General features: G+C 60.1%; 51 protein-coding genes and 1 pseudogene (1 of these 52 running past the window's edge). 29 read left to right on the forward strand and 23 right to left on the reverse strand.

Annotated features, from left to right (window positions below):
- Window positions 1-154 precede the first annotated feature (154 nt).
- Window positions 155-562 (reverse strand): annotated as a pseudogene (locus KGB07_RS10745) (DEAD/DEAH box helicase); the annotation flags it as partial.
- 448 nt (window positions 563-1,010) lie between these two features.
- Between KGB07_RS10745 and KGB07_RS10750 the strand changes: the two are divergent.
- From KGB07_RS10750 to KGB07_RS10760, 3 genes are all read left to right on the forward strand, one after another.
- Window positions 1,011-1,301 carry a hypothetical protein gene (locus KGB07_RS10750; RefSeq protein ID WP_046040800.1) on the forward strand — a complete coding sequence of 97 codons (291 nt, stop codon included), beginning with the start codon at window positions 1,011-1,013 and terminating at the stop codon, window positions 1,299-1,301.
- A gap of 246 nt (window positions 1,302-1,547) precedes the next feature.
- The gene (locus KGB07_RS10755) at window positions 1,548-1,844 is read left to right on the forward strand and encodes a hypothetical protein (RefSeq protein WP_046040799.1); all 297 of its coding nucleotides are present in this window, start codon (window positions 1,548-1,550) and stop codon (window positions 1,842-1,844) included.
- 290 nt (window positions 1,845-2,134) lie between these two features.
- A complete protein-coding gene (locus KGB07_RS10760; RefSeq protein ID WP_046040796.1) occupies window positions 2,135-2,488 on the forward strand; it encodes a DUF1493 family protein in 354 nt (117 codons plus the stop codon).
- Window positions 2,489-2,584: 96 nt separating this feature from the next.
- Here the strand turns inward: KGB07_RS10760 and KGB07_RS10765 are convergent, their stop codons facing one another.
- The 3 genes from KGB07_RS10765 to KGB07_RS10780 form a co-directional block, all read right to left on the reverse strand.
- Entirely contained in the window at window positions 2,585-4,126 is a 1,542-nt protein-coding gene (locus KGB07_RS10765) for a phosphoenolpyruvate carboxykinase (protein ID WP_046040794.1), read from the reverse strand.
- Window positions 4,127-4,306: 180 nt separating this feature from the next.
- Window positions 4,307-5,209 carry an Hsp33 family molecular chaperone HslO gene (gene hslO / locus KGB07_RS10770; protein ID WP_046040793.1) on the reverse strand — a complete coding sequence of 301 codons (903 nt, stop codon included), beginning with the start codon at window positions 5,207-5,209 and terminating at the stop codon, window positions 4,307-4,309.
- 445 nt (window positions 5,210-5,654) lie between these two features.
- Complete coding sequence (locus tag KGB07_RS10780) at window positions 5,655-6,062, reverse strand: RNA-binding S4 domain-containing protein (RefSeq protein WP_008045331.1); 408 nt, start codon at window positions 6,060-6,062, stop codon at window positions 5,655-5,657.
- Window positions 6,063-6,337: 275 nt separating this feature from the next.
- Here KGB07_RS10780 and KGB07_RS10785 point away from each other — a divergent pair, with 275 nt between their 5' ends.
- A complete protein-coding gene (locus KGB07_RS10785; protein ID WP_235863954.1) occupies window positions 6,338-6,757 on the forward strand; it encodes an ATP-dependent zinc protease in 420 nt (139 codons plus the stop codon).
- Entirely contained in the window at window positions 6,754-7,659 is a 906-nt protein-coding gene (rimK, locus tag KGB07_RS10790; protein ID WP_007972871.1) for a 30S ribosomal protein S6--L-glutamate ligase, read from the forward strand. The genes KGB07_RS10785 and rimK overlap by 4 nt, the downstream gene beginning before the upstream one ends.
- Window positions 7,660-7,836: 177 nt before the next feature.
- On the opposite strand, the gene KGB07_RS10795 is transcribed toward rimK, so the two are convergent.
- Window positions 7,837-9,150, reverse strand: coding sequence for an ATP-binding protein (locus tag KGB07_RS10795; RefSeq protein WP_046040789.1), 1,314 nt, complete (start codon window positions 9,148-9,150; stop codon window positions 7,837-7,839).
- Between the two features lie 115 nt (window positions 9,151-9,265).
- A complete protein-coding gene (ompR, locus tag KGB07_RS10800; protein WP_046040787.1) occupies window positions 9,266-10,006 on the reverse strand; it encodes a two-component system response regulator OmpR in 741 nt (246 codons plus the stop codon).
- Between the two features lie 360 nt (window positions 10,007-10,366).
- Between ompR and KGB07_RS10805 the strand changes: the two genes are divergently transcribed.
- The 7 genes from KGB07_RS10805 to tauD all read left to right on the forward strand — a co-directional run bounded on the left by KGB07_RS10805 (window position 10,367) and on the right by tauD (window position 18,866).
- Window positions 10,367-12,691 carry a Tex family protein gene (locus KGB07_RS10805; protein WP_150755933.1) on the forward strand — a complete coding sequence of 775 codons (2,325 nt, stop codon included), beginning with the start codon at window positions 10,367-10,369 and terminating at the stop codon, window positions 12,689-12,691.
- The gene (locus KGB07_RS10810; RefSeq protein WP_007972875.1) at window positions 12,691-13,074 is read left to right on the forward strand and encodes a PaaI family thioesterase; all 384 of its coding nucleotides are present in this window, start codon (window positions 12,691-12,693) and stop codon (window positions 13,072-13,074) included. The genes KGB07_RS10805 and KGB07_RS10810 overlap by 1 nt, the downstream gene beginning before the upstream one ends.
- Window positions 13,075-13,390: 316 nt before the next feature.
- Entirely contained in the window at window positions 13,391-14,974 is a 1,584-nt protein-coding gene (gene gshA / locus KGB07_RS10815) for a glutamate--cysteine ligase (protein ID WP_223465369.1), read from the forward strand.
- A 295-nt stretch (window positions 14,975-15,269) separates the two neighbouring features.
- Window positions 15,270-16,247: a taurine ABC transporter substrate-binding protein gene (tauA, locus tag KGB07_RS10820; protein WP_046040783.1), complete on the forward strand. Its 978-nt coding sequence runs from the start codon at window positions 15,270-15,272 to the stop codon at window positions 16,245-16,247.
- A gap of 15 nt (window positions 16,248-16,262) precedes the next feature.
- Window positions 16,263-17,057 (forward strand): taurine ABC transporter ATP-binding subunit, encoded by a 795-nt coding sequence (gene tauB, locus KGB07_RS10825; RefSeq protein ID WP_223465370.1) that lies wholly within the window; start codon window positions 16,263-16,265, stop codon window positions 17,055-17,057.
- The gene (gene tauC, locus KGB07_RS10830; protein ID WP_046040780.1) at window positions 17,054-17,887 is read left to right on the forward strand and encodes a taurine ABC transporter permease TauC; all 834 of its coding nucleotides are present in this window, start codon (window positions 17,054-17,056) and stop codon (window positions 17,885-17,887) included. The genes tauB and tauC overlap by 4 nt, the downstream gene beginning before the upstream one ends.
- Before the next feature lie 136 nt (window positions 17,888-18,023).
- On the forward strand, window positions 18,024-18,866 hold the full coding sequence (gene tauD / locus KGB07_RS10835; protein ID WP_223465372.1) for a taurine dioxygenase: 843 nt from the start codon (window positions 18,024-18,026) through the stop codon (window positions 18,864-18,866).
- A 159-nt stretch (window positions 18,867-19,025) separates the two neighbouring features.
- On the opposite strand, the gene mgrA is transcribed toward tauD, so the two are convergent.
- Both mgrA and KGB07_RS10845 read right to left on the reverse strand, forming a co-directional pair.
- Window positions 19,026-20,063: an L-glyceraldehyde 3-phosphate reductase gene (mgrA, locus tag KGB07_RS10840; RefSeq protein ID WP_046040777.1), complete on the reverse strand. Its 1,038-nt coding sequence runs from the start codon at window positions 20,061-20,063 to the stop codon at window positions 19,026-19,028.
- Between the two features lie 133 nt (window positions 20,064-20,196).
- Window positions 20,197-21,087: a LysR family transcriptional regulator gene (locus tag KGB07_RS10845; protein ID WP_223465373.1), complete on the reverse strand. Its 891-nt coding sequence runs from the start codon at window positions 21,085-21,087 to the stop codon at window positions 20,197-20,199.
- Between the two features lie 120 nt (window positions 21,088-21,207).
- Between KGB07_RS10845 and KGB07_RS10850 the strand changes: the two genes are divergently transcribed.
- A complete protein-coding gene (locus tag KGB07_RS10850) occupies window positions 21,208-21,948 on the forward strand; it encodes an SDR family oxidoreductase (protein ID WP_223465375.1) in 741 nt (246 codons plus the stop codon).
- 64 nt (window positions 21,949-22,012) lie between these two features.
- Window positions 22,013-22,273, forward strand: a complete 261-nt coding sequence (locus KGB07_RS10855; RefSeq protein WP_223465376.1) for a hypothetical protein — start codon at window positions 22,013-22,015, stop codon at window positions 22,271-22,273.
- A 9-nt stretch (window positions 22,274-22,282) separates the two neighbouring features.
- On the opposite strand, the gene betT is transcribed toward KGB07_RS10855, so the two are convergent.
- On the reverse strand, window positions 22,283-24,244 hold the full coding sequence (gene betT, locus KGB07_RS10860; RefSeq protein WP_223465424.1) for a choline transporter BetT: 1,962 nt from the start codon (window positions 24,242-24,244) through the stop codon (window positions 22,283-22,285).
- A gap of 407 nt (window positions 24,245-24,651) precedes the next feature.
- A complete protein-coding gene (gene epsC / locus KGB07_RS10865; RefSeq protein WP_046040769.1) occupies window positions 24,652-25,578 on the reverse strand; it encodes a serine O-acetyltransferase EpsC in 927 nt (308 codons plus the stop codon).
- Between the two features lie 191 nt (window positions 25,579-25,769).
- Here epsC and KGB07_RS10870 point away from each other — a divergent pair, with 191 nt between their 5' ends.
- The 13 genes from KGB07_RS10870 (at window position 25,770) to KGB07_RS10930 (ending at window position 38,929) form a co-directional block, all read left to right on the forward strand.
- Window positions 25,770-26,762: a D-cysteine desulfhydrase gene (locus tag KGB07_RS10870; protein WP_223465377.1), complete on the forward strand. Its 993-nt coding sequence runs from the start codon at window positions 25,770-25,772 to the stop codon at window positions 26,760-26,762.
- A 214-nt stretch (window positions 26,763-26,976) separates the two neighbouring features.
- A complete protein-coding gene (tcyJ, locus tag KGB07_RS10875; protein WP_060543969.1) occupies window positions 26,977-27,777 on the forward strand; it encodes a cystine ABC transporter substrate-binding protein in 801 nt (266 codons plus the stop codon).
- Window positions 27,777-28,442, forward strand: a complete 666-nt coding sequence (gene tcyL, locus KGB07_RS10880; RefSeq protein WP_046040764.1) for a cystine ABC transporter permease — start codon at window positions 27,777-27,779, stop codon at window positions 28,440-28,442. Before tcyJ ends, tcyL begins: the two co-directional genes overlap by 1 nt.
- Window positions 28,443-28,446: 4 nt before the next feature.
- Window positions 28,447-29,202, forward strand: a complete 756-nt coding sequence (tcyN, locus tag KGB07_RS10885) for an L-cystine ABC transporter ATP-binding protein TcyN (protein ID WP_046040763.1) — start codon at window positions 28,447-28,449, stop codon at window positions 29,200-29,202.
- A gap of 481 nt (window positions 29,203-29,683) precedes the next feature.
- Entirely contained in the window at window positions 29,684-30,448 is a 765-nt protein-coding gene (locus KGB07_RS10890; protein ID WP_046040762.1) for a hypothetical protein, read from the forward strand.
- Window positions 30,449-30,670: 222 nt separating this feature from the next.
- Window positions 30,671-31,903, forward strand: a complete 1,233-nt coding sequence (locus KGB07_RS10895) for an SfnB family sulfur acquisition oxidoreductase (RefSeq protein ID WP_046040761.1) — start codon at window positions 30,671-30,673, stop codon at window positions 31,901-31,903.
- A 38-nt stretch (window positions 31,904-31,941) separates the two neighbouring features.
- Entirely contained in the window at window positions 31,942-33,135 is a 1,194-nt protein-coding gene (locus KGB07_RS10900; protein ID WP_046040760.1) for an SfnB family sulfur acquisition oxidoreductase, read from the forward strand.
- Complete coding sequence (locus tag KGB07_RS10905) at window positions 33,136-34,488, forward strand: LLM class flavin-dependent oxidoreductase (protein ID WP_046040759.1); 1,353 nt, start codon at window positions 33,136-33,138, stop codon at window positions 34,486-34,488.
- A gap of 175 nt (window positions 34,489-34,663) precedes the next feature.
- Window positions 34,664-35,473 (forward strand): MetQ/NlpA family ABC transporter substrate-binding protein, encoded by an 810-nt coding sequence (locus tag KGB07_RS10910; RefSeq protein WP_223465378.1) that lies wholly within the window; start codon window positions 34,664-34,666, stop codon window positions 35,471-35,473.
- 2 nt (window positions 35,474-35,475) lie between these two features.
- The gene (locus KGB07_RS10915; protein WP_223465382.1) at window positions 35,476-36,597 is read left to right on the forward strand and encodes a methionine ABC transporter ATP-binding protein; all 1,122 of its coding nucleotides are present in this window, start codon (window positions 35,476-35,478) and stop codon (window positions 36,595-36,597) included.
- Complete coding sequence (locus KGB07_RS10920; RefSeq protein WP_046040756.1) at window positions 36,587-37,231, forward strand: methionine ABC transporter permease; 645 nt, start codon at window positions 36,587-36,589, stop codon at window positions 37,229-37,231. The genes KGB07_RS10915 and KGB07_RS10920 overlap by 11 nt, the downstream gene beginning before the upstream one ends.
- Before the next feature lie 526 nt (window positions 37,232-37,757).
- Window positions 37,758-38,114 carry a DUF6124 family protein gene (locus KGB07_RS10925; RefSeq protein ID WP_046040755.1) on the forward strand — a complete coding sequence of 119 codons (357 nt, stop codon included), beginning with the start codon at window positions 37,758-37,760 and terminating at the stop codon, window positions 38,112-38,114.
- A 185-nt stretch (window positions 38,115-38,299) separates the two neighbouring features.
- On the forward strand, window positions 38,300-38,929 hold the full coding sequence (locus KGB07_RS10930) for a class I SAM-dependent methyltransferase (protein ID WP_046040753.1): 630 nt from the start codon (window positions 38,300-38,302) through the stop codon (window positions 38,927-38,929).
- 117 nt (window positions 38,930-39,046) lie between these two features.
- Here the strand turns inward: KGB07_RS10930 and KGB07_RS10935 are convergent, their stop codons facing one another.
- From KGB07_RS10935 to KGB07_RS10945, 3 genes are read right to left on the reverse strand one after another with little or no spacing between them, the layout of a single operon-like run.
- Window positions 39,047-42,097 carry an efflux RND transporter permease subunit gene (locus tag KGB07_RS10935; RefSeq protein ID WP_046040751.1) on the reverse strand — a complete coding sequence of 1,017 codons (3,051 nt, stop codon included), beginning with the start codon at window positions 42,095-42,097 and terminating at the stop codon, window positions 39,047-39,049.
- Window positions 42,094-43,158 (reverse strand): efflux RND transporter periplasmic adaptor subunit, encoded by a 1,065-nt coding sequence (locus KGB07_RS10940; protein ID WP_223465384.1) that lies wholly within the window; start codon window positions 43,156-43,158, stop codon window positions 42,094-42,096. The genes KGB07_RS10935 and KGB07_RS10940 overlap by 4 nt, the downstream gene beginning before the upstream one ends.
- Window positions 43,155-44,258, reverse strand: coding sequence for an efflux RND transporter periplasmic adaptor subunit (locus KGB07_RS10945; RefSeq protein WP_046040748.1), 1,104 nt, complete (start codon window positions 44,256-44,258; stop codon window positions 43,155-43,157). Before KGB07_RS10945 ends, KGB07_RS10940 begins: the two co-directional genes overlap by 4 nt.
- 179 nt (window positions 44,259-44,437) lie before the next feature.
- On the opposite strand from KGB07_RS10945, the gene KGB07_RS10950 reads away from it, so the two are divergent.
- Entirely contained in the window at window positions 44,438-45,634 is a 1,197-nt protein-coding gene (locus KGB07_RS10950) for an AAA family ATPase (RefSeq protein WP_223465386.1), read from the forward strand.
- Window positions 45,635-45,669: 35 nt separating this feature from the next.
- On the opposite strand, the gene KGB07_RS10955 is transcribed toward KGB07_RS10950, so the two are convergent.
- The 9 genes from KGB07_RS10955 to KGB07_RS10995 all read right to left on the reverse strand — a co-directional run bounded on the left by KGB07_RS10955 (window position 45,670) and on the right by KGB07_RS10995 (window position 55,778).
- Window positions 45,670-46,830, reverse strand: coding sequence for an RHS repeat-associated core domain-containing protein (locus tag KGB07_RS10955; protein WP_223465389.1), 1,161 nt, complete (start codon window positions 46,828-46,830; stop codon window positions 45,670-45,672).
- A 574-nt stretch (window positions 46,831-47,404) separates the two neighbouring features.
- A complete protein-coding gene (locus tag KGB07_RS10960) occupies window positions 47,405-48,187 on the reverse strand; it encodes a MetQ/NlpA family ABC transporter substrate-binding protein (RefSeq protein ID WP_223465391.1) in 783 nt (260 codons plus the stop codon).
- Window positions 48,188-48,349: 162 nt separating this feature from the next.
- Window positions 48,350-49,282, reverse strand: coding sequence for a sigma 54-interacting transcriptional regulator (locus KGB07_RS10965; protein ID WP_046040745.1), 933 nt, complete (start codon window positions 49,280-49,282; stop codon window positions 48,350-48,352).
- A 55-nt stretch (window positions 49,283-49,337) separates the two neighbouring features.
- Entirely contained in the window at window positions 49,338-49,919 is a 582-nt protein-coding gene (locus KGB07_RS10970; protein ID WP_046040744.1) for an alpha/beta hydrolase, read from the reverse strand.
- Between the two features lie 201 nt (window positions 49,920-50,120).
- Window positions 50,121-50,522, reverse strand: a complete 402-nt coding sequence (locus KGB07_RS10975; protein ID WP_046040743.1) for an ExbD/TolR family protein — start codon at window positions 50,520-50,522, stop codon at window positions 50,121-50,123.
- A 1-nt stretch (window position 50,523) separates the two neighbouring features.
- The gene (locus KGB07_RS10980; RefSeq protein WP_046040742.1) at window positions 50,524-51,249 is read right to left on the reverse strand and encodes a MotA/TolQ/ExbB proton channel family protein; all 726 of its coding nucleotides are present in this window, start codon (window positions 51,247-51,249) and stop codon (window positions 50,524-50,526) included.
- A gap of 44 nt (window positions 51,250-51,293) precedes the next feature.
- Complete coding sequence (locus tag KGB07_RS10985; protein ID WP_046040741.1) at window positions 51,294-52,103, reverse strand: energy transducer TonB; 810 nt, start codon at window positions 52,101-52,103, stop codon at window positions 51,294-51,296.
- Window positions 52,104-52,362: 259 nt separating this feature from the next.
- Window positions 52,363-54,723 carry a TonB-dependent receptor gene (locus tag KGB07_RS10990; protein ID WP_046040740.1) on the reverse strand — a complete coding sequence of 787 codons (2,361 nt, stop codon included), beginning with the start codon at window positions 54,721-54,723 and terminating at the stop codon, window positions 52,363-52,365.
- A 134-nt stretch (window positions 54,724-54,857) separates the two neighbouring features.
- Window positions 54,858-55,778: a TauD/TfdA dioxygenase family protein gene (locus KGB07_RS10995; protein ID WP_046040739.1), complete on the reverse strand. Its 921-nt coding sequence runs from the start codon at window positions 55,776-55,778 to the stop codon at window positions 54,858-54,860.
- 183 nt (window positions 55,779-55,961) lie between these two features.
- On the opposite strand from KGB07_RS10995, the gene KGB07_RS11000 reads away from it, so the two are divergent.
- Window positions 55,962-56,882, forward strand: coding sequence for a LysR family transcriptional regulator (locus tag KGB07_RS11000; RefSeq protein ID WP_046040738.1), 921 nt, complete (start codon window positions 55,962-55,964; stop codon window positions 56,880-56,882).
- A gap of 141 nt (window positions 56,883-57,023) precedes the next feature.
- On the opposite strand, the gene KGB07_RS11005 is transcribed toward KGB07_RS11000, so the two are convergent.
- Window positions 57,024-57,671 carry the 3' portion of an ABC transporter substrate-binding protein gene (locus KGB07_RS11005; RefSeq protein ID WP_046040737.1) on the reverse strand. 366 nt of this gene lie beyond the right edge of the window, so only the last 648 of its 1,014 coding nucleotides appear in the window; the start codon falls outside the window, past its right edge; the stop codon is at window positions 57,024-57,026.

Here is a 57,671-nt window from a genome sequence, read left to right on the forward strand (position 1 = left end):
GTAATTGCTCAGCAGGCTGTCGGCCAATTTAACCAGTTCAGGATCAGGTTTGACTCGTTTGGCGCGCTTGGATTTTGGCTCGGTCATTGGATTTCCTTGGGGTAGGCAGTCTCCTGCCAAATGACCGTTTACACAAAACTAATTACACCCTCTGCGCCTCGTCCACCACCAGCAGCGAGATCGGTACTTGCTGCAAAAAATGCCGGAAGCGCTCGTTCTTCAGGCGCTCCACGGAGATCATCAGAATCTTCAGTTCGCCGGACTTCGCCCGGGCCATGACATCGCTGGCGTCTTCGCGATTCTGCGAAGAATCGATACTGCCCGCCGAGATGCCGTGGCGTTGCAGGAACGCCAGCTGATCCTGCATCAACGCCAGCAGCGGTGAGACCACCAGCGTCAGGTGCGGCAGCAACAGCGCCGGCAATTGGTAGCAAAGGGATTTGCCGGAACCGGTGGGGAAAATCGCCGCCGCCGAGCGCCCCGCCAGCACAGCACCGACGGCCGCCTCCTGACCGGGTCGAAATTGTGGATAACCGAAAACCTGTTCCAGGGTGTTGTGCATAAGCTGTCACTCCATTGACTGCTGCGGAGTCAAAAGCCTAGCCGGCGATCGCAGCGAGTCGAGAAAAGGTCGGGGGCAAAAACGATACCGGATGATACAGCGAATGGCGGGAAGGGCTTGGGGAGTCGGGCGACTGACAGATCGCTTTCGCGAGCACACCCACCGCAAAACTCGGAATACCCGACAGTTTCCAAAGCCCCCCTCTGCCAATACTTGCTCAATAGCGACTGATAACCCAGTAGGCATTTTTACCGGCAGCGGCTTCGTCGCACAAATCTCCGACAATGTGTAAGCCTTATCCTCGGAGCACGATAAATACCCTACAAAGCCTGTCCATTTCAGCCGTCTTGTCCCGCAACGCCACACCCTTCTATAGTTTCCGGCGCGGCTGAAAACAGTGTCTCGGCCTGCCCGGGAACACTTGCCGATTTCGCACAGGACCCACTCGATGAAAAAAACCGACACGCTGACAGCCCGCTATCACCCGCTCAAGACCCGCTACAGCGAAACCCCTGTGCTGGTCATTGATACCGAGGCTGACCCCTTCGAGATCCTCGACGCCGCCCGACAACGCATCCGCGCCGCCAGCGACCTGCTCGAAACCCTTTATTGCACGTGTTTCAAACAGGCCGAAGCGAGCGACATCCCCAAGATCGTCGGCGCCCTGTACCTGCTGACCCAGGACGGCAACGACCTGCTCGACATCGCCCGCCAGCGCTTGCCGAAATTCACCGGCTGAAGCACCACCACCTGTGGGAGCGAGCCCGCTCGCGAAGAACGATAACGCGGTGCACTTGTGGATAAGTCTGTCAGCAACGCCCTATCAAAGCTTCGGCAAGGTCCTACAAAACAAGACAACTTGTCGGCTATCGCCAGCCAGTGGCTCGAACATATAGTCCGGACTGTCGCTGCCAAATCAGCGACTCGGGCTTGGTCACTCGAATAAGAGAGAACGCACATTTCCACTTACTAGAGGTTTTCTTCAGTGGCCACACCAAATCCATTTCCAAATCGATATCGTCCACTCAAAACGAACTTAACCGACACCCCGCCCCTGATCATCGACACAGAGGCCAACCCGCAAGACATCCTCGAAGCCGCCCTCCAGCGCATCCGGGCCTCCAGTGACCTGCTGCAAACCCTGCACTGCCAATGCTTCAAACACGGCGACATCAAAGACATCCCGCACATCACCCACGCCCTCTACCTGCTGACCCAGGACGGCTGCGACCTGCTCAAAGTCGCCCAGCAACGCATGCTCAACTGGAAAGCCCCGGTCTGATCTTTAATGGAGATCGCTCCCACGCACTGCGCAGGAGCGATCAAGAAACAAGAATTGCTCCGATGGAAACAAACCACTCAATTCCCTCATCGGATACAGAAGGAAACCATGAGCAGTTTTTTTGATGAGCTAATGGAAAGCGTGCAACAAATGAGCGAGATCCTGCGGGGTGAACGTCGGTCCTCCGTGCAAACTGAAAACGCTGAGCCAGAAGCAATCAACTCAGCCGGCCCTTCCTCTCAAGTCCGACGACCAATAAGATCCGTTCAGGCCCAAACGGATCTCCCTCAATGAACCTCGCCCCCAACCTCCCCGACGACCACTTGATGCAGCAACTCATGCAACTGCTGCATGAAGAACTCGGCTTCCCCGAACGCAAAACCATCAGCCTCGGCACCTCGATCAACTTCGACCTGGGCTGCAACGGTGCAGACGCCCGGCATTTGATCGAAACCCTGGAAGACCACTTCGCCATCGATTTCGTGGATTTCGACAGCTATCGCTATTTCCAGCCCGACGGCTTTGACGTGAATCTAAAGCGAAAAGCCAAGGGTCGCGGCGAGAAGGTGCCTTTGACCATCGGCATGCTCTACCGGGCCATCAAGGCCCAACGCTGGGACACGGATGAGCTCGAGGGCCTGTAACGGTCCTACGCATTCTGACTTGCCCACGAAAAACTGAATTTTGCGCACAAAAAAGCCGCCCCGAGGGGCGGCTTCTTCGTTAGCTCAATCCAGCGCTTACAGCTTTGGACCAGCAGCCTTGATCGCGTCGCTCACTTCGAACTTCTTGAAGTTCTCGATGAACAGGCCGGCCAGTGCTTTGGCGGCTTCGTCGTAGGATGGCTTGTCGGCCCAGGTGTTGCGTGGGTTCAGCAGGCCAGTCTCAACGCCCGGTACGGCCACTGGCACGTCGAGGTTGATGGTGTCCAGGTGCTCGGTCTCGGTACCGATCAGCGCGCCGCTCTGGATCGCTGCGATCACGGCACGAGTGGTCGGGATGTTGAAGCGTTTGCCGACGCCGTAGCCACCGCCGGTCCAGCCGGTGTTGACCAGGTAGACCTTGGAGCCGAAGCCGCGGATGCGCTTGATCAGCAGCTCAGCGTATTCACCGGCCGGACGCGGGAAGAACGGTGCGCCGAAGCAGGTGGAGAAGGTCGACTTGATGCCGCTGCCCGAACCCATTTCGGTCGAACCGACCAGAGCGGTGTAACCGGACAGGAAGTGATAAGCCGCTTGTTCTTCGTTGAGGATCGACACTGGCGGCAGTACGCCGGTCAGGTCGCAGGTCAGGAAGATCACAGCGTTCGGCTCGCCACCGAGGTTCTTCTCGGAGCGCTTGGCAACGTGCTCCAGCGGGTAGGCGGCGCGGCTGTTCTGGGTCAGGCTGACATCAGCGTAGTCGGCGTGCTTGGCATCGTCGATAACGACGTTTTCCAATACCGCGCCGTGCTTGATGGCTTTCCAGATAACCGGCTCGTTTTTCTCGGACAGGTCGATGCACTTGGCATAGCAACCGCCTTCGATGTTGAACACAACGCCTTCGCCCCAGCCGTGCTCGTCGTCACCGATCAGGTAACGGCTTTCGTCGGCCGACAGGGTGGTCTTGCCGGTACCGGACAGACCGAAGAACAGGGTCACGTCGCCCTCTTCGCCGATGTTGGCGGCGCAGTGCATTGGCAGTACGTCGGCAGCCGGCAGCAGGAAGTTCTGCACCGAGAACATGGCTTTCTTCATTTCACCGGCGTAAAGCATGCCGGCGATCAGCACTTTCTTCTGTGCGAAGTTGAGGATCACGCAGCCGTCGGAGTTGGTGCCGTCACGCTCTGGTACGCACTCGAAGTTGGCAACATTGAGGACTTGCCACTCGTCACGACCCGCCGGGTTGTACTGAGCTGGGTTGATGAACAGGCAACGGCCGAACAGGTTCTGCCAGGCAGTCTGGGTGGTCATCTTCACAGCCAGGTAGTGCTCGGAAGCCGCACCTACATGTACGTAGGAAACGAAATGCTCTTGCGCGTTGTTGAATGCCTCAACGCGAGCCCACAGGGCGTCGAACTTGTCGGCCGGGAACTTGCGGTTGATCGGTCCCCAGGCGATGGCGGCCTGGGTGCTAGGCTCTTCAACGATGAAACGATCGACTGGCGAACGGCCGGTACGGTGACCGGTACGAACAACCAGTGCGCCGGTATCGGCAAGCTCGCCTTCACCACGGTTGAGGGCTTCTTTAACCAGATCATCAACACTCAGATCGGTGTACACGGCATTGTTGGCTTGCGTCATGAGGTTCCCCGTCGGCCAGTGGCCGAGTGCTCCAAACGTTTTTGTAGTAGAAAGTCGTGCACTACTACCGTGGAAAAAGTGGGCCGGATTATGCCAGAAAAGCCCAAAAAAAGTAGACCCCTCCTGTCGTAACGGCGTTAATCCGGCGCAAGGCAGTGAATTTACCTGCGCTGAACCGTTTTAGTGACGGGTATCTGACGGCGTCTCGATACCCGCGCCGGCGAACAATTGAGTGACATCGGCCGCGTCAAACAGGTAGCGCTGGTTGCAGAACTGGCAATCGATTTCGATGTTGCCACCGTGTTCGACCACCAATTGCTGCGCGTCTTCCATACCCAGACTGACCAGCGCATTGGCCGAACGTTCGCGCGAGCAGCTGCAACGGAAGCGCAGCTTCTGCACATCGAACAGACGCACCTGCTCGTCGTGGTACAGGCGATGCAACACGGTTTCGTTGTCCAGGCTCAACAGCTCATCGGCGGTCAGCGTACCACCCAGGGTGGTGATGTGCTGCCAGCTGGCGGCGCGTTCGTCATCGTCTTTCAAACGGTCGGCCGGCAGTTGCTGCAGCAACAGGCCACGGGCGCGACGACCATCGGCACAGAGCTTGATGCGGGTGCCAATCTGCTGGGACATGACGAAGTAGTTGGTGAAGCAGTCGGACAACGTTTCGCCATCCAGATCGACGACGCCCTGGTAGCGTTGGCCCCGTTTCGGGTCGACGGTCAATGTCAGCGAGCCGTCCGGCATCAGGTCAGCCAGGGTAGCGTCAAGGGCAATGCGGTCGGCCTCGTAACGGGCCAGACCCCGGATGTCACGCTCGCTGGAGCACTCGATCATCAGCAGCGGGATCGGGCCTTCGGAGCGTGCCTGCAGAATCAGCAAGCCATCGAACTTCAACGTGCCGACCAGCAACGATGCGGCCGCCATCAGCTCGCCGAGCAGTTGCGCGACCGGCTGCGGGTAGGCGTGTTTGGCCAGGACTTCGGCGTAGCTGAGCTCCAACGAGACCAGCTCGCCACGGGTGTCGCTGTCATCGAAGATGAAGCGTTGTGTGAAGTCGTTATCCGCGTGATCGGTCATAGGTCTGGGTATCTGAAGTAGTGAAAAAGGTTACAGAAAACAAGAAATTGCCCTTGCGCCACCCCCCGGGTGCGCAACGTTCAGCCATGAAAGGCATTTTATGAACAATCCGGGCCTGATCCAAGCAAGGTGGAACAAGCGCTGATGGGTTCCGGGTCGTTTCCCGTCCTGCACTGCTGGCAATGTGGTTATGGCCTACAGGTCAGAGACTGTGTGTGATTTTCGACGAGCGGCGATATCGTCCTTGCGATGCACTGCTGGCCAGGCACAGATATGGATGCGCACCGGGTCAATTGCAAGTCTTGGCCTGAAGGCGCGGTGAAACCTGGCGAGTGCTGCGCACTCGATCGCGGGCAAGCCACGCTCCCACAGGAACGGCACAAACCCTTGTGGGAACGGGCTTGCCCGCGATAGCGGTCTGGCACTCGCCCAAGAAATATCTGTATTAGTCGTCGTTACTGCTGCCACGAAACTTGAACAAATCCCGCCGCTGCTTCTTGCTCGGCTTACCGTCGGTGCTCACGCCCAGGGCTCCGGCTTTTCTTTGCGCCGCGGCCTCTTCGCGCTTGGCGATGCTGGCCAGGGTTTCGGCATACAAGGTTTGCGCCTGCGGTGCGCCGCGACGAACGATCGACAGTGCCAGGACTACCACCGTGCGCTCTTCGAAACCTGTGCGAATCACAAATTCGTCGCCAATACGCGGCTCCTTGCCCGGCTTGCAGCGTTCGCCCCGGCAATGCACCTTGCCGCTTTCAATCGCCGCCTTGGCCAGGGCGCGGGTTTTGTAGAATCGTGCAGCCCACAACCATTTATCGAGGCGGACTTTGTCGTCCTCTTCGTTTTTTTGTGCCATGGAATTTCCTCATTCTGAAATATTGGTGAACTGTACTACCGTTTCTGACGTACCAAGAATTTCACCGGCTCGGATTACAATGCTGACATTCCATAACCTCCTTGGGAGGCTGGAAATCCGGGCCGTAGATATCTGTCGCCTTTTAATCATTATTCTGCGTGAATACCGCGAATCCGGCCGTATGCGGCCCGAGCGGTTTTACCGGTTGAGCACTATTGAAGACATTTGACCATTTGACCGTTGTCGGTCTGCGCGAGTGGGTGGCGCTCCCGGATTTGGGAGTCGCCGGCCTTCGGGCAAAAATCGACACCGGTGCCAGCACCTCAAGCCTCCACGCCACCGAAATCGAGCCGTTCGAGCGCGATGGTGAGCAGTGGGTGCGTTTTACCGCCCACCTGGGTTCCGTCGTACAACTGCGCCACCGACGCTGCGAAGCTCCGTTGGTGACGATGAAAACCATTAAAAGCTCAAACGGTCACGCGCAGGTGCGATACGTGATCAGCACCACCCTGGCCCTTGGTGATCGGGTCTGGCGGGTCGAGTTCACGCTCGCCTGCCGCAAGTCCATGCGTTATCGCCTGCTGCTCGGCTCCAAAGCCCTGATCCACGGCCAGTTGGTGGTCAATCCGGGCATCAAGTATGTACAAGACAAGCCGGTGTTCCCGGTATCTACCTCCTCCACAGGTGTTGCATGAAGATCGCTGTGCTGTCGCGGAATCCGCGTCTGTATTCCACCCGTCGTCTGGTCGAAGCCGGTACCGAGCGTGGCCATGAAATGGTGGTGGTCGACACCTTGCGCGCCTACATGAACATCGCCAGCCACAAGCCACAAATCCACTACCGCGGCAAACCGCTGGAGGGTTTCGATGCGGTGATTCCACGGATCGGCGCTTCCGTGACCTTTTATGGCTGCGCAGTGCTGCGCCAGTTCGAAATGATGGGGGTATTTCCGCTCAACGAATCGGTGGCCATTGCCCGTTCCCGGGACAAGCTGCGTTCGCTGCAATTGCTGTCCCGTCGCGGGATCGGTTTGCCGGTGACCGGGTTTGCCCACTCCCCCGATGACATTCCCGACCTGATCGAAATGGTCAACGGCGCGCCGTTGGTGATCAAGGTCCTGGAAGGTACCCAGGGCATCGGCGTGGTGCTGTGCGAAACCGCCACGGCCGCGGAGTCGGTGATCGAGGCGTTCATGGGCCTCAAGCAGAACATCATGGTTCAGGAGTACATCAAGGAAGCCGGTGGTGCGGACATTCGCTGCTTCGTCGTCGGCGACAAGGTAATTGCAGCGATGAAGCGCCAGGCCAAACCCGGCGAGTTTCGCTCCAACCTGCATCGCGGTGGCAGCGCGAGCCTGATCAAGATCACCCCGGAAGAACGCATGACGGCGTTGCGTGCGGCGAAGGTCATGGGGCTGGCGGTGGCAGGCGTCGACATCCTGCGCTCCAATCACGGGCCGTTGGTGATGGAGGTGAACTCGTCGCCGGGTCTTGAGGGGATCGAGACCACCACCGGGAAGAATGTGGCGGGGATCATCATCGAGCATCTGGAGAAGAATGGTGGGCCGAATATGACGCGGACCAAAGGGAAGGGCTGAGGCTCATCTACTGTGGCGAGGGAGCTTGCTCCCGTTGGACCGGGCTGGCGCTCCAGGCCGAAGGACTCCCAAATCCCACAATCGTGTTCTTGCACTTCGGACACGGTTGTCTGGTTTTGCGGCTGCTGCGCAGCCGAACGGGAGCAAGCTCCCTCGCCACAAAGGCCTCTGTGTTTGCTAAACAGCATCCCGCGGCAACATCAACCCCAACGGCAACCGCACCCGAGCTTCCAGCCCACCGCCCGAGCGGTTACGCAGCTCAACATTCCCGCCATGCATCGAAGCAATCCGCTTCACGATCGCCAGACCTAATCCGGTACCTTTGCCACCCCGGGCACGATCACCGCGAGTGAACGGGTTGAAAATCGCTTCCAGTTCCGATGGATCAATACCGGCACCACGGTCCATGACACTCAGCACCACATACGGTGCGCTGGTATCCCCGGATACATACGCCGCCACCTCCACACCGCTGCCAGCATGATGCAGCGCGTTGCCGATCAGGTTGTTCAGCAGCCGCTTCATCGACACACGACGCAGTGGGAACGGCTGGATAGGCTCCAGGCGTAACCGCACTTTTTCTTCGGTCTGGTTATACGGTGCGGCAACTTCACGGACCAGGTCGCTCAGGTCAACCTCTTCCACCGACTCATCGCGCCCGTCACGAATGAACGCCAGGAACTGATCGAGAATCGCATCCATGTCCTCGATGTCACGAACCATGTCATTGGTCAGGTCAGTGTGATCGCCCATCAGCTCCAGGGACAGGCGCAAGCGGGTCAATGGCGTGCGCAAGTCGTGGGACACCCCGGCCAGCATCAGTTCACGCTCGCGACCGGCCTGCTCGACGTCTTCGGCCATCTGGTTGAAGGCGCGGTAAACTTCGGTCATCTCACTCGGCGTATCGCTGATCGGCAGGCGTACGCTGCGACCCTGACCGAGTTGCCGCGCGGCATACACCAGACGCTTCAAAGGTTGATTGAGCTGGCTGACGAAGATCCAGGCCGAAGCGGTGGACAGCAGGCCAATGGCGAGGAACCAGCCCAGTACGTTCCAGATTTTCTGGCCGCGCAGCGGATGGGGATAAAGCGGTACTTTCAGCCAGCCATCGCCCAGGCTTGGCGCCCGGACCCACAGCGCCGGTGGCGAATGCATGCGCAGCCGGACTTCAGTGTCGGCACCCAACTCCGCCTGCATCTGCCGCTGGTAGATCTCGCTGTAAGGCCAGTGCTGTTCGCCTTCCGGCACGCCGGCACCCACCACCCGTATCAGGGTCGCGGCCTCGGCGATCTTGCCGCGACTTTCTTCATCGGCCGCCCAATAGGCGCGCAGCGTCAGGGCGACACCGTGGCTGTACTGGCGGTCCACCAATACGTCTTCGTTCATCAGCAGATAAACCAGGGTCAGTGCCTTGGAGAAGAGTACGACGATGAGCACCAGCCAAAGGGTGCGGGAGAAGAAGCTCTGGGGGAACCAAACGGGGGTTTTCATGGATAACCGTTAAACACTTGCAGGAGCGAGCGATGCTCGCATATTGCGGATCGCGAGTCTGCGGACAGGATCGATTGATCCGCTGTCCGCATGACCCGCTCCTACAAATCGCCAATCACTTGGTGGCGGTACCATCCGGTACAAACACGTAACCCACGCCCCAGACAGTCTGGATGTAACGCGGTTTGGACGGATCGGGCTCGATCATCCGGCGCAGACGAGAAATCTGCACATCGATGGAACGCTCCAGAGCATCCCACTCGCGGCCACGAGCCAGGTTCATCAGTTTGTCGCGGGTCAGCGGCTGACGTGCGTTCATCACCAGAGCCTTGAGTACAGCGAACTCACCGGTGGTGAGCATGTGCACTTCTTCGCCGCGCTTGAGCTCGCGGGTGGCCAGGGACAACTCGTAGTCACCGAAGGTCACGCTTTCGTCTTCGCTGCCCGGGGCGCCAGGCACCGGAGCCGACTGGCGACGCAATACCGCTTTGACGCGAGCCATCAGCTCATCGGGGTTGAACGGCTTGGCCAGGTAATCGTCGGCGCCCAGCTCCAGGCCCTTGATACGACTCAGCTCGTCGCCCTTGGCGGTGAGCATGATGATCGGAATCTGGTTGTTCGCGCTGCGCAGGCGGCGGCAGGCGGTCAGGCCGTCTTCGCCGGGCAACATCAGGTCGAGGACGACCAGGTTGAACACTTCGCGCGCCAGCAGGCGATCCATTTGCTCGGTGTTCGGTACGGCGCGGGCGCGGTAGCCCTTGCTGACGAAAAAACGTTCCAGCAGGCTGCTGAGCCCCGGATCGTCGTCAACGATAAGAATTTTTTCGCCTTCAGCAGTTTGTGCAGTGCTGCTCATTGGATGCTCCTTTGATCTCGGCGCGCATTATGGCGTAGCTGCCGTTATACGCACCGTGTGCATTGTTAGCAGATTTTTCCTCCAGCGCCAGAAAACCGGCCATTGCACCTGCAATCCGCGATGTCCCCGAATGCCGGAACGCTGGTTATAATGCGCGGCCTTTTGTGTCAGGCAACGTCAGACAGGTACTACAGACGGACGCGTTTTTTTTCATGGCGTCGGCAGTAATTGTTCGATTTCACGGGTCAACGGGATACCTTTTGATCCAGGTAGCGGCGCAGGCCAGGCCGCTCAACCAGACTCGCCCAGGTCCTATCTCTGCGCCTGCGAGCCTGCTTTCACAATTTGTCAGGTGGTTTTATGGACAGCATCAACAGCCGCATCGCCGAGGAACTCGGTGTACGCCCACAACAGGTCGAAGCGGCCGTCGCGCTACTCGATGAAGGCTCTACCGTTCCCTTCATCGCCCGTTACCGGAAAGAAGTGACCGGCAGCCTCGACGATACGCAATTGCGTCATCTGGAAGAGCGCCTGCGCTACCTGCGAGAACTCGACGAACGGCGTATCAGCATCCTCGCCAGCATCCAGGAGCAGGGCAAGCTGACCCCGCAACTTGAACGCGACATCAAGCTCGCCGACACCAAGACCCGTCTCGAAGACTTGTACCTGCCGTACAAGCAGAAGCGCCGCACCAAGGGCCAGATCGCCCTGGAAGCCGGCCTGGGCGAGCTGGCCGACGGTCTGTTCAACGACCCGTCCCTGAGCCCGGAAACCGAAGCCGCACGCTTCATCGACGCGGAAAAAGGCGTGGCCGATGTGAAGGCTGCCCTCGAAGGCGCCAAGTACATCCTGATGGAACGCTTCGCCGAAGACGCAGGCCTCTTGGACAAGCTGCGCAACTACCTGAAGCAGGAAGCCACCCTCAGTGCCCGCGTGATTGCTGGCAAGGAAGAGGAAGGCGCCAAGTTCCGCGATTACTTTGAACACGACGAACCGCTCAAAAGCATGCCGTCGCACCGCGCGCTGGCGATTTTCCGTGGTCGCAACGAAGGCATCCTCAGCTCAGCGCTAAAAGTCGGCGACGAACTGCCGGGCACCATGCACCCGTGCGAAGGCATGATCGGCCAGCAATTCGGCATCCAGAACCAGAACCGTGCCGCCGACAAATGGCTGGGCGAAGTGGTGCGCTGGACCTGGAAGGTCAAGCTCTACACCCACCTGGAGACGGATCTGCTGGGCGAACTGCGCGATGGCGCGGAAACCGAAGCGATCAACGTATTCGCCCACAACCTGCACGACCTGCTGCTGTCGGCCCCGGCCGGCCCACGCGCCACCCTGGGCCTCGACCCGGGCCTGCGCACCGGTTGCAAGGTCGCCGTGGTCGACTCCACCGGCAAGCTGCTGGATCACGCCACGGTTTACCCGCACGTGCCGCACAACAAATGGGACCAGACCCTCGCCGTGCTCGCCGCCCTGTGCGCCAAGCACTCGGTGGACCTGATCGCCATCGGCAACGGTACCGCCAGCCGCGAGACCGACAAGCTGGCCGCTGAGCTGATCAAAAAATACCCAGCCATGAAGATGACCAAGGTCATGGTTTCCGAGGCCGGCGCATCGGTTTACTCGGCATCGGAGCTGGCCTCCAAGGAATTCCCGGACCTCGACGTGTCGATCCGTGGCGCCGTGTCGATTGCCCGTCGCCTGCAAGACCCGTTGGCTGAGCTGGTGAAAATCGATCCGAAATCCATCGGCGTCGGCCAGTACCAGCACGACGTGTCGCAACTGAAACTGGCCCGTGGCCTGGATGCGGTGGTCGAGGACTGCGTGAACGCCGTCGGCGTGGATGTGAACACTGCGTCCGTGGCGCTGCTGGCACGGATCTCCGGCCTCAACGCGACCCTGGCGCAGAACATCGTCAGCCACCGCGACGAGCACGGTGCGTTCAAGACCCGCGCTGCGCTGAAGAAAGTCGCGCGCCTGGGCGAGAAAACCTTCGAACAGGCCGCTGGATTCCTGCGCGTCATGAATGGCGAAAACCCGCTGGACTCGTCGGCGGTTCACCCGGAAGCCTATCCGCTGGTTCAGCGCATCGCCGCCGAAACCGACCGTGACATCCGCTCGCTGATTGGCGATGCCGCGTTCCTCAAGCGCCTCGATCCGAAGAAGTACACCGATGAAACCTTCGGTCTGCCGACCGTGACCGACATCCTCCAGGAACTGGAAAAACCCGGCCGCGACCCGCGTCCCGAGTTCAAGACCGCCGAGTTCCAGGAAGGCGTCGAAGACCTCAAGGACCTTCAACTGGGCATGATCCTCGAAGGCGTGGTGACCAACGTGACCAACTTCGGTGCCTTCGTCGATATCGGCGTGCATCAGGACGGTTTGGTGCACATCTCTGCACTTTCGGAGAAGTTCATCAAGGATCCACGGGAAGCGGTGAAGGCCGGTGACGTGGTGAAAGTGAAGGTCATGGAAATCGACATCCCGCGCAAACGCGTTGGCCTGTCGATGCGCATGAGCGACACCCCGGGCGAGAAGATCGACGGCGCTCGCGGCGCGCGTCCGGGGTCAGCGCCACGCCAGTCCCAGAACACCGCACCGCGCAAGGAAACCACGGCGGCAGCACCGAGCAACAATGCCATGGCTTCGCTGTTCGCCAATGCCAAGCAGTTGAAGAAACGCTGATGGACATTCCCGCCGGGCTGACCGAAAGCGCGTTTTTCAAGCTGCTGGGCTGCCGCTTGCACAGTCTGGAAACCGGGGTGGCGCAAGTCGCCCTGGCGCTGGAACCGGAGCTGCGCAATCGCGGCGGCAAGCTGCACGGCGGGGCCTTGTTCAGCCTGGTGGACATTGCCATGGGGCTGGCCTGTTCCAGCACCCACGGCTTTGACCAGCAGAGTGCGACCATCGAGTGCAAGATCAACTACATCCGAGCCGTCTCAGATGGCGAGGTGATGTGCACGGCGCGGGTGATCCACCCGGGCCGCCGCACATTGGTGGTCGAGGCCGATGTGATGCAGGGCGACAAACTGGTCGCAAAAGCACAAGGCACGTTCGCTGTCCTGTAGCTAGTCGTCATCAATTTGAGTTAATTTCGGCAGTACGCAACCTGTGGGAGCGGGCTTGTGGCGAGGGGGCTTGCCCCCGTTTGAGTGCGTAGCACTCACAAAATCCTGGTATATGAGAGACTTTGGGGCTGCTTCGCAGCCCAACGGGGGCAAGCCCCCTCGCCACAGACTTGCTCCCACAGGGATTACTGCAATCAGTTATTTACCGGTTCAGTGCGGCTCCAAAACCAGGCGAAAACGCCAGTTTTAACTTCACCCTTGTAGACCGTCTTGCCCACCCCCATATTGGGGCGACTGACGCGTGAAGGAATCCAACTTGAGCGAACTTCTCAACCGCCGCCTGGCTCTGCTCGGCGAGCGCGCTAACCTCTCTCTGCTCGAACAGTGCCTTCACGGCATCGAACGTGAATGCCTGCGCGTGACCGATGAAGGTCGCCTGGCGCAAACGCCGCACCCGGAAGAATTGGGTTCCGCGCTGACCAATGAACAGATCACCACCGACTACTCCGAGTCGCTGCTGGAGTTCATCACCCCGGCCCTGCCCGATCCTGCCGATACGCTGGCGAGCCTGGACAGCATTCACCGCTTTGCCTACAGCAAGCTCGGTAACGAGTACCTGTGGAGCCCATCGATGCCGTGCCCGTTGCCGGCCGAGGAAGATATCCCGATCGCCTATTACGGCACGTCCAATATCGGGCAGCTCAAGTACGTCTACCGCAAGGGTCTGGCCCTGCGTTACGGCAAGACCATGCAATGCATTGCCGGCATCCACTACAATTTTTCCCTGCCGGAAAAACTCTGGCCGTTGCTCAAGCAGGCCGAAGGCTTTGTCGGCACCGACCGCGATTTCCAGTCGTCGTCCTACATCGCGCTGATCCGCAACTTCCGCCGCTATAGCTGGCTGTTGATGTACCTGTTCGGTGCTTCACCCGCACTGGACGCCGGCTTCCTGCGCGGTCGTTCGCACCAGTTGGAACAACTGGACCCGCATACCCTGTACCTGCCGTACGCCACCAGCCTGCGCATGAGCGACCTGGGTTACCAGAGCAACGCCCAGGCTGGCCTGACGCCGTGCTACAACGATCTGAACAGCTACACCGACAGCCTGCGCAAAGCGGTGGCCACGCCGTATGCGCCGTATGTCGAAGTCGGCACCCACCAGGATGGCGAGTGGGTACAGCTCAACACCAACATCCTGCAGATCGAAAACGAGTACTACTCCAACATCCGCCCGAAACGCGTGACCTATACCGGCGAACGTCCTATCCAGGCGCTGATGGCCCGTGGCATCCAGTACGTCGAAGTACGCTGCCTGGACATCAACCCGTTCCTGCCGATGGGCATCGACCTTACCGAGTCGCGCTTCCTCGATGCGTTCCTGCTGTACTGCGCGCTCAATGACAGCCCGCTGCTGACCAACACCAGTTGCGGCAACGCGACCTCGAACTTCCTCAGCGTGGTCAAGGAAGGTCGTCGTCCGGGCCTGCAACTGCAACGGGATGGCCAGCCGGTTGACCTGAAGGAATGGGCCGGCGAGCTGCTGGAAAAAATCGCCCCTCTGGCGGCGATGCTCGACCAGTGCCATGGCGGCGATGCCCACAGCAAGGCGCTGGACACCCAGATGACCAAGGTCCAGGACCCGTCCCTGACGCCGTCGGCCCAGGTATTGGCGGCGATGGCCGAGCACAAGGAAAGCTTCGCCCAGTTCTCCCTGCGCCAGAGCCAGGCCCATGCCGAGTTCTTCCGCAGCGAGCCTTTGCCGGCTGAGGAGCAGGCGAAGTTTGAAGAGCGGGCGCGTTCGTCGCTGGCTCAGCAGGCTGAGCTGGAACAGAACGAAGTCGGTGATTTCGATGTGTTCGTCGGGGCGTACCAGGCGAGCATTCTGGCGATCAGTAACTAACCGTCAAACACAGGTCCCCTGTGGCGAGGGGGCTTGCCCCCGCTGGACTGCGCAGCAGTCCCAGATCAGACCGACACCGCAGTATTTAGGGTAAACCGAGTTGCCTGCATTACGACTGCTTCGCAGCCGAACGGGGCGGTTCGGCGCTCCGACAAGCCCCCTCGCCACAATTCAGCTGTCGCTCCTCAATATTCCCCTCATAAGCTAATTCGAAAAAGTTATTTATTTTCGAATTCTTAGATCATTTAGTCTCTTTCTCACGCCGACAATCGGTCGCCTGACAAGGAGCTTTCTGATGAAACTGACTTTCCCTCTACGCTTGCTGGCGGCCGCTTCCTTGGCTACCGCGAGTTTTTTTGCCCAGGCGGCCGACTTCACCGTCGCCTACCAGACCACCGTTGACCCGGCGAAAGTCGCCCAGGCTGACGGCGCTTACGAAAAGGCCACCAAGGCCGATATCAGCTGGCGCAAATTCGACAACGGTGCCGACATCATCGCCGCCATCGCCTCCGGTGACGTGCAGATCGGCTATCTGGGTTCCAGCCCTTTGACCGCCGCCATCACCCGTAAAGTCCCGGTCGAAACCTTCCTCATCGCCACCCAGATCGGCGCCGCCGAAGCCCTGGTCGCCCGCGACGGCTCCGGGATCAAGACCCCGCAAGACTTGATCGGCAAGAAGATCGCCGTGCCGTTCGTTTCCACCGGCCACTACAGCCTGCTCGCCGCGCTGAAGCACTGGAACATCGACCCGTCGAAAGTCACCGTTCTCAACCTGGCTCCACCCGCGATCATTGCCGCCTGGAAACGCGGTGACATCGACGCCACGTACGTGTGGGATCCGGCCCTCGGTGTCGCCAAGGAAAACGGCAAGGTACTGATCACCTCCGGCGAGCTGGCCAAGTTCGGCGCACCGACCTTCGACGCCTGGATCGTGCGCAAGGATTTCGCCGAGAAGCACCCGGAGATCGTCACCGCGTTCGCCAAAGTGACCCTGGACGCCTACGCCGATTACCGCAAAGACCCGCAAGCCTGGCTGGCCAACCAGGGCAACGTCGACAAGCTTGTAAAACTGTCTGGCGCCAAGGCCAGCGACATTCCATTGCTGTTGCAAGGCAACGTCTACCCACTGGCGGCTGACCAGGTGCTCACCCTCGGCGCGCCGACCACCAAAGCCATCACCGACACCGCGGCGTTCCTCAAGGAGCAAGGCAAGGTCGAGGCGGTACTGCCGGACTACGCGCCGTACGTCAGCGCCAAGTTCATCACCAACTGATCGGGAGTCAATGCGATGGCCTTGCTACAGCTGGAGCGCATCAGCGCACAGTACCCCGGCAATCCGGAACCGGTGTTGGCGGATATCTCACTGAGCCTGGGGCCCCGGCAATTGCTGGTCGCCCTTGGCCCGTCCGGCAGTGGCAAGACTTCGCTGTTGAACCTGATTGCCGGTTTCGTCGAACCCAGCGCCGGGCGTATCACCCTCGACGGCGTGCCCGTCAAAGGCCCGAGCGCCGAGCGCGGCGTGGTGTTCCAGGACGACGCGCTGCTGCCGTGGCAAGACGTTCTGGCCAACGTCGGGTTCGGCCTGGAGCTGGCCGGTATCGCCCGGGACAAACGCGAAGCTCGCGCCCAGGAAATGCTCGCCCTGGTCGATCTTTCCGGTTTTGAACAACGCCGCATCTGGCAGCTTTCGGGCGGCCAGAAGCAACGTGTCGGCCTGGCCCGCGCCCTCGCCGCCGATCCGCGTGTGTTGCTGATGGACGAACCTTTCGGTGCCCTCGACGCCTTCACCCGCGAGCAGATGCAGGAGCTGTTGCTGCAAGTCTGGCAACGCACCGCCAAGCCGGTGTTCCTGATTACCCACGACATCGAAGAAGCCGTGTTCCTCGCCACCGACCTGATTCTGTTGGCGCCCAACCCGGGGCAAATCGTCGAGCGCCTGAGCCTCGATTTCGGTCAGCGTTATGCCGCCGGTGAGTCGGCTCGCTCGATCAAGTCCGACCCGCGTTTTATCGAAACCCGCGAACACGTACTCGCCAAAGTGTTCTCCCAACGCAGCGCCGCCCAGCGGCAGGAGCGCGCATGAGCAGCTACGAAATTCCCGTCGCCGCGATAACGCCTGGCTCAGCCGTGATTCCGGTAAGTCGCCGCTTGAGCACTCGCTGGATCAGTGTGCTGACGCTGGTCGTTCTCGTTGCTATTTGGTGGGCCGTGACGGCGACCGGTTTGATCGAGCCGCTGTTCCTGCCGCCGCCCTCCGCCGTGCTGCAAAAAGGCTGGCTGCTGGCGACCTCGGGTTATATGGATTCAACCCTGTGGCAGCACCTCGGCGCGAGTCTGAGTCGTATCGGCCTGGGCCTCGGCTTTGCGATTCTCACCGCCGTGCCGGTGGGAATCGCCATCGGCGCCAACCGTATCGCCCGTGGTGTGCTCGACCCGCTGATCGAGTTCTACCGGCCGATTCCGCCGTTGGCTTATCTGCCGCTGATCGTGATCTGGTGCGGCATCGGTGAATTGTCGAAAGTGCTGCTGATCTACCTGGCGATCTTCGCCCCGATTGCCATCGCCACCGCCACCGGTGTGCGCACGGTCGACCCGGCCAAATTGCGTGCCGCGCAGTCGCTGGGCGCAACACGCGTGCAGTTGATTCGCCACGTCATTTTGCCGAGTGCCTTGCCGGACATTCTGACCGGTGTGCGCATTGGCCTCGGCGTGGGTTGGTCGACGCTGGTCGCCGCCGAACTGATCGCCGCCACCAGCGGCTTGGGCTTCATGGTGCAATCGGCCGCGCAGTTTCTGGTCACCGATGTGGTGGTACTGGGGATTCTGGTGATTGCACTGATCGCCTTCGCGATGGAGTTGGGCCTGCGTGCCCTGCAACGCAAATTGGTGCCGTGGCATGGCCAGACCCACTGAATATGAGCAGCCCTGTAGGAGCGAGCCTGCTCGCGATTGCTGATTATCAGGCAACAATGCTTTGACTGATGCACCGCGATCGCGAGCAGGCTCGCTCCTACAAAAAAGCACGGCCTCCGAATTGAAGAGAACCACCATGAGCCACCTGACCATCGTCCCCCTAAGCTCCGCCCTCGGCGCACAGATCAGCGGTGTCGACATCAGCCAGCCGCTGAGCCTGGAGCAGCGCGATGCCATCGAACAGGCCCTGCTCAAGCATCAGGTCCTGTTCTTTCGCGACCAGCCGATCACGCCACAGCAACAGGCGCGATTCGCCGCGAATTTCGGCGACCTGCACATTCACCCGATCTACCCGAATGTGCCGGAGCAACCCGAAGTGCTGATCCTCGACACCGCCGTCACCGACGTGCGCGACAACGCGATCTGGCACACCGACGTGACCTTCCTGCCGACCCCGGCCATGGGCGCGGTGCTCAGTGCCAAGCTGCTGCCGAAGTTTGGCGGCGACACGTTGTGGGCCAGCGGGATTGCAGCGTATGAAGCTCTGTCGGCGCCGCTGAAAACCTTGCTCGAAGGTCTGACCGCTACCCATGACTTCACTCGTTCGTTTCCGCTGGAACGCTATGGCAATACGCCCGAGGCACTGGCCCAGTGGGAGGAAGCACGGCGCAAGAATCCGCCGCTGTCGCACCCAGTGATCCGCACGCACCCGGTCAGCGGGCGCCGCTCGCTGTTCGTCAACGAAGGCTTCACTTCGAAGATCAACGAGCTGTCGGAAACCGAGAGCGAGGCGATTCTGAAGTTCCTGTTCGCCCATTCAACGCGACCGGAGTTCACCATTCGCTGGCGCTGGCAGCAGGACGACATCGCGTTCTGGGACAACCGCGTGACCCAGCATTACGCGGTGGACGATTACCGCCCGGCGCGGCGGGTGATGCAGCGGGCAACGGTATTGGGGGATGTGCCTTTCTTTCGCTGAACCCTGATTTCTTTATTGACCAATCTGACCCCATCGCGGGCAAGCCCGCTCCCACAGGGTCCGAGTCGTACACATAATCTGTGAACACAGCTGAACCTGTGGGAGCGGGCTTGCCCGCGATGAGGCCGGAACAGGCACCAGAAATCCAGTGCCGATCACCTATTCCGCAGTAGATGGCTTCTCCCAAAGATTGATCCCGCCCTCCTGGGCAAACCGGTCAATCTCCGCCAGTTCCTGCGCACTGAAGCTCAGGTTCTTCAACGCCCCGACGTTCTCGATGATCTGCTCCGGCCGGCTCGCGCCAATCAAGGCCGAAGTGACCCGAGGATCGCGCAGGGTCCAGGCCAGCGCCAGTTGCGCCAGGCTCTGGCCGCGACGCTTGGCGATTTCGTTGAGTGCCCGCACCTGGGCAATGTTGGCCTCGGACAAATGCGACGCCTGCAACGAACCACCGCCCGGACGGTTGACCCGCGCATCCGACGGCACGCCGTTGAGGTATTTGTCGGTCAGCAAACCCTGGGCCAGCGGGGTAAAGGCAATCACGCCGGTGCCGAGTTCGTCGGTGGTATCCAGCAGGTCTTTTTCCACCCAGCGATTGAGCAGGTTGTAGGCCGGCTGGTGAATCAGCAGCGGCACTTTCCACTCTTTGAGCAACGCCGCCATTTCGCGGGTTTTCACCCCGGAATAGGACGAGATGCCGATGTACAGCGCCTTGCCCTGCTGCACCGCTGTGGCGAGCGCGCTGGCGGTTTCTTCCAGCGGAGTGTCCGGATCGAAACGGTGAGAATAGAAGATGTCGACGTAGTCCACGCCTAGGCGTTGCAGGCTCTGGTCAAGGCTGGCCAGCACGTACTTGCGCGAGCCGCCACCCTGACCGTAAGGGCCGGGCCACATGTCCCAACCGGCCTTGCTGGAGATGATCAGTTCGTCGCGGTACTGCTTGAAGTCTTCACGCAGTAAACGGCCGAAGTTGATCTCGGCGCTGCCATACGGCGGGCCGTAGTTGTTGGCCAGGTCGAAGTGGTTGATGCCCAGGTCGAACGCCGTGCGCAACAACGCGCGCTGGGTATCGATCGGCGTGCTGTCGCCGAAGTTGTGCCACAGGCCCAACGACAGCGCCGGCAGCACCAGCCCGCTGCGGCCCACGCGGCGGTAGGGGATGGAGTCGTAGCGGTTTTCGGCAGCGGTGTAAGTCATCGAATCCTCTCTTGTCTGTCTTGAATCTGGTATCGACTGCTTCGCCAGTCGCCCAGCATACGCCCGGACAAACGCCAGAAAACCCCTGATTCGACTAATTGCTGAAACGTTTCACATATTTCCCGCTGACAAGCTACCGCGCCCCCGCAAACACCTCACCCAACCAATCCACAAACACCCGGACCCTGGGCGACATGTGTCGGTTGTGCGGGTACAGCACTGAAACCGGCATTGATGGCGGTGGGGTGTCGGTGAGGATTTCCTTGATCAACCCTTGGGCAATTTGCGTTTCCATCCGGTAGTGCGGGCACTGGATCAGGCCCAGTCCGGCAATCGCCGAGGCGGCGTAGATTTCTGCGCCGAACACCGAGACCGCACCGTCGATGGCCACTTCCTTGAGTTCACCGTCCACCATGAATTCAAAGGGAAACAATTTGGCCGTCGTGCGCGAAACGTAGTTCACCGCACGGTGCTGGCTCAGGTCGGCAAGGCTTTTCGGTTCGCCGTATTTGCGCAAATAGGCGGGGCTGGCGCAGGTGATCTGACGCAGGTTGGCGACACGTTTGCCGATCAGCGTGGAGTCGCCCAATGTTCCTGCGCGCAACACACAATCGATACCTTCGGTGATCAGGTCGACCTGACGGTCAGCCTCGCTGATGGACAGCTCGATGTCGGGATAACGCGCCATGAATTGCGGCAATGCCGGGATCACGAAATGCTTGGCCAATGTCCCGTGCAAGTCCACCCGCAGCCGCCCCTTCGGTGCCACACCGCGAAACGCCAATTCCGCTTCTTCCAGCTCTGCCAGCAGTTGCACGCAACGCAGGTAATACGCCTCGCCGTCCAGCGTCGGACGCACTTTACGCGTGCTGCGCTCCAACAAACGCGTACCCAGCCAGGCCTCGAACTGATTCAGGGTGTGGGTCAGCGTCGCGCGTGGCAGGTTCAGGTCATCGGCAGCCTGCGTGAAGCTGCTGCGCTCGTAGATCCGCACAAAAACCTTCATCGCTTTGACTTGGTCCACAGCTCACTCCAGGCACTCGATTGTTGGCGATTATTGAACAGTCAAGGCAACTCTCGTGCATTTATCGCCCTGAGTAAACATGTGAAATTGACTTCACACCCCATCGACAGGAACACCAACATGACTCATCAAACACCGAAAGTTGCCATCGTGACCGGCGCCTCCCGCGGCATCGGCGCGGTCATCGCCAAACAACTGGCCAGCGAAGGTTTCGCCGTTGCCATCAACTACGCCAGCAGCGCCACCGAAGCCTCGAAGCGGGTGGTGGAGCTACGTCAGGCCGGCCACCAGGCCATAGCGATCAAGGCCGATGTGGCCAATGCCGACGACGTGCGCCGGATGTTCGACGAGGTTGAAACCCAGTTCGGCAAGGTCGATGTTTTGGTGAACAACGCCGGTATCCTCAAGGTCCTGCCGCTGGCGCAACACAGCGATGAACTGTTCGAGCAGAACTTCAACATCCACGCTCGCGGCACCTTCAATACCCTGCGTGAAGCGGCGACCCGCCTGAACAGCGGTGGCCGGATCATCAACTTCTCCAGCAGTACCGTCGGCATGAACCTGCCGGGCTACGCGGTGTACATCGCCAGCAAAGCGGCAGTGGAATCCCTGACCCAGGTGTTCGCCAAAGAGATGCGCGGGCGCAACATTACCGTCAATGCGGTGGCTCCCGGGCCGGTGGCGACTGAGCTGTTTTTGCACGGCAAGAGTGAGGAGCAGATTCAGAATTTCGCGAAGATGGCGCCGCTGGAGCGTCTCGGTCAGCCAGAAGACATTGCCCGTGTCGTGTCCTTCCTCGCCGGGCCGGATTCAGCGTGGGTCAATGGGCAGATTTTGCGGGTCAATGGTGGGTTGGTTTAACTATGCTCAAACAGACACCGCGATAGCGGTTTGTCAGGCAAAAAATCCAGCGGAAGCACTCACCATGCACACCACCATCATCACCACCTTCGGCCTGATCCTCCTGGCGCTGATGCTCTACATCGGCGAGAACATCGGCTTCACCCGCCAAACCCTGGCCTACAGTTTTATCGTGCTGTGGTTGGCGCTGACGCTGATCAATGGCGCAGTCGGCATAGTGCATGCCGGCCAGCCATTGAGCACCGAACTGGTGGTCGGTAGCGCCGTGTTCGGTGTCCCGGTGGCGGCGCTGGTGTTGTTCATGGTGTTGACCACCGAGACGTGAGGGCCTTGATCAACGCACCAGATGCAGGAACTGCATGTGCCGTTCGTACTGATCGAGGATGTCGTTGATGATCTGCTCCTTGGTGTAGCCCACCAGATCGTAGTCCTGACTGCCCTCGCTCAAATGCACTTCGGCCCGGTAGTAGCGGCGATTGTTGAGTTGTTTGGAACCCATACCGCCACGGGCAAACGACGGCGTGAAGTAGCCACGCATCTGCACCTGATACACGAACGGATGCTGGTCGCCGTGGCCGATTTCCAGGCTGACGCTGTCATTGGCCGGGTCCGGGTGTGTCGCTACGTGCAAACCCTTTTCGATGAACACGGCAGACACTTCTTCAATCGCCGGGCGCACCGTCGTATCGAGGAAACGATAAACCTCATCCCGCGACGGGAAATGCACCGCCTGACTCAGGCGCTGGCGCCATCCACCCTTGCCACGCCGGGATGCCGAGACCGGTGCCAGTGAATGCATCTGCGCAATCTGCTTCTGCGATTCCAGATAAAACGCCTTGTGCAGCCCCCACATCATCAACAGCAAGATCAACGAGAACGGCAGCGAAGTCAGGACCACCGCCGACTTCAACGCATCGATGCTGCCGGAAAACAGCAAAGCGCCGGTCACCAATGCGGTCATCGCGCCCCAGAACACCCGCAGCCATTTCGGCCCGTCTTCATCGGGGTTGCCGCCCTTGGCGGACAGCGTCGACAGCACCACGGTGCCGGAGTCGGCGGAGGTGACGAAGAACACGAAGCTGATGAACACCGTGACCGCGATCACGGTTTTGCTCCACGGGTAGGTTTCCAGCAGCAGGTAGAGCGTCATCGACGGATTATCGATAGCCGACATGCCGAGCGCGCTCATGCCGTGGTTGAGCACTTGATCGATGGCGCTGTTGCCGAAGATCGACATCCACGCCAGGGTGAAGCCGAGCGGGATCAACAGCACGCCGAAAACGAATTCGCGGATGGTCCGACCACGGGAAATCCGTGCGATGAACAGGCCCACGAACGGCGACCATGCAATCCACCAGGCCCAGTAGAACACCGTCCAACCGCCCAACCAGTCGCTGGGTTTATCGTAGGCATAGAGGTCGAAACTCTTCATCGGCAAGGCGCCGAGGTAATCGCCGAGGTTCTGGATCAGGGTGTTGAGCAAGTGCTGCGTGGGGCCGGCGAACAACACGAACAGCAGCAGCGCACAGGCCAGCAGCATGTTGATGTCGGACATCACCCGCACGCCCTTGTCGACGCCGGATACGGCAACGATGATCGCCGCGCCCATCATCAAGGTGATCAGGCCGACCTGAATCCATTGGGTGTGGGCGATGCCGAACAGGTAGTCCAGGCCCGAGTTGAGGTGCAACACGCCGAAGCCCATGTCGGCACCGAGGCCGAACACCGTGGCGATGATGCCGAAGCCATCCACCGCGTAGCCGATGGGGCCATTGATGCGCTTGCCGATCAGCGGGTACAACGCCGAGCGCAGGGCCAGTGGCAGGTTATGCCGGTAGGCGAAGTAGGCCAGCGCCATGCCGACAAAGGCGAACACGCCCCAGCCATGCAGGCCCCAGTGCAGAAACAGAATCTGCATCGCCTGGCGCGCCGCATCCGCCGTACCGGCCTCGCCTTGGGGCGGTTGCAGCATGTGGGTCAGCGGCTCGGACACGCAGAAGAAAAACAGGGTGATGCTGATCCCGGCGGCGAACAGCATGCCGGCCCAGGACAAATAACTGAATTCGGGTTCGTCGTGGTCGGCACCGAGCTTGATCTTGCCGTAGCCGGACAAGGCGGTGACCACCACGAAGACCAGATACAGGGTCATCGCCAGCAGGTAATACCAGCCGACCGTGTTGGCCGCCCAGTTTTGCGCCGCCAGCAACCAGGCACCGGCCTGCTCGGGCATGGCGATGACAACGACACCAAACAACAGGATGAAACTCGCCGAGAACCAGAACACCGGCGGATTCATGCGGATCAGACCGCTTGGAGGGATGGACGATGCACTCATGTTCGGTGCACCTCGAAGGGGTAAAACGTGGCTGTAGAAATCGGACTCAGCAAAGGCAAGCCTCCTGTTGTGAGCGGGCAGCGAACCGCCGGTTTAACTTGAATGAACGTTCAAGTTAAACATGAATAGGGGGCTAAGGACTAATCGCAGGGCTCGGCGGTGGTGTTCTTACGCTAGCTCAAGGGAGGAAATTTGCTGAAGACCAACAACTCGATTCGGCTTGAAATCCAATCGCGAGCAAGCTCGCTCCCACAGCGGATCCGGGTTGAACACAAAAGCTGTGAACGCCAGGAAACCCTGTGGGAGCGAGCTTGCTCCGGGCGGCGTTCCGACGATGAGGCCAGACCAGTCAACGGAGATCCAAAGGCCTACTTCTGCGCCCCATCATCATGCTGCAGATTCGCCTGGGTCAGGTTGCTGCCCGCCGGCACGCTGCGGGTCAGCCAGACGTTGCCGCCAATGGTCGAACCCTGACCGATGGTGATCCGCCCGAGAATCGTCGCCCCGGCATAAATCACCACGTCGTCCTCGACAATCGGATGCCGAGGCTGGCCTTTCTGCAACTGACCGTCTTCGTCCGCCGGGAAGCGCTTGGCGCCCAAGGTCACCGCCTGATAGATCCGCACGCGCTCGCCGATGATCGCCGTCTCGCCAATCACCACACCCGTCCCGTGGTCGATGAAAAAACTGCGGCCGATCTGCGCTCCGGGGTGGATGTCGATGCCGGTAGCGGAGTGAGCGATTTCCGCGCTGATCCGCGCCAGCAACGGCAGCCCGGCGCGATACAAATGATGGGCCAGACGATGGTGAATCACCGCCAGAATCCCTGGGTAGCACAACAATACTTCATCGACACTGCGCGCCGCCGGGTCACCGTGATAGGCCGCGAGCACGTCGGTGTCCAACAGGCTGCGCAACCCAGGCAAAGCGAGGGCAAAGTCCTGAATGATCTGGATGGTCCGGGCTTCGACTTCAGTTTCGGCCTGGTCACTGTGGCGCGCGGCGTAGCGCAATTCGAGTCGCGCCTGGGCCAACAGCGCATTCAACGCCACATCCAGGGTGTGGCCGACGTAGAAGTCTTCGCTCTCCTCGCGCAGGTCAACCGGCCCCAGGCGCATCGGGAACAACGCACCACACAGGGCTTCGAGAATGTCCGCCATGGCTGCGCGGGACGGTAATTCTCGACCGCCCTGCTCGCCGCTGGCCCGGCCGTTTTGTGCACGCCACTGTTCACGTGCCGTGCGCAGCTGGCTGACGATGGTCTGCAATTGCCAATGGCTGGAACGCTCACTCACGGTAAAAAACTCCTCACGGGCGGCCGGACTGTCTGGCCGCACTGACGGCGATTACTTTACGGCAAGGGTCACGAGGCAAATTAAGAACCAATAGTGCTGTGCTCAGTTCGATTGGCTATAAGCGATTGGCGGTTGCCCCAACTTTTTGGCGTGCCTATAGTCCTGAGATCTTCAACCGCCAGTACGGACTCATGATCAAACAACAGCTCGCCCGCTTTAACCGCCTCGACCTGCTCGGTCAGCCCACCGCCCTCGAAAAACTCGAACGCCTGTCGACCTGGCTGGGCCGAGACCTGTACGTCAAGCGCGATGACCTGACACCGCTGGCAATGGGCGGAAACAAGCTGCGCAAACTCGAATACCTGGCCGCCGATGCCTTGGCCCAGGGTGCTGACACCTTGATCACGGCGGGCGCGCTGCAATCGAACCACGTGCGCCAGACAGCCGCCATTGCCGCCAAGTTGGGTCTGGGCTGCGTAGCCCTTCTGGAAAACCCTCTCGGCACTGACGACAGCAATTACACCGGCAACGGCAACCGGCTGCTGCTCGACCTGTTCGATGTCAAGGTCGAACTGGTGGAAAACCTCGACAACGCCGACGAGCAACTGCAAGCCTTGGCCAACCGACTGCGCAGCAACGGCAAGAAGCCGTACCTGGTGCCGATCGGTGGCTCCAATGCGCTGGGCGCCCTGGGCTACGTGCGCGCCGGGCTGGAACTGGCCGAGCAGATCAAGGACACCGGCCTGACTTTCGCCGCCGTGGTCCTGGCCTCGGGCAGCGCCGGTACCCACAGCGGCCTGGCACTGGCCCTGAGTGAAGCACTGCCGGATCTGCCAGTAATCGGCGTGACGGTTTCGCGCAGCGATGAAGACCAGCGGCCAAAGGTTCAAGGCCTGGCCGAACGCACCGCCGAGTTGCTGGGCGTGAATCTGCCGGAGGCTTTCAAGGTCGAGTTGTGGGACGAGTATTTCGCCCCGCGTTATGGCGAGCCGAATGCCGGCACACTGGCGGCGGTGAAACTGCTGGCGAGTCAGGAAGGCTTGCTGCTGGACCCGGTCTACACTGGCAAGGCCATGGCGGGCTTGCTGGACGGGATCGGCCGTCAGCGCTTCGACGAGGGTCCGATTATCTTCCTGCACACTGGTGGGGCGCCGGCGTTGTTTGCCTATAAGGATTTTCTGTAAGCGATCTTTTCCTACGAAAGACATATTCAATTAACGAATAACAAATAGAATATTTATTATTTTCCTATCTAAAGGCATCATCTTATAGTCACGCCGCAGGCGAATTTGCAGCGAGACGCATAAGCTGCATTAGGGCAGGATATCGCAGTCGTCCGAATCCCGAATTTGCCAACTTTCCTTAAGCGTCTTCCATAAGAAAACACAGGGGCTTGTCATGAATTTTTCCGCATTACGTCGCAATCTGCTGGTGGGCTCGCTGGGCCTGGCTCTGAGCGCCGGCCTGATTGGCCAAGCCGTTGCCGGTGAGCAACTGCAAAAAATCAAAGACGCTGGCGTGATCAACGTCGGTCTGGAAGGCACTTACCCTCCGTTCAGTTTCGTCGACGCCGACGGCAAACTGGCCGGCTTCGAAGTCGAGTTCTCCGAAGCCCTGGCCAAAGAGCTGGGCGTGAAGGTCAAACTGCAACCGACCAAATGGGACGGCATCCTCGCGGCCCTGGAATCCAAGCGTCTGGACGCAGTGATCAACCAGGTGACCATCTCCGAAGAGCGCAAGAAAAAGTATGACTTCTCCGAGCCGTACACCGTTTCCGGGATTCAGGCGCTGGTGCTGACGAAGAAGGCCGCCGAGCTGAACATCAAGTCCGCCGCTGACCTGTCCGGCAAGAAAGTCGGCGTAGGCCTGGGCACCAACTACGAAGAGTGGGTGAAAGCCAATGTGCCGACCGCTGACATCCGCACCTACGAAGATGATCCGACCAAGTTCCAGGACCTGCGTGTCGGCCGTATCGACGCCATTCTGATCGACCGTCTGGCCGCGCTGGAATACGCCAAGAAGGCCAAGGACACCACCGCCGCCGGTGATGCGTTCTCCCGTCAGGAAGCCGGCATCGCCCTGCGTAAAGGCGAGCCTGAACTGCTGGCCGCGGTGAACAAGGCAATCGATAAGCTGCGCGCCGATGGCACCCTGAAAAAGCTCTCGGAAAAATACTTCAACGCTGACGTCACTCAATAATGGGAGAAGCTTTCCAACTCGCACTGGACTCCGCGCCCTTTCTGCTCAAGGGCGCGTATTACACGGTCATCCTCAGCCTGGGCGGGATGTTCTTCGGCCTCGTGATGGGGTTCGGTCTTGCGCTGATGCGCCTGTCGCGCTTCAAACTGGTGAGCTGGATCGCCCGCATCTACGTGTCGTTCTTTCGCGGCACGCCGTTGCTGGTGCAACTGTTCGTGATCTATTACGGCTTGCCGCAATTGGGTCTGGAACTGGATCCGCTGCCGGCGGCCCTGATCGGCTTCTCGCTGAACATGGCCGCCTACGCCTGTGAAATCCTGCGTGCCGCGATCAGCTCCATCGAGCGCGGCCAGTGGGAAGCCGCTGCCAGTATCGGCATGACCCGCGCGCAGACCCTGCGCCGGGCCATCCTGCCGCAGGCGATGCGCACCGCATTGCCGCCGCTGGGCAACAGCTTCATTTCGCTGGTCAAAGACACCGCGCTGGCCGCTACCATCCAGGTGCCAGAACTGTTCCGTCAGGCGCAGCTGATCACCGCCCGCACCTTCGAAATCTTCACCATGTATCTTGCCGCCGCACTGATCTACTGGGTCCTGGCCACGGTGCTTTCGCACCTGCAGAACCAGTTGGAAGCGCGGGTCAATCGGCACGACCAGGAGTCCTGACCCAATGATTGTCGTGGAAAAACTGACAAAGCAGTTCAAGGGTCAAGTCGTGCTCAATGGCATCGATCTTGAGGTCAAGGAAGGTGAGGTGGTCGCGATCATCGGCCCTAGCGGTTCGGGCAAGACCACCTTCCTGCGCTGCCTGAATTTTCTGGAAGAACCCACCAGCGGCCGGATCAAGGTCGGCGATATCGAGATCGATACCAGCCGCCCACTGAACCAGCAGCAGAGCCTGGTGCGACGTTTGCGCCAGCACGTAGGTTTCGTGTTCCAGAACTTCAACCTGTTCCCCCATCGCACCGCTCTGGAAAACGTTATCGAAGGCCCGATCATCGTGAAGAAGATCGCGCACGCCGATGCCGTTGCCCTGGGTAAAAAGCTCTTGGCCAAGGTTGGCCTGGCGGGTAAGGAAGACGCCTACCCGCGTCGCCTCTCCGGTGGTCAGCAACAGCGCGTGGCGATTGCCCGGGCGCTGGCGATGGAACCGGAAGTGATCCTGTTCGATGAGCCGACCTCGGCCCTCGACCCGGAGTTGGTGGGCGAGGTATTGGCAACCATCCGCGGCCTGGCCGAAGAGAAGCGCACCATGGTGATCGTCACCCACGAAATGGGCTTTGCCCGGGACGTGGCCAACCGTGTGGTGTTTTTCGACAAGGGTGTGATCGTCGAGCAAGGCGAAGCGAAGGCGTTGTTTGCCAACCCGAAAGAAGAGCGGACAAAACAATTTCTCAGCAAATTCCTGAACAACAGCCACAACTAACAAGCCCGCTCAACAATAGTCACCTTCCATGGACGGAAGTGACGCCCCCCGAAAAAATATTTTACCAATACCAAACTAACCCCCTCTATTCGATATACATATTTTGTACGCGAACGCGGTACATATATATGCGTCGCAACAATTAAACTCCATCTCACCACCCGGTTCCTTTCGCAGATCCTAGCCGACCACGCGCGCCAAACTGCCCATTTACAGCCATTTTCAGCGGACAAATTCGACACACCGGCATGGTTTACTTACTTAGCACCGTAGGAACTTTCTGAATAACATCACACTTCAGCCATAACTAACAAATCTCATTGACACTTGCCCACCCTGACTCTTATCTAGTCTCCGACCTACATCACTCATCACGCCCAGTCCATTATTTCAATTAAAAATAATGAATGGTTTTGCTGCTCGATATTTAGTTTTTGAATTCCCAGAAACGGACTTCGTTGCAAGACTTCAAGGAGACTTCATGAAAAGCACCTCGAACAAATCCGGGCTTGTGGCCCCGACCCTGGCGCAATCCAACAAGACCGGCATCAACGTCACTTGCGCGGCGCACCTGCTCATCGATGTGGCGCCCTACCCCGCCATGGACGAAGGCGACCTGATCGAACTGTTCTGGGACAACTGCTACGTAGCCTCCCGCGTGCTGACGGCCAGCGATGCCGGCCAACCGGTGCAACTGCGGGTGCCTGAAAGTTTTGTCGCCAACGGTACCTCGCACATTCACTACCGGGTCATGCAGGTTGGTCGAGACCCGGTGGTTTCGGCCGGCCGAAACGTGCAGATCAAACTCGACTGCCCCGGCGGCCAACCCTCCGCGTTGTGCGGCGATGAAAACCAGTGCCTGGCACCGGTGGGCATTCCCGAGGCGATTCGCCGTCAGGGGGTCAATCCGAGCCAGGTCAAACGCGGTGTTCCCTTGACCATCGAACCGTACCTGAACATGGCCGTCGACGACGAAATCACCTTGCGCTGGGGCGATGTGCGCATGGATCTGCCACGGCTCAAGTCCGCCGATGTGGGTCAGCCGGTCCAGGTCTGGATACCGCCGGCCATCATCCTCGAAGCCGGCGAAGACCTGCGGCTGGAAGTGACGTACTGCATTCTCGACCGGGTGGGTAATAACTCCCGCTGGGCGCCAGCCCGTACGCTGAAGATCGGGTGTGCAAATACCTATCTGAAAGTCCCGAAGAAACAGCCCCTCAAGGCTGCTGAACCCCGTAGACGATGAAGAAGCCTCTGTGGGGGATCATCCTTCTATGTATATTCCTAAAAGTTAGTTCATAAAATATTTATACACGTTTAGGGTATATACACCGGACCACCGGACATCCTTGTTTTCATGCGCGGCCACAAGCGGCGCTTCCATAAGATGTGAGGTAGGTATGGTCCGGAACACAATCACCCCAGTGCAGATCGCCAGGGCATTGCGTGCAGCCAAGGAGCGGCACTGATGTCCAGTCTGGCAGATGCAAACGTCCAGAGTGACCTGGACATCGCCCCCCTGTTGTTGCCCGCAAAAGTCTTGCGCAATGACGCTCAAGCCATCAAGGCGGCCCACGAACTGGCGCAAGTCGCCAGCCTGCAAGCGGCCAAACGGGACCGTCAGCGCAAGCTGCCGTGGGCGGAAATAGAACAGTTCACCCGCAGCGGCCTGGGCAGCATTTCCATCCCCCGCGAGTACGGTGGCCCGCAGGTTTCGTTCGTTACCCTGGCCGAGGTCTTCGCGATCATTTCCGCAGCAGACCCGGCGCTTGGGCAGATCCCGCAAAACCAGTTCGGCATTCTTAACCTGGTGCTCGGCAGCGCCACCGAAGCGCAAAAAAAACAGCTGTTCAAAAGCGTCCTGGATGGCTGGCGCATCGGCAATGCCGGGCCGGAACGCGGCAGCAAAAACACCCTGGAACTGAAGGCACGCATCACCGCTGACGGCGTCCTCAATGGCCAGAAGTTTTATTCCACTGGCGCACTGTTCGCCCATTGGGTCGCGGTCAAAGCGTTGAACGATGATGGCAAGCAAGTGTTGGCGTTCATCCGGCGCGGCACACCGGGATTGCGCATCGTCGATGACTGGTCCGGGTTTGGTCAGCGCACCACCGCCAGCGGCACGATTTTGCTCAACAACGTGCAGGCCGATCCCGAACTGGTGGTGGATAACTGGCGGATCAACGACACGCCGAACATCCAGGGTGCTGTCTCGCAGCTGATTCAAGCGGCCATCGACGCCGGTATCGCCCGAGGCGCCATCGACGACGCCATCGACTTCGTGAAAACCCGCGCCCGGCCGTGGATCGACGCCAAGGCCGAACGGGCCAGCGATGACCTGTACGTGATCGCCGATATCGGCAAGTTGAAAATCGAATTGCACGCCGCCGAAGCGCTGCTGCGCAAGGCCGGACAAGTGCTCGATGAAGTCAGCGCCGCACCACTCACCGCCGAGTCTGCCGCCCGCGCCTCGATTGCGGTGGCCGAAGCCAAAGTGCTGACCACCGAGATTTCGTTGCTGGCCAGCGAAAAACTGTTCGAACTGGCCGGCAGCCGCGCGACCCTCGCCGAATTCAACCTCGACCGCCACTGGCGCAACGCCCGGGTACACACCCTGCACGACCCGGTGCGCTGGAAGTATCACGCGGTCGGCGCCTATCGCCTCAACGGCACGCTGCCTAATCGCCATTCCTGGATCTGACGACCAGAACACTTTTTGCCAGAGCTCTGGAGAAACACATGACAAGTTCTCACCACGTCGCTGTCATCACCAGCGATGAGCAAGCCCTGATCGTCGCCAGCGACCTTGCCGAAGACTTCAAACGCGACAGCGCCACACGCGACCGCGAGCGCCGTTTGCCACACCCGGAACTGGAAGTGTTTTCCCGCTCGGGCCTGTGGGGCATCAGCGTGCCAAAGGAATACGGCGGCGCCGGTGTTTCCAACGTCACCCTGGCCAAGGTCATCGCCTTGATCGCCCGGGCCGACGGCTCCCTGGGGCAGATTCCGCAGAACCATTTCTATGCCCTCGAAGTACTGCGGGTGAACGGCAGCCACGAGCAGAAGCAACGCCTGTACGCCGAAGTCTTGGCCGGCCAGCGCTTCGGCAATGCGTTGGCCGAACTCGGCACCAAAACCGCACACGATCGCGTCACCAGCCTGACTCGTGACGGCAGCGGCTATCGCATCAATGGTCGCAAGTTCTACGCCACGGGCGCGATCTACGCCCAGCGCATTCCCACCTCGGTGGTGGATGAAAACGGCGTGCAGCAACTGGCGTTCGTCCCACGCGACAGCAAGGGCCTGAGTGTGATCGACGACTGGAGCGGCTTCGGCCAGCGCACCACCGGCAGCGGTTCGGTGGTGTTCGAAGATGTCTACGTCGCTGCCGAAGATGTCATCCCCTTTCAGAGCGCTTTCGAACGCCCGACCCCGGTCGGCCCGCTGGCGCAGATTCTCCATGCCGCCATCGACACCGGCATCGCCCGCGCTGCCTATGAAGATGCGCTGCATTTCGTGCGCACCAAAACCCGGCCGTGGATCGACGCCACCCACGAAAAAGCCACGGACGATCCACTGACCCTCAAGAGCTTCGGCCACCTGAGCATTCGCCTGCACGCCGCCGAAGCACTGCTGGAGCGTGCCGGTGAATACCTCGACAAGGCCCAGGACGACACCCAGGCCGAGACGGTCGCCGCCGCGTCGATTGCCGTCGCCGAAGCCCGCGCCCTCAGCACCGAAATCTCCCTGGCCGCCGGCAGCACGCTGTTCGAACTGGCCGGCAGCCAGGCAACCTTGATCGAACACGGCCTCGACCGCCACTGGCGCAACGCCCGGGTGCACACCCTGCACGACCCGGTGCGCTGGAAGTATCACGCAGTGGGCAATTACTACCTCAACGATGAAAACCCGCCACTGCGGGGGACCATCTGAATGGCCAAGAAAAAGATCCTGCTCAACGCGTTCAACATGAACTGCATCGGGCACATCAACCATGGCTTGTGGACACACCCGCGCGACACGTCCACCCGCTACAACACGATCGAATACTGGACCGAATTGGCGCAGTTGCTGGAGCGCGGGCTGTTCGACGGCCTGTTCATCGCCGACATCGTCGGGGTCTACGACGTCTACCAGAACTCGGTGGACGTGCCGTTGAAAGAGTCGATCCAGTTGCCGGTCAACGATCCGCTGCTGCTGGTTTCAGCGATGGCGGCGGTGACGAAAAACCTCGGCTTCGGCCTGACCGCCAACCTCACCTACGAAGCGCCGTATCTGTTCGCCCGACGCCTGTCGACGCTGGATCACCTGAGCCGTGGGCGGGTTGGCTGGAACATCGTCACCGGCTATCTCGACAGCGCCGCCAAGGCCATGGGCCTGAGTGAACAGGTCGAGCATGACCGCCGCTATGACCAGGCCGACGAGTACCTGGAAGTGCTCTACAAACTCCTGGAGGGCAGTTGGGAAAACGGCGCGGTGCTGAACGATCCGCAGCAGCGGATCTACGCGCAGCCGGACAAAGTGCACAAGGTCGAGCACAAGGGCGAGTTCTATCAGGTCGAGGGTTATCACCTGTGTGAACCCTCGCCGCAGCGCACGCCGGTGCTGTTCCAGGCCGGCAGTTCGGATCGCGGCTTGCTGTTCGCCGGGCGACATGCCGAGTGCGTATTCATCAGTGGCCAGACCAAGGCATCGACCAAGGCGCAGGTGGACAAGGTGCGCGCCAGCGCCGTCGAAGCCGGGCGCAATCCCGAGGACATCAAGGTGTTCATGGGGCTGAACGTGATCGTTGGCGCCACCGAAGAGCTGGCCTGGGCCAAGCACGCCGAATACCTGAGCTACGCCAGTGCCGAAGCCGGCGTTGCGCACTTCTCGGCGTCCACCGGGATCGATTTTTCCCAATATGAAATCGACGAGCCGATCCAGTACGTGAAGAGCAACGCGATCCAGTCTGCCACCAAACACCTTCAGAACAATGATTGGACACGACGCAAACTGCTGGACCAACACGCCCTCGGCGGGCGTTACATCACCGTGGTCGGCTCACCGCAGCAGGTGGCGGATGAACTGGAATCCTGGATTGCCGAAACCGGTCTCGATGGTTTCAACCTGACGCGGATTGTCACGCCGGAAAGCTATGAGGATTTCATCGAGCTGGTGATTCCCGAGTTGCAACGGCGGGGCTCGTACAAGACGGCGTATGACAGCGGCACCTTGCGAGAAAAGCTGTTCCGCGAGGAGGCGTTTTTGCCTGAACAGCACACCGGCTCGCACTACCGACACTAAACCCTGTGGCGAGGGAGCTTGCTCCCGCTCGACTGCGCAGCAGTCGAAAATCTGCTGATCCGATTTATCTGTCGCACCTTATCGGATGCTTCAGGGCTGCTTCGCAGCCCAGCGGGAGCAAGCTCCCTCGCCACAAATGTGAACCCAATACTGATAATTGACTGGATAACTCATCATGAAAAAGAACTACCTCTCCCACCCAGTCAAAGCACTGGCCCTGGCCCTCGGCCTGTTCAGTTCGGCGACCTTCGCCGCCGACGCACCGCTGAAAATCGGCACCACCGCCGCCTTCGCCATTCCTTTGGAAGCGGCGGTTGAAGAAGCTGGCAAACAAGGCCTGAAAGTCGAACTGGTGGAGTTCAGCGACTGGATCGCGCCGAACGTAAGCCTGGCTTCAGGCGACATCGACGTGAACTACTTCCAGCACATCCCGTTCCTGGAAAACGCCAAGGCTGCGTCGGGTTTCGACCTGGTGCCGTTCGCACCGGGCATCATCAACAACGTCGGTCTCTACTCGAAGAAATACAAAAGCTTCGACGAACTGCCGCAAGGCGCCAGCGTGGCCATCGCCAACGATCCGATCAACAGCGGTCGTGGCTTGCAGCTGCTGGCCAAGGCCGGTTTGATCACGCTCAAACCCGGCGTGGGCTACAAGGCCACCGAAGAAGACATCATCGCCAACCCGAAGCACATCAAGATCCTCCAGGTCGAAGCCGTGCAACTGGTGCGTGCCTATGACGATGCCGATCTGGTGCAGGGCTACCCGGCCTACATTCGCTTGTCGAAAACCTTCGATGCCGGCTCCGCATTGCTGTTCGACGGCCTCGATCACAAGGAGTACGTGATTCAGTTCGTGATCCAGCCCAAGAGCAAAACCGATCCGCGCCTGATCAAGTTCGTCGACATCTACCAGCACTCACCCGCTGTGCGCGCCGCACTGGATAAAGCTCACGGCAAGCTCTATCAAGCCGGTTGGGAAAGCTGAACATGACCGCCGCCATCCAACGGCGACTGGAGATTCCAGAGCCGCAAAGCGCCGAGCACACTGAACTGCATCCCGAACTGAACCATGCCCATGTTCGCTTTATCGGCCTGGGCAAAACCTACAACGGCCAGCAAGGCCCGGTGGCCGCGTTGCACGGCATCGACCTGGCGATCCAGCGCGGCGAAGTGTTCGGCATCATCGGTCGTAGCGGCGCTGGCAAGTCGTCGTTGATCCGCACCATCAATCGACTGGAACAGCCGAGCAGCGGTCGGGTGCTGATCGATCAAGTGGACATCGGCGAGTTCGACGAAGACCGCCTTGTGGCGCTACGTCGGCGCATCGGCATGATATTCCAGCACTTCAACCTGATGTCGGCCAAGACCGTTTGGCAGAACGTCGAGCTGCCGCTGAAAGTCGCCGGCGTGCCCAAGGAACAACGCGAGCAGAAGGTCCGTGAACTGCTGGAACTGGTGGGCTTGCAGGCCAAACGCAAGGCTTACCCGGCGCAGTTGTCCGGCGGGCAGAAACAGCGCGTGGGCATTGCCCGGGCGCTGGTGCATGACCCGGAAATTCTGCTGTGCGACGAAGCTACCTCGGCGCTCGACCCGGAGACCACGCAGTCGATTCTCGGCCTGCTGCGCGAGATCAATCAGCGCCTGGGCCTGACCATTGTGCTGATCACTCACGAAATGGCGGTGATCCGTGAGATCTGTGATCGCGTGGTTGTCCTGGAACACGGGCGCATCGTCGAGCAAGGGCCAGTGTGGGAAGTTTTCGGCAATCCGCAGCATGAGGTCAGCAAGACATTGCTGGCGCCGTTGCAGAACGCATTGCCGAAAGAACTGCAAAGCCGTTTGCAGCCGCAGCCAAAGTCATCGGACGCCGCCGTGGTCCTGCGCTTGCAGTTCACCGGCAGCCAACGCGACGAACCGGACCTGGCGGCATTGTTCAGTGCCCTCGGAGGCCGTGTGCGATTGCTGCAAGGCGGCGTGGAACGGATTCAGGGCCATGCCCTCGGGCAACTGCTACTGGCGGTGACCGGCTCGACTCTCGGTGCCGAAGAGTTGCGTCAACGCGCCTCCCATTGGGCGCAACAGGTGGAGGTACTGGGCTATGTGGTTTGATCGCTTGCTGCAGGGTTTTATCGACACATTCTTGATGGTCGGCGTGTCGTCGTTGATCGCGCTGTTGGCGGGCATTCCGCTGGCGGTGATCCTGGTCACCAGCTCCAAGGGCGGCATCTACGAAGCCCCGGCGTTGAACCGCGCACTGGGCGCGTTCGTGAACCTGTTTCGCTCGATTCCGTTCCTGATTTTGATGGTGGCGCTGATTCCGTTCACCCGATTGATCGTCGGCACCACCTACGGTGTATGGGCGGCCGTAGTGCCGCTGACCATCGCGGCCACGCCGTTCTTTGCGCGCATTGCCGAAGTCAGCTTGCGCGAGGTCGATCATGGACTGATCGAAGCGGCGCAGGCGATGGGCTGCCGGCGTTGGCACATCGTCTGGCATGTGTTGTTGCCGGAGGCGCTGCCGGGGATTGTCGGCGGGTTCACGATTACCTTGGTGACCATGATCAATTCGTCGGCCATGGCCGGGGCGATTGGCGCGGGTGGGCTGGGGGACATTGCCTATCGGTATGGGTATCAGCGGTTTGATAGCCAGATCATGCTGACGGTGATTGTGTTGCTGGTGGCGGTGGTGGCGGTGATTCAGTTGGGTGGGGACCGGTTGGCGCGGGGGTTGAACAAGCGCTGACGAGCTGAAGGTCACCATGCTTTTGTGGCGAGGGAGCTTGCTCCCGCTGGGCTGCGAAGCAGCCCCAAACCATTCAGTGCGGTGTGTCAGTGAAATTCGGGGGACAGATTTTACGATTGCTGCGCAATCGAGCGGGAGCAAGCTCCCTCGCCACAGGTGATCACATACTTCCAGAGGGAAGTTTTCGTACAGGGAAATCAGCCGTTCCGCAGGCCTGTTCCCTTTCCTTTGCAGGACATTTCCTAGATCATTTCGCTCGCTTGCGCCTGCCAAATCCGGTGGCTAGTCTCGGTCCGTCACTGCTTATCAGTGATCGGGTTTAGTAGCCCGGAACAATAGGCGCATAGCGATTCCATGCTCATGTCCGGCAAATTTTGCCGCATGCAGAATATGGTGGCTGTGCGTGGGGCGCCTTCGGGTGCACCGGTTTTCCTATTGACCGGCCTACTAACCTGCGTACAGCCGCCACCCAATCGTTTAGTAGGCGATAAGTGATGGCTCCCATGCAGCAATAGGAGCAACACTCATGAAAAAATCCGTTCCCGATCCGCCTCCCGAAAATCCCACCAACGAAACCGTCACCGATGATTTGCTCAGAGATCGTTCCGCGCTTTACCGCGCCATTGATTTCCACCTCACCGGCAAACAACCCACACCACCCGATGAAATGCGCTTCTACAACGTCAGCAAGGACGTGAGTTTTGAAGACACCCAACTCTATGTCGCCGACCTGCTGCGCTGTGCTTCGGTCACGGCGTATCAGTGTGGCGATCAACTCAAGGGCGCCGACCGTGCGATGGTGTACTCGATCTGGCATTTGCTGGAAATTGCCAAGGCGATGGTGGATCACTCCATTGAGTGTCTGGGGATGAAAAAGGGCTGAATCTTCTGTTTTCAGTGATATCGCCTTCGCGAGCAGGCTCGCTCCTACAGTTGATCCTCAGTGCACACAATATTTATGCACGACGCGAATCATTGTAGGAGCGAGCCTGCTCGCGATGGGCTGCGCAGCAGCCCCCGACGCCATGGCGTATATTCGGTGAATCCAAATTGTCTGCGCAGCCGACCATGAAGCAAACACCCGACGACCTCGAACAGATCACCACCACGACCCTGGGCCACTACAACTCGACGGCCGAAAGTTTCCGAGAAGGCACGCGCGATCACGACGTCAGCCAGAACATCGATGCCCTGCTGCGGCACATTCAGGGCGAGGCACCTTTCGACATTCTCGATTTTGGCTGCGGGCCTGGACGCGATCTGCAGACGTTCACCCATATGGGCCACAAGGCAGTCGGCCTCGACGGTTCGGAAAAGTTCGCGCAGATGGCCCGTGAGGACAGCGGTTGCGAGGTGTGGCAGCAGGACTTCCTGAAGCTTGATCTGCTGGCCGAGCGTTTCGACGGGATCTTTGCCAACGCGGTGCTGTTTCATGTTCCGCGTCAGGAATTACCACGGGTGTTGAAGCAATTGTGGGGAACGCTGAAGCCAGGCGGGGTGTTGTTCAGTTCCAATCCCCGTGGCGAGAATCAGGAAGGCTGGAACGGGCCGCGTTATGGGTCGTATCACGACCTGGCGGCCTGGCAGCATTTGTTGATCGAGGCGGGGTTTGTGGAGCTGGAGCATTACTACCGGCCGGCCGGGCTGCCGCGGGAGCAGCAGCCTTGGTTGGCGAGTGTTTGGCGTAAAGCTGTGTAGCCAGTTCCGACGCCTTCGCGGGCAAGCCCGCTCCTACAGGGAACCGAGTTTTCCTGAACAACTCGGTCAACCTGTGGGAGCGGGCTTGCCCGCGAATAGAGCGCGAAGCGCTCGCCCTTACTGCGCCTCTTTCTTCGGCTCGCGAATCTTGTACCAGGCCACATACAGCGCCGGCAAAAACAGCAGCGTCAGCAAGGTGGCGATGACGATCCCGCCGATCATCGCGTAGGCCATCGGCCCCCAGAACACTTCCCGGGCAATTGGGATCATCCCCATGCTCGCCGCCGCAGCGGTCAGCAGGATCGGCCGACGTCGATGCTCGGTGGCCTGCACCACCGCATCCCACGGCGCGTAGCCCTTCTGCTCGTACTCTTCGATCTGGGTCACCAGGATCACCGAGTTACGGATGATGATACCGATCAGCGCCAGAATCCCGAGGATCGCCACGAAGCCCATAGGCGTGCCCGTCGGCACCAGCGCGATCACCACGCCGATCAGCCCCAACGGCGCAACGCTGGCCACCAGGAACAGCTTCTGCACGCTGTGCAGCTGGATCATCAGGAAGGTCGCCATCATGAACAGCATCAGCGGCACAACCTTGGCAATCGGCCCCTGGGCCTTGCCGCTTTCCTCCACCGTACCACCGGTGGCGACCTTGTAGCCCGCCGGCAACTTGGCAGCGAAAGCGTCGATGGACGGCTTGAGGATTTTCACCAGGTCCGTCGGCTGGATCTCGTCACGAATCGCTGCTTTGATGGTGATGGTCGGCAAGCGATCCCTACGCCATACCAACGGCTGCTCCAGTTCGTAACGCACGGTGGCAAACGCCAGCAATGGAATCGACGTGCCGCTAGGCGTGACGATTTGCAGGTTCTGCAGGGTTTCCGGCGTTCCGCGTTCGGAATCCACCGCGCGACCGACCACGTTGATCAGGTAAATGTCGTCATCGACCTGGGTCACCGTCTGGCCACTGACGATACCGTTCATCAGGTTGGCCACGTCCTCGGAAGACAGCCCCAGTTGCCGCGCCTTGTCCTGGGCGATGTCGATGCGCAGGACTTTGCCCGGCTCGTTCCAGTCGTAGATGATCTCGCCAATGTGCGGGTTCTTGTCCAGCTCAGTGGCCAGGTCGATGGCATGTCGGCGCACCTGGTCGATGTCCTTGCCGCTGACCCGGTACTGGATCGGGCGCCCTACCGGCGGGCCCATTTCCAGTGCCTGGACATAACCGCCGATGCCGACGAAGTCGTTGCGCAAGCGCTCGCGAAGCTTCTGCATCATGGCTTCACGGGTATGACCTTTGCTGACGATCACCAACTGCGCGTAGAACGGGTTTTGCAGTTGTTGGTCCAGTGGCAGGTAGAAACGGATCGCGCCCTGACCGACGTAGGTGCTCCAGCGCACGATGTCCGGATCGTCCTTGAGCGTGGCTTCGAGGCGATCGACGGCCCGGCGGGTTTCGTCGAGCGAGGAGTTTTGCGGCAGGTTCAGGTCGACCAGGATTTCCGGGCGATCCGAAGACGGGAAGAACTGGTTCTGCACGTAGCGCATGCTGAACAGCGCCAGCACAAAACACAGCACCGTAATGCCGATGGCCCACCAGCGATTGCGCATGCACCACAGCAGCCCGCCGTTGAACGCCTTGCCGATGCGCCCGGGTTCGCCTTCATGGGGTTTCACGTTGGCACTGAGAATGTGCACGCCGATCACCGGCGCAAACAGAACCGCCACCACCCATGACACCAGCATCGCGCAGGCGATCACCGCAAACAGGGTGTAGGTGTACTCACCGGCGGAGCTGGCGTTCAAGCCGATCGGCACGAAGCCCGCTACCGTCACCAGCGTACCGGTGAGCATCGGGAACGCCGTGGAGGTGTAGGCGAAGGTCGCCGCCTGCTCCTTGGTCTCGCCCAACTCCAGGCGCGTGACCATCATCTCAACGGTGATCATCGCATCGTCCACCAGCAGGCCGAGGGCGATGATCAGTGCACCTAGGGAAATCCGCTGCATGGTGATGCCGCTGTATTCCATGAACACGAACACCATCGCCAGCACCAACGGGATCGAGCACGCCACCACCAGCCCGGCGCGCACGCCAAGGCTGACGAAGCTGACCAGCAGCACGATCACCACCGCCTCGAACAAGGCACTGGTAAAGCCGCCGACGGCCTCTTCCACCACCACGGCCTGGTCGGAGACGTTGTAAATGCCGACCCCCACCGGCAGGTCGGCGGTCAACTGGTCCATACGAGCGTGCAAGGCCTTGCCGAACGCCTGGACGTTGCCACCCGTCTGCATGGCAATCGCCAGGCCGATGGCCTGCTTGCCGTTGTAGCGGAATTCCGGCGAGGCCGGATCGACATAACCGCGACTGATTTCGGCAATGTCGGCCAGACGATAGTAGCGGTCGTTGAGCTTGAGGTTGACCTCGGCCAGGTCTTTCTCCGAAGCGAACTTCCCTGAAGTGCGCACCGAAATCCGCTCCGGCCCGGCCTCGATCACACCCGCCGGGGTCACCGCGTTCTGAGATTGCAGGCTCTGCACCACCTGACGCTCATCGATGCCCAGCGCTGCGAGTTTGCGTGTGGAGAAATTCAGGTACAGCACTTCGTCCTGCTGGCCAACCATCTCGATCTTGCCCAGCCCCGGCACGCCACGAATTTCCATGCGCGCCTGTTCCACGTAGTCGCGCAACTGACGCAGGGTCAAGCCGTCGGCGGTGAAAGCGTAGATCGAGCCGAAGACGTCACCGAACTCGTCGTTGAACGACGGCCCCTGTATGCCCTGCGGGAACTGGTACTTGATGTCGTTGATCTTCTTGCGCACCTGGTACCAGATTTCCGGGATGTCCTTGGAACTGGTGGTGTCGCGCAGGTACACGTACACCGTGGATTCACCGGGGCGCGTGTAGCTTTTTACATAGTCGAGGGAGTCGAGCTCTTCGAGCTTTTTCTCGATCCGGTCGGTGATCTGCTTGAGGGTTTCCTCCTGGGTCGCCCCCGGCCATTTGCTCTGGATCACCATGGTTTTGATGGTGAACGAAGGGTCTTCTTCGCGCCCCAGGTTGAAGTACGAGAACACACCCATCAGCAATGCGACGAACATCAGATACCAGATGAACGACTGATGCTTGAGGGCCCATTCCGAGAGGTTGAAAGGCCCTTTCATTGACTGTCCTCGTCGATTTTCACTTGTTGCCCCGGTTTGAGGCTGTTCACACCGGCACTGACCACCCGCTCGCCGTTCTTCACGCCGTCGGCCAGCACCACAGTGCTGTCGGTGCGGCTGATCACGGTGACGTCACGGGGGGAGACGGTTTTACTTTGTGCATCAATCACCCAGATCCGTGGCTTGCCATCGACCTCCTGCAGCGCGGTGACCGGCAACTCGATACGCGGCTTGATCGCTGAGCTCAGGGTGACGCTGATGGCCGTACCCAGGCGAAAGCCTGGTGGCGTTTCGGTCAGGGTCAAGCGGGCGCGACGGGTGCGTGTGGCGCTTTGAGCCTTGGGTTCGATCTCACGGATGATGGCGGTGGTGTTGATGCTTGGATCAAGTTGCGCAGCGACCAGGAACACCACATCGCTGGGCAGTTGATCGACCAGCGTATCGGGCAGGTCGATCACCGCTTCCTTGATGTCCGGTTGCGCCAGGGTCACCACTTGCTGACCGGCCGACACCACTTGCCCGGCCTCGGCGCTCCACTGGGTGACCACGGCTTTATGGTCGGCGCGCAGCTCGGTGTAGCCCAGTTGGTCCTTGCTCTGGTTGACGGCCGCCCGGGCCTGATCGAGTGAGGCCTGGGTGGTTTTCAGGTCGGTGTTGGCCTCGTCGAGTTGCGCTTGCGCGCCAACCCCGCGGTCAAACAAGGCTTGCTGACGCTGGGCCGTGGCCTTGGCGTTGATCAGTTGCGCCTGGATTTTCGACAGATCGCCCTGGGCCGAGCGCAATTGGTTCTGCTGGTCGGAAGGATCGAGGGTGGCAAGCAGCGTACCCTTCTCCACCTCGGTGCCGACATCGACGTTACGGCTGGCGATTCGCCCGCCCACACGGAAGCCGGTATCGGTTTCATAGCGCGCCTGGATGCTGCCGGCGAAGCGGCCCAGGTCCTCTTCGTTCAAGGTCTGGACCTTGATCGACAGCACCGGCCGTACCGGCGCTGGCGGCGGTTCGCTTTTGGAACAGGCGCTCAGCACCAGCCCGATGGACAACGCCCATAAAGGCTTCATGGCTTGGCTCCCCACGTCAGATCCTTGTAAGTATTTTCGGCAATTTCGACTTCCATGTCCGGGTGCAAGAGTTGTCCGCCCGCGATGATGACTTTGTCCCCGTCCTTCAACCCGTCGCTGATGATGACCTTGCCGGTCAGGTAGCGGCTGACCGTGACCGAATGCAATTGGGCCTTGCCCTTGTCGTCGACAATCCACACAGCAGGCTCACTGATGTTTTTGGTCAGCGCCGACCACGGCAACTCGATGGCCGACTTGCCCGATCCCCTGGCCGTGGCACTCACCACCGATCCCAACTGCATGCCGTCGGGCAGTTTGTCGAGGCCGACCTTGACCTGCACGGTTCCGGATTGCGCCGACACCGAGGGGGTGACTTCGCGCACGGTGCCAGTGGTCTTGATCGCCGGGTTGTCGAGCAGGCTCAGGACGATGGTTTGATCTTTCGGCTTCTCGGCCAGCAGTGATTCATAGACGTTGAACACCGCATCCCGGTCGCCGTCACGGGCCAGGCTGAAGACCGGCATGGTCGCCTGCACCACCTGGCCGACTTCGGCCTGACGCTCGGTAATGATTCCCGGTGCATCGGCGATCAGTGCCGTATAGCTCAGCTGATCCTTGGCATTGGCCAACTGCGCCTGGGCAGCGCTCAAGGCACTCTGACTACTGTGCAAGGCTGCCTGGGCCGAGTCGTATTCACTCTGGCTGGTGTAACCCTTGGGCAGCAATTTTTGCTGACGCACGAACGCCGCCGCACTCTGGGTCACCCGCGCCTGTTCGGCGACGACTTGCGCCTGGGCCGAATCGACACTGGTCTGCAAATCCTTCGGGTCGAGCCGGGCCAGCACTTGCTTGGCTGTCACTCGATCACCGACGTCAACCGAACGCTGGATGATCTTGCCACCCACACGAAAAGACAGCTCCGTCTGTATCCGCGCCTGGATATCACCGGTGAGGGTGACCGAAGCCGCGTAATCCGCCGGTTTGACGACTTGCACGAACACCCGTGGCAGGTATTCCTGCACGGGCTTTTTCTCGTCGCAAGCCGTCAGCAGGGTGACGACACTCAAGGCCATTACTACTTTCAATCCCGGAACCACCATGCAAACTCCTTGGCCTTTTTCATGTACAACACGACAGAGAGCTTAGAACAGGATGGGAACCTTGCACGAGCGTCTTATGAAGAAAAAATTCGAAGCGGGTTCAGCCTAAAACACTTGCCATAGACGCCTTCACGTACCCGACAATGGCCGACTCGTTTCATACCGCTTCAGGAATTCACATGCTCCAGACTCTCGCCGTGGCCAATTACCGCTCGATCAACAAACTGGTGATCCCGCTGGGCCGGCTGAATCTGATCACGGGTCCCAACGGCAGCGGCAAGTCCAACCTGTACCGTGCGCTGCGCCTGCTGGCGGAAACTGCCCACGGCGGCGTGGTCAATGCCCTGGCCCGTGAAGGTGGCCTGGACTCGACCTTCTGGGCCGGGCCGGAAAACATCTCCCGGCGCATGCGCACCGGCGAAGTCGCCATCGAGCCCACCGTGCGCCAGGGCGTCAAACGCCTGCGCCTGGGGTTTGCCGGTGACGACTTCGGTTACTCGATCAGCCTCGGCCTGCCCGATTCAAATGGCCATTTCATGCTGCCCGGGCGCAGCTCGCCAATCCCGTCTTATTTCAGCCTCGACCCGCAGATCAAACGCGAATGCCTGTGGGCCGGAGCGTTCTATCGCCCGGCCAGTCTGCTGGTCGATCGTGACGGCCCGATGATCCGTGCCCGCACCGATCGCAAGTGGGATGTATTGGCGCAGCACACGCCGACATTCGACAGCCTGTTCGATCAGGTCGGCAGCCTGCGCGGTTCGCCGGAAGTACTGGAGATGCGCGAGTTCATCCGCCGCTGGCGCTTCTACGATCACTTTCGCAGCGATGCCGACGCCCCGGTGCGGCAACCTCAACTGGGCACCCGCACGCCGGTGCTGCACCACGACGGGCGCGACCTGGCGGCAGCCTTGCAGACGATCATCGAAATTGGCGACCCCGAGGCATTGTGGGCGGCGATCAGTGATGCCTTCCCCGGCGCACGACTGAACATCGAACCACTGCCGGGTGGACGTTTCGCCATCGAGTTCTTTCAGGAAGGTTTGTTGCGGCCGCTGTCGGCCGCCGAGTTGTCGGACGGAACCTTGCGTTACCTGCTGTTGGTCGCGGCGCTGCTGACGCCACGGCCGCCGACGCTGATGGTGCTGAACGAACCGGAAACCAGCCTTCACCCGGATCTGCTGCCGGCGCTGGCGCGCTTGATCATCCGCGTTTCAGAGCAGTGCCAGGTGTGGGTGGTGTCCCACGCCCGACGCTTGATTTCGGCGTTGCAGGAGGACCCGGAGTGCAATTGCATCGTGCTGGAGAAGAACCTCGGGCAGACTGGGATTGTCGGGCAGCGGATGCTGGATGAGCCAGCTTGGTATTGGCCGGAGTGAAGTCAAGCAAACCTCCGCAAGCAGGATTTACAGAGCTAAGTGCTGCGAATACTGCTTATAGAACTACGCCGCGACGAACCGAACTTAAATAATGATGCTTCACCACCAAGATTTCTCAACGCAGCATCGATCTCTGGTGTCATCCAGTTAAAAGGTCTTTCATCAAACAAGTCCAGTGGCGGCGCGTTAGCCGCTGGTGTGAACTGTGATGGATCCGGTGCTGATGGCTCATAATTTCGCGGCAACAAAATGTTCGAGGGCCTTGAGCTCCTGGATACGGCGATACCTTTCACACCTGATTGTTTTTCACCCAGTGCTTTTAACCCAGCGATGGCTTTTGGATCCCGCCCAACCCAGGCCGAACCTACCCTGCCCAGAACAGCACCGGTCACCAGTGCTGCAGATACAAAAGCCAACGGTGTGATCAACGGAGATTCAGGATCAACCGCGGCAATGATGGTACTCGCCAAGCCTGTCGCAGCCACTCCTACACCCATGACTCCGGCGGTTACGGAGGCCGTTGCACCAGCAAATTGCTTAGGACTCGCTCGAAACAAGGCTCCATTCGCCAAAGCCTTGTTTGCAACTTTAAAAGACACAGAAGGCTTCAAAGTGAGGAGCGAGCCGAACAGGCCTCCTGTGCTGGTGAATATTTTGAGCACATTGACGAACCGCCCCGTCGGATCACTGAAGTTCACCGGATCGCCTAAACAATACGCATACGGATTCAACCCACCCCGACCAAACGGGCTCAAACTGTCCGGGCTGTTGAAGCGCATCAGCACCGGGTTGAACGCCCGATGCCCGTTGCCCAGCAGGTAATGGCCGGTGGCCGGATCGACCGCTTCGCCGGTGAATCCGAGCAAACCGCCGGTACCGCTTTCGACCCGCCGATGACCGTAGGGCGCGTAGACCTGAAGCACAACTCCGTCAGGTCCGGCCATCTGCAATGCCGAACGTTGCTGATCGGTGACCAGCAACTGGCTGTTGCGCTCGGCGCCGTCAAACGATTGCACTGCCAGCAGTTGCCTGTCGTGTTGAAGCACACAGTACCCATCCTGACCTTTCAGTTGCGTCACCAGATGTTCGCCGCGATAGAACCGGGTCAGCTTTTCCAGCTCCAACGGCTCCAGCTCGACCAGCCGGTCAAGGGCATCATAGCGGTAGCGATTGAGGGGGCGAGTCAATGCGCTCATGAGGGTCAACTCCCGGCGAGGGAAGCAGTTTGCACCCGCTTGAATGCGTCGGCACCTAGCAGAACTGTTAGTGCCGAGAGAAAACTGACGCCCGGGTTTGCCCAGACAAGAGAGGACAGCTACTTTCCATTGCGCCGCAGGAAGGATCTTTTTTTCGAAACGCCGCTCCAAGGACGAACCACTTTTGGCCAGACTCCCGGCCAAACCTCACAAGGACGAGAACATGACAGACGTACAACCGCCGCAACGGCTGGATCCGCAGGAAATTCTGAAAATCTTGATGGCGTTGCGCAAGGCCTTGAAGGCCAAGCCGGCCTGAAGGTTTTCAGCAGGCTCTGGATTGTTTTTTTGTGGCGAGGGAGCTTGCTCCCGCTGGGTTGCGGAGCAACCCCAAAACCTGCGATCAGACTCTTCCAGACACACCGCTTTGCCGGTATTTGCGACTGCTGCGTAGCCGAACGGGAGCGAGCTCCCTCGCCACAAAAGCGCCCTCGCCGCAGGGATACACATAAAAAAACGCCGACGCTAAATCAGCCGTCGGCGTTTGAAACCTTGAAGGGGTTTACTTCGCGAATCAGAACGCAGGCAGTACCGCGCCGCTGTACTTTTTCTCGATGAAGGCTTTCACTTCCGGGCTGGTCAGGGCCTTGGCCAGTTTCTGGATGGCTACGCTGTCCTTGTTGTCCGGACGGGCCACCAGGAAGTTCACGTAAGGCGAATCGGCACCTTCGATCACCAGAGCGTCTTTAGCCGGGTTCAAACCCGCTTCCAGCGCGTAGTTGGTGTTGATCATGTCCAGGTCGACCTGATCCAGCACGCGCGGCAACATCGCGGACTCAAGTTCCTTGAACTTGAAGTTGTGCGGGTTCTTGGCGATGTCTTTCGGCGTGGCCAGGGCGTTTTTCGGGTCTTTCAACTCGATCAGGCCAGCCTTCTGCAGCAGGATCAGGGCACGGCCGCTGTTGCTGCCTTCGTTCGGGATGGCGATGGTCGCGCCGTCCTTCAGCTCAGCCAGGCTTTTGACTTTTTTCGAGTAGCCGCCGAACGGTTCCACGTGAACACCGATCACGGTTTCCAAGTGAGTGCCTTTGCCTTCGTTGAAGCTCTTCAGGTACGGCAGGGTCTGGAAGTAGTTGGCGTCCAGACGCTTCTGGTCGACCTGAACGTTCGGTTGAACGTAGTCGGTGAACACTTTGATTTCCAGGTCCACGCCTTCTTTGGCGAGGGTTGGCTTGATCAGCTCGAGAATCTCGGCGTGTGGCACCGGGGTCGCGGCAACCACCAGTTTCTCGCCAGCCTGGGCCAGGCCCGTGGTCAGGGCAGCCGCCAGTGCGGTGAACAACAGAACCTTTTTCATGCAGTGTCCTTATCGAAAATCACAGTCGCTTGTGGCGACGGCTTGAATATGAGAGTGCCAGTGAAGTGCTATCGCTGGCGTGAAGCGGACAATACCGGGATTTTTTATTCCCGAACAATAACGTTTATTCAGCTTCATATTCCATTTTGTTCATACAGCGCGTTAAAGCGTCTGCGTCAGGCTTTCCAGCAGGCGTTTCAGTGCCGAACGCTCGCTGGCAGTACCATTTTTGCTTGTATAAACAATGTGTTGCTCGATTTTTTCGAGTGAAATCGAGGGCTCCGCCAGGTTCAGATGCTCCGGCAAAATCTCGTCGCCCGTACTCACCAGCAGCGCAAAGTGAATGATGTTTTCCAGTTCCCGGGTATTGCCCGGCCAACTGTGGCGTTCCAGTACAAGCTGCGCCGCTTCGCTGATCAGCGGCACTGGCAAGTCGAGGCGCTGGCTGTAGATCCCGAGGAAGTATTCGGCCAGCGACAGGATGTCACCCGTGCGTTCGCGCAGTGCCGGCAGTTCGAGCTGGCCTTCGCTGAGGTAGTGATAGAGCCGTTCATTGAATTTTCCGGCGGCAACCGCCTGGGCCAGATCGATGCTGGTGGCCGCCACAAGACGCACATCCACCGGGCTCGGCTGCTGGGCACCGACGCGGGTGACTTCGTGGTTTTCCAGCGCGGCGAGCAATTTGATCTGGATCGGCAGCGGCAAATCGCCGATTTCGTCCAGGTACAGCGTGCCGCCGTTGGCCGAACCGAACCACCCGGCGCGGCTGCTCGCCGAGCCGCTGTAGCTGCCCGCCGCATAGCCAAACAACTCGGCGTCGGCGTAGGTCGGGCTGATGGCGCCGCAGTTGACCGACACGAACAACCCGCCGCGATCACTGGCGCGGTGGATATGGCGGGCCAACAATTCCTTGCCCGTGCCGGTTTCGCCACGGATAAGCACTGACACTGAACGCGTGGCCAGTTGTTCGAGGTCTTCACGTAATTGCCGTGACCGTGGATCGACAAACACCAGCGCCTTGGCGCGAATGCTCAGGGGACTTTTTTCGGCATCGGGAAAGGTCAGCAGTGGCTGGCCGAAGGTTTCAAAGCTCATGGCAGACTCCCGCCCAAAACCGCCGGGAGACGGGGGCGTTAAATAAAAAAAGTGTTCAAGCGCGGCGCAGGGCGTGGTGTTCCATGCGGTTTTGCAGGCGATAGAGATAGGCAAAACCCTGCTCCCAACGCTGATGACCGGACTTCACGTTGATATGCCCTGCCCCCGCCAGAATCCCCGCCTCGGCGCCCCAGTTACGCGCCAGCTCCAGGGCCCGCGGTGCACTGACGGCGCTGTCGTTGTCGGAGCTGACGATCTGGCTGGGGAATGGCAGCAGATCCGTCGGAATCGGCGCGAAGTTGCGCAAAGCCGGCGCGCAGGCCGGGCGTTCGACGTCTGCCGGCGCGACGAGCAAGGCGCCGCGCACTTGACGCAAAAACTGCACCGGGGCGCTCGCTGCCCAATGGGCGACGGTGATGCAACCCAGGCTGTGGGCAATGAGAATCACCGGCGTGCTGTCGGCGGCAATCGCCTCGGCCAGCGCCGCGACCCAGTCTTCACGGCGCGGCGTCAGCCAGTCGGCCTGTTCCACCCGTGCGCTGTTCGGCAGGCTGTTCTGCCAGTGGCTTTGCCAATGATCTTCTGGCGATCCTTGCCAGCCCGGCACAATCAGGTAGCGAATTGATTCGTTGCGCATGGGGGGAGCTCTCCTGCTGCGTGTCTGTTCCCGGTCGAGTATAGGGAGAGGATTTATATTCGCTAAGGAATAAGAAGCTATTTATTAAGACCTATATCGAATATATAACGCATAACCTGCTGGATTAGTGGTGCTGCTGAAATCGAGGCAAAAAAAGGGCCGCACCCTGCCAAGGAGACGGCCCCGGAAAACGAAAATCTGTTAACGCGCAGTAATCACCGACAACTTGGTAATCCCTGCTCGCTCGATCGACGCCATGGCCCGCGCCACTTCGCCGTAATTCACCCCATCGTCCGCCTGCAACTGCACACGCACCTCGGGGTCCTTGGCCTTCGCCGACTTGAGGTTGAACTCCAGCAAGTCCGCTTGTATCTCGTCCTTGTTGATAAACAGTTTGCCGGCACCGTCGATGCTCACCACCAACGGGTCTTTCTGCTCCACCGGCGCCACCGCTTCGGTCTTTGGCAGGTTGATCGGAATGGCGTTGGTCAGCAGCGGTGCGGTGACGATGAACACCACCAGCAACACCAGCATCACATCCACCAGCGGCGTCACGTTGATCTCGCTGAGCACCTCATCAGTGTCTTGCGTGGAGAAGGCCATATCAGGACGCCTCCTTCACTTTCTGCGCATTGCCCTGGGCTGTCGCCTTGTGCACCGTCGGGTGGATCAGCACACGGAACGAACTCTTCTGCGCCAGGCTGTAGAAGTCGTGGGCGAAGTCATCCAGGTCCGCCGCCGTCAGTTTCAAACGACGCAAAAAATAGTTGTAAACCAGCACCGCCGGCACCGCGACGGCGATCCCTACGCCGGTGGCGACCAGTGCCGCGCCAATCGGCCCAGCGACCGTTTCAAGGCTTGCCGAGCCCGCCGCGCTGATGCCTTTCAACGCTTCCATGATTCCCCACACCGTGCCGAACAAACCAATGAACGGCGAGGTGCTGCCAATACTCGCGACCACCGCCAACCCGGTTTCCAGCGACCGGCGCTCACGCACGATCTGCTGACGCAAGGCACGCTCCAGACGATCCTGATGGTTGATCGCCTGGCTCAAGTCCGCCGCCTGTGGCGTCTCGCCCACCTGGATTGCCGCATAACCGGCCTGTGCAACCCGGGCTGCCGCGCCGGGCCGGGTTTCGCTCAGTTCCGCCGCCGAGTCGAGGCTCGAAGCGGCCCAGAACAGTTGATGAAACTTTCGATCCTGTGCCTTGAGGCGAGCGAACTGCACGCCCTTGGTCAATGCCAGCCCCCAGGTCGCGACGGAAAAAACCACCAGCAGCCAGATCACCGCGCTTTCGATGGATTCAAGTGGAGATGCCAGTAACGTCATGGTGTATTCCTCGTGTAAACGTTTCGCGCGAATTTGGTTTCGGTTTAATGAATCTTGAAATCGATGGGCACGCTGACCCAGCCGTCCTGGGCGACATCACCTTGCTTGGCCGGCACGAAACTCCAGCGCTTCACCGCGTTCAGTGCGGCTTCGTCGAGTGCATCGCGACCGCTGCTTTTCTGCAGCTGGATCTCACCGGGCTTGCCGCTGGCCAGCACATGCACGCGCAACAACACCGTGCCTTCCCAGCCTTTACGCTGGGCCAGCGAGGGGTATTCCGGCGCCGGGTTTTTCAAGTAACCGGCGGTGGCCGAGGCTGGTGTTACAGGTGCGGGCGCCGGCGGTGCAGGTGGCGCCGGGGCCGCGACAGGCGCTGCCGGTTGTGGCGGCGCAGGTGGTTGTTCAACGGCTTTTGGCGCCGGCTTCGCTACCGGTTTGGCGGCAGGTTTGGGCTTGGGAACCGGCTTCGGTGGAGGTGGTTTCACCGCCAGTTCGTCTTCCACGGGAGCAGGCGGCTCCACCACAGGCTGGACAGGTTGCGGTGGCGGCGGCTCGACCACCGGTGGCGCCGGACGCGAGAACTCGATGGTCATCGGCGGAATCTCCGGCGGCACGATGGGCAGCACGGTGGTCGGCTGTTGATTGACCCAGTAGATCACCGCGCCATGCACCAGCAACGCCAGCACGCCCAGCACGATCGCTTCCCGTCGGCGAAGGACGCCCTTGGGCGCGCGCTGCAAACGCAACTGGCCCAAGGGCACCCGGTGCGGTCGGCCGAGGTCGACCAACTCACCACCGGGTGCCTGGCGCCACAGCACCTCATGTGCACTGGCGGCGATCTGGACATTGCCCATTGTTTAACTCCCTGCGGTCTCTTTGCGATTTACCGGAACGTCGTACTGAACATCCCCCGACGACGTCCTGGTAGAGCAATCATTGGGTGGAACACTTAGTTCTTAAAGTAATGTTTAAACTTATGTTTAGACCTTAAGCGAATATATAAAACCATCAACCCACCGCCAGAGCCCGCCGTTCAAGGGCTCCGGCGTAGTGGAAAAAAACCGATGCCTTTCCCGCATTGAAAGTATTCATCCAAGGCATGGTTTTTCGCCGTCAGAAGTCGTATCGACCGGTCACGCCCAGCGTTCGCGGTGTGCCGAGCAAGCCTTCATAACCACCATTGGCGGCCGTCCACAGCGTCGTGTAGTAGGTTTTGTCGAAGGCGTTTTTCAGCCACAACGAAACGTCCCACTGCCCCTGGTTGAAGTCGCCGCGAAGGCCGGTGGACAGGTTGACCACCGCATAACTCGGGATCTGCCCGAAGTCGGAATCCTCTACCGTGCCCACCGCTTTGGAGCGAAACGCATAGCTGGCGGTGACGTACTCTTCGAAGCCGTTGCTCAGGTTCCATTTGTATTCGCCGTTGGCGTTGCCGATCCATTTCGAAGCACCGACTACTTGATGGCCGCTGAGGTCGCAGGACGCTGGAGCACCCGGCGCCAGGCTGACTTCCGGCGGGCACGGCGCATCCTTGTAGGAGAGGTAACTGACGTCGTTGTACGAACCATTGATGTTCAGCGTCAGGCCGCGCAGCGGGATCAGGGTGCTTTCGAACTCCACGCCACGAGAGCGCACCGAGCCGGCGTTGGTCAGGAACTGCACGCGGTTGACGTCGTCGTAGGCGTTGGTCTGGTAGCCGTTGACCTGGGTCCAGAAAAGGTTGGCGTTGAGTTGCAGTCGACGGTCCCACAGGGTGCTCTTGAAACCGAGCTCGGCGTTGTTGGCGCGCTCGGTGCCGATCAGCAGCGAATCGGCACCGGCCACCGGTGCAGTGCCGACGGCCAGGTTGACCCCGCCGGATTTTTCGCCGTGGGACAACGTGGCGTAAGTGAGCAGGTCGTCGGTGAGGCGGTAGCTGAGGTTCAACAGGCCCGAGGGACTGGAGCTGTACTGGTTCAGATCGCCGGAATCGAAGACGCCGGCGCGAGCACGTCGAGCCGCAGCCGCCGCACCGGTGACCGCTGCACCACCGGCCGGTGCATCACGGGTGACCCTGGCGTTTTTCTCTTCATAGGTGCCACGCAGCCCGGCGGTGAAATCCAGACGCTCAGTCAGGTGCCAGGTGCCTTGGGCGAACAGCGCGAAGCTGTTGGTTTCGATATGTCCGTTGCCAACACTGTCGATGTTGTTCAAAGCACCGTTTGGCGTGCCGTTCCAGATGTCCGCTTGCGGGCCGTAAAAGGTGAAGGATTTGTTGTCCAGATCGGAACCGAAGTAATAGGCGCCGAGCACGTAATCGAAGAATCCACCGGCAGGCGACGCCAGGCGAAACTCCTGAGAATACTGCTTATCCTCCACCGAAACGCCGGCGTTGCGGAAGGCGGTTACGTTCAGGCCGTCATCGTTGCGCGGGGTGAAATTCCACCAACGATAGGAGCTGATGGAGGTCAGGGTGAAGTCGCTTGGCAGCGTCCAGTTGGCCTCGACCGACGTGCCGCCCTGATGCACGGTGACGTGCTGGTCGTTGTTCAGGTTGACCTTGCGGTGCGTGCCGTCAACCAGTGTCGCACCCGCCGCATTGGCCCGCGATTGATAGAGATTGAAACCATTGATGGTCGGCCCGGTGTTGAACAACACCCGGGTGCCGGCGCTTGAGTCTTCCTCGTTGTAGTCGCCGATCCAGCGCAGGTTGAATGACTCGTTGGGCTTGAACAGCAACTGGCCACGGAAGCCATCGCGCGAGCCGCCGTTCAAATTGTGACCATCGAATTCGTTCTTGATATCGCCATCGCTGCGGGTGCGATACGCGGAAAAGCGTCCGGCGAGTTCGTCATTCAGTGGGCCGGAAATCGTGCCCTTGGTCTGGAAGTATCCATCCTCGCCCACCGACGATTCGATGCTGCGTTCCGGGGTAAAGGTCGGTGCGCGGGTGCTGATGTTGATCACGCCGGCCGTGGTGTTCTTGCCGAACAAGGTGCCCTGCGGACCACGCAGTACTTCGAGCTGCTCGATGTCCATCAGGTCGAATACGGCCATGCCGGGACGGCCAAGGTAAACGTTGTCGATGTACAGGCCGACACTGCCTTCCAGGCCATCGCTGGCCGGGTTGTTGCCCAGGCCACGGATCGACACGCTGGACTGGCGCGCATGCATGTAGGCGACGTTGACGCTGGGCACCAGCTGCTGCAGATCCTGGATGCGATAGACCCGCTGGGTTTCCAGGGTCTGGCCGCTGACCACGCTCATCGGCGTCGGCACATCCTGCGAACTTTCTTCGCGGCGACGAGTGGTGACCGTCACGGTTTCCAATTGTGCACTGTCGGCCGTGGCGGTCTTGGCAGGTGTGGATTCAGGGGTAGCGCTTTCGGCCGCATAGCCTTGGGTCCAACTGGCGCTGCCTGCCAGCAACAAGGCCAGTGGCAGGCGTTTGAGCCGTTGGGGTGAAGAGGTTGAAGCGACGTGCAACGGACTCATAAGGCGGGGTTCCCGATCAAAGTATATTCTTTGTTGCTTGCCAGGCCGCCATCGCGGGCAAGCTCGCTCCCACAGGGGATCTCCAGTGTTCACACGGTCAGTGTGGGAGCGAGCCTGCTCGCGATAGCGTCAGGTCAGACGCCGTCGATATCCGGCCCTTTCACCGTCTGGCTGACCTGCCCATTCACACCTACCGCTACCTCGCCCTTGAGCGTCACCCGGCGCACGATGCGGTCCTGGGTCCCGTAGTCATCCACCGCGTAATGCTGGGTGGAGCGGTTGTCCCAGATCGCCACATCGCCAGCCTTCCAGCGCCAGCGCACGATGTTTTCCTGGCGGATCACATGGCTCTGCAACAGACCGAACAGGTGCGCCGAATCGGCCTGGGAATAGCCCTTGATGCGTTTGACGAAATGCCCCAGCAACAGGCTCTTCTCACCGCTGATCGGGTGCACGCGGACCACTGGGTGCTCGGTCTCGTACACGGTCGAGGTGAAGATCTTGCGATAGCGCTCCAGCTTCTCGGCCGAGACGTCAGGCCGGGTGCCGGCGTAGTCGTATTCGTTGCTGTGCACGGCGACCAGTTTGTCGGCCAGTTCACGCAGCTCCGTCGACAACCCGTCATAGGCGGTGGCAGTGTTGGCCCACAGGGTGTCGCCGCCGAAAGCCGGGGCCACCACCGAGCGCAGGATCGAGGCTTTGGGGTAGGCCTCGACGAAGGTCACGTCAGTGTGCCAGGAGCTGGCTCGCTGGCCCTCGGCACCGTCCAGCTCCAGCAGAAAACGCGTGCCTTCGCGCACCGGTACGGTCGGGTGCGCCACCGGTTCGCCGAGCAGGTGGGCGAACGCCTCCTGGCGTTGATCGTCGAGCTGGGTCTGCTCGCGGAAGAAGATCACTTTGTATTGCAGCAGTGCCTGTTGAATGGCTTCAACAGTGGCGGCATCCAGCTCGCCGGAAAGCTGTACGCCACGGATTTCAGCACCGATGCGACCGGCCACCGGATGGATTTCAAGCGCGTGAACAGCGGGTTGTACTGCGAAAGCGGCATTGCTCATGGGTAGACCCTCATCAGACTGCTTGCGGTTGAACCGGCCGCGAAACACTGCTCTATCTATATTCTATTTGGATCTAATAGATATCTACATGCTTCGTTGACGGAATAAGAGGTTGCATTTAAAACCTCAGTCAACCCTCGTCGCAAATGCCTTCGAGCTATTTTTAGGATGCCGGAAAAGCATATGGATCTTCGCCAGTTGCGTTACTTCATCGCCCTCGACGAACACCGCAGTTTCGTGCGTGCGGCCGAGGCCATGGGCATTACCCAGCCTGCCTTCAGCCGCAGCATTCAGGGGCTCGAACACGAGTTCGGCTGCGTCCTGGTGGACCGTGGCAACAAGGATCTGCGCCCCACCCCCGAAGGCCTGGTGGTGCTGCAACATGCCCGCAGCCTGGTGCAAGGCGCGGCCCTCTTGAATGCCGAAGTGACGCAGATGACCAAGCTAGATGCCGGCGAACTGCGCTTTGGTTGCGGCCCGGCACCTGCGGTGAAACTGGTGCCGGATGCGGTGGCGCAATTCATCAACGCGCACCCGAAAGTGCGCACCTGTTTCGAGGTGGATAACTGGGAAAAACTCAGCCGTGCGCTGAGCCGTGAGGAGATCGAATTCTTCATCGCCGACATCCGCCATTTCGAATCCGACCCGAACTTCCAGACCCAGGCCCTGACGCCCAAGCGCGGTGTGTTTTTCTGCCGCCCCGAGCACCCGCTGCTGGCCAAGGAGAGCCTGTCGACCAACGACATGTTCGATTACCCGCTGGCGACCACGATGATCCCGCCAGGCATTCGAAAGCTGCTGGCGAACCTCAGTGGGCGGGTGGATTTTTCACCGAGCATCGAGACCGAACATTTCCCGGCGCTGGTGAAAGTGGTGCTGCAATCGAATGCGATTGGTGTGGGAACTGAAGAAGCGTTTGTTGAAGACATCGCCCAGGGTTCACTGGCGTTACTGCATTGGCGCAACCTGCCGCAGAACATCGAGAGCATGAATGCACGGTGCGGGATCGTCAGCCGCACCGGGTTCCGCTTGTCACCGGCGGCGCGGGCGATGATCGAGACGTTGGTGGCGGTGGACAGGCAGCAGATGGCCGTGGCCGTTTGATGTCTTTGTGGCGAGGGAGCTTGCTCCCGCTCGGCTGCGCAGCAGTCGCAATCCAGTCAACTGAACTCAGTTGAATGCATACAAGGATTGGGACCGCTTCGGCGGTCAGCGGGAGCAAGCTCCCTCGCCACAGGTAATAATTTAAAGGCCGGCAGCAGCTAACTCCGGCGCCACCCAATCGCTCACCTTGAACGACTTGCGAATCAGCCTCTGCTGCGACGCCAGGTCCACGGCATCCTGCAATTTGCCAAGGAACACCGGGTCAAGCGTCGAGGGGAAAACCTCACTCAGTTTCTGATCCTTCAAATCCTGAGAAAGAATTACCGGTGGATAACTCGCCAGCCCCGACACCAACTGAATGTAGGCGTCCTTGTTGCTGTCCCGGGTCAGCCACTCCACGGCCTGCTGTTGGGCCTTGAGCAGTTTCGCCACCGCCTCCGGATGCGCATCGACAAACTTCCCGGTCCCTATCAGCACCGCCTGCACGCTGCCGGCGCCGCCCAGGTCCTTGGTATTGAGCGGCAACTCGGCCAGCCCCTTGGCTTGCAACGCCGTCAGCCCGGAACCGCCCCACGAGGCGTCGATCTGCTTCGCCGCCAGCGCCGCGACCGCCGCGTTGAAGTCGAGGTTGATGACTTTCACATCCTTCTCGCTCAACCCCTGGCTGGCCAGCGCCGCATCGAAGGACAACTGGCTGGCGGTGCCACGGAAGATGGCCACGCGTTTGCCCTTGAGGTCCTGCAGGGTCTTGATCCCCGAACCCGGCACTACGCCGAGGTAATGCTTCAC

The organism is Pseudomonas sp. GL-RE-26, from assembly GCF_019956275.1.
In the GTDB taxonomy this organism is placed as follows: Bacteria; Pseudomonadota; Gammaproteobacteria; order Pseudomonadales; family Pseudomonadaceae; genus Aquipseudomonas; species Aquipseudomonas grandcourensis.

Bases quoted from the DNA above. Each gene is read 5' to 3' on its own strand.
- tauC (WP_046040780.1), top strand. From the start codon at position 17,054: ATGAGCAGCTACGAAATTCCCGTCGCCGCGATAACGCCTGGCTCAGCC.
- KGB07_RS10905 (WP_046040759.1), top strand. From the start codon at position 33,136: ATGGCCAAGAAAAAGATCCTGCTCAACGCGTTCAACATGAACTGCATC.
- KGB07_RS10985 (WP_046040741.1), bottom strand. From the start codon at position 52,103: ATGGGCAATGTCCAGATCGCCGCCAGTGCACATGAGGTGCTGTGGCGC.
- hslO (WP_046040793.1), bottom strand. From the start codon at position 5,209: ATGACCGATCACGCGGATAACGACTTCACACAACGCTTCATCTTCGAT.
- tcyN (WP_046040763.1), top strand. From the start codon at position 28,447: ATGATTGTCGTGGAAAAACTGACAAAGCAGTTCAAGGGTCAAGTCGTG.
- KGB07_RS10965 (WP_046040745.1), bottom strand. From the start codon at position 49,282: ATGAGCTTTGAAACCTTCGGCCAGCCACTGCTGACCTTTCCCGATGCC.
- KGB07_RS10795 (WP_046040789.1), bottom strand. From the start codon at position 9,150: ATGAAAACCCCCGTTTGGTTCCCCCAGAGCTTCTTCTCCCGCACCCTT.
- KGB07_RS11000 (WP_046040738.1), top strand. From the start codon at position 55,962: ATGGATCTTCGCCAGTTGCGTTACTTCATCGCCCTCGACGAACACCGC.
- KGB07_RS10855 (WP_223465376.1), top strand. From the start codon at position 22,013: ATGCACACCACCATCATCACCACCTTCGGCCTGATCCTCCTGGCGCTG.
- KGB07_RS10935 (WP_046040751.1), bottom strand. From the start codon at position 42,097: ATGAAAGGGCCTTTCAACCTCTCGGAATGGGCCCTCAAGCATCAGTCG.
- KGB07_RS10990 (WP_046040740.1), bottom strand. From the start codon at position 54,723: ATGAGTCCGTTGCACGTCGCTTCAACCTCTTCACCCCAACGGCTCAAA.
- KGB07_RS10960 (WP_223465391.1), bottom strand. From the start codon at position 48,187: ATGAAAAAGGTTCTGTTGTTCACCGCACTGGCGGCTGCCCTGACCACG.
- KGB07_RS10925 (WP_046040755.1), top strand. From the start codon at position 37,758: ATGAAAAAATCCGTTCCCGATCCGCCTCCCGAAAATCCCACCAACGAA.
- tauD (WP_223465372.1), top strand. From the start codon at position 18,024: ATGAGCCACCTGACCATCGTCCCCCTAAGCTCCGCCCTCGGCGCACAG.
- KGB07_RS10915 (WP_223465382.1), top strand. From the start codon at position 35,476: ATGACCGCCGCCATCCAACGGCGACTGGAGATTCCAGAGCCGCAAAGC.
- KGB07_RS10750 (WP_046040800.1), top strand. From the start codon at position 1,011: ATGAAAAAAACCGACACGCTGACAGCCCGCTATCACCCGCTCAAGACC.
- KGB07_RS10975 (WP_046040743.1), bottom strand. From the start codon at position 50,522: ATGGCCTTCTCCACGCAAGACACTGATGAGGTGCTCAGCGAGATCAAC.
- KGB07_RS10895 (WP_046040761.1), top strand. From the start codon at position 30,671: ATGTCCAGTCTGGCAGATGCAAACGTCCAGAGTGACCTGGACATCGCC.
- tcyL (WP_046040764.1), top strand. From the start codon at position 27,777: ATGGGAGAAGCTTTCCAACTCGCACTGGACTCCGCGCCCTTTCTGCTC.
- KGB07_RS10930 (WP_046040753.1), top strand. From the start codon at position 38,300: ATGAAGCAAACACCCGACGACCTCGAACAGATCACCACCACGACCCTG.
- KGB07_RS10970 (WP_046040744.1), bottom strand. From the start codon at position 49,919: ATGCGCAACGAATCAATTCGCTACCTGATTGTGCCGGGCTGGCAAGGA.
- KGB07_RS10780 (WP_008045331.1), bottom strand. From the start codon at position 6,062: ATGGCACAAAAAAACGAAGAGGACGACAAAGTCCGCCTCGATAAATGG.
- betT (WP_223465424.1), bottom strand. From the start codon at position 24,244: ATGAATCCGCCGGTGTTCTGGTTCTCGGCGAGTTTCATCCTGTTGTTT.
- KGB07_RS10765 (WP_046040794.1), bottom strand. From the start codon at position 4,126: ATGACGCAAGCCAACAATGCCGTGTACACCGATCTGAGTGTTGATGAT.
- KGB07_RS10805 (WP_150755933.1), top strand. From the start codon at position 10,367: ATGGACAGCATCAACAGCCGCATCGCCGAGGAACTCGGTGTACGCCCA.
- tauB (WP_223465370.1), top strand. From the start codon at position 16,263: ATGGCCTTGCTACAGCTGGAGCGCATCAGCGCACAGTACCCCGGCAAT.
- KGB07_RS10955 (WP_223465389.1), bottom strand. From the start codon at position 46,830: ATGAGCGCATTGACTCGCCCCCTCAATCGCTACCGCTATGATGCCCTT.
- rimK (WP_007972871.1), top strand. From the start codon at position 6,754: ATGAAGATCGCTGTGCTGTCGCGGAATCCGCGTCTGTATTCCACCCGT.
- ompR (WP_046040787.1), bottom strand. From the start codon at position 10,006: ATGAGCAGCACTGCACAAACTGCTGAAGGCGAAAAAATTCTTATCGTT.
- KGB07_RS10950 (WP_223465386.1), top strand. From the start codon at position 44,438: ATGCTCCAGACTCTCGCCGTGGCCAATTACCGCTCGATCAACAAACTG.
- KGB07_RS10910 (WP_223465378.1), top strand. From the start codon at position 34,664: ATGAAAAAGAACTACCTCTCCCACCCAGTCAAAGCACTGGCCCTGGCC.
- KGB07_RS10810 (WP_007972875.1), top strand. From the start codon at position 12,691: ATGGACATTCCCGCCGGGCTGACCGAAAGCGCGTTTTTCAAGCTGCTG.
- KGB07_RS10940 (WP_223465384.1), bottom strand. From the start codon at position 43,158: ATGAAGCCTTTATGGGCGTTGTCCATCGGGCTGGTGCTGAGCGCCTGT.
- KGB07_RS10980 (WP_046040742.1), bottom strand. From the start codon at position 51,249: ATGACGTTACTGGCATCTCCACTTGAATCCATCGAAAGCGCGGTGATC.
- KGB07_RS10920 (WP_046040756.1), top strand. From the start codon at position 36,587: ATGTGGTTTGATCGCTTGCTGCAGGGTTTTATCGACACATTCTTGATG.
- tcyJ (WP_060543969.1), top strand. From the start codon at position 26,977: ATGAATTTTTCCGCATTACGTCGCAATCTGCTGGTGGGCTCGCTGGGC.
- KGB07_RS10995 (WP_046040739.1), bottom strand. From the start codon at position 55,778: ATGAGCAATGCCGCTTTCGCAGTACAACCCGCTGTTCACGCGCTTGAA.
- KGB07_RS10900 (WP_046040760.1), top strand. From the start codon at position 31,942: ATGACAAGTTCTCACCACGTCGCTGTCATCACCAGCGATGAGCAAGCC.
- KGB07_RS10945 (WP_046040748.1), bottom strand. From the start codon at position 44,258: ATGGTGGTTCCGGGATTGAAAGTAGTAATGGCCTTGAGTGTCGTCACC.
- mgrA (WP_046040777.1), bottom strand. From the start codon at position 20,063: ATGACTTACACCGCTGCCGAAAACCGCTACGACTCCATCCCCTACCGC.
- KGB07_RS10850 (WP_223465375.1), top strand. From the start codon at position 21,208: ATGACTCATCAAACACCGAAAGTTGCCATCGTGACCGGCGCCTCCCGC.
- KGB07_RS10870 (WP_223465377.1), top strand. From the start codon at position 25,770: ATGATCAAACAACAGCTCGCCCGCTTTAACCGCCTCGACCTGCTCGGT.
- KGB07_RS10890 (WP_046040762.1), top strand. From the start codon at position 29,684: ATGAAAAGCACCTCGAACAAATCCGGGCTTGTGGCCCCGACCCTGGCG.
- KGB07_RS10760 (WP_046040796.1), top strand. From the start codon at position 2,135: ATGAACCTCGCCCCCAACCTCCCCGACGACCACTTGATGCAGCAACTC.
- tauA (WP_046040783.1), top strand. From the start codon at position 15,270: ATGAAACTGACTTTCCCTCTACGCTTGCTGGCGGCCGCTTCCTTGGCT.